Source organism: Pseudarthrobacter sp. 1C304 (genome assembly GCF_052245515.1).
Classification (GTDB): Bacteria; Actinomycetota; Actinomycetes; order Actinomycetales; family Micrococcaceae; genus Arthrobacter.
This window is the reverse complement of the sequence record NZ_JBQQCH010000001.1, coordinates 444,693-500,938: the sequence shown is the minus strand read 5'-3', so window position 1 is coordinate 500,938 and position 56,246 is coordinate 444,693. Positions and strand designations below refer to the sequence as shown.

Genomic DNA, 56,246 nt, shown 5'->3' with positions numbered 1-56,246 from the left:
GGCGGTGTGGGTTCAGCGGCGACGGCGGAGGGGGGAGCCGCCGTCGCCGGGTTTTGGGGAACTATAGGCGCAGCCGGGGGCGTCGCCTAGGTGGTGCGACTAGGCCGTGCGCCTGGTGGGTGCGACCACCTTGATGACGGCGGAGTCGTCCGCTGCGGCGAGGCCCTGGGCCTGGCCGAGGAGGTACAGCTGTTCGGCTGCTGCGGCCACGGGGGCGGCGAGGCCCGCAGCGCGGGTGGCCTTGCCCACGATGCCCATGTCCTTGACGAAAATGTCCAGGCGGCTAAGGACCTCGGCGCCGTCTTCGGTGTAGGCCTCGAGGATGCGGGGACCGCGGTTGGAGAGCATAAAGGACCCGGCGGCGCCGGCTTCCAGGGCCGCGAGGGTCTTGGCCTGGTCCAGGCCGAGGGCGTCGGCGAGGGCCATGGCCTCGGCCGCTGCGGCGATGTGGATGCCGCACAGCAGCTGGTTGACGGTCTTGAGGGCTTGCCCGTCGCCGGGCTTGTCGCCCACGACGGTCAGGGTGGAGGCGAGCAGTTCGAGCACCGGGCGGGCCGTCTCCAGTGCCTGCGGTTCGGCGCCGACCACGATCAGGAGGTCGCCTTCGCCGGCGCGCTTCGGTCCGCCGGAGAGCGGGGCGTCGACCAGGGCAACACCGAATTCCGCAAGGCGGGCAACGGTGGCCGGGATGGCCTCGGTGCCGACGGTGCTGCCGAGGATCACGACGGCGCCCGGCTTCAGAACGGAGGCGACGCCGTTTTCGCCGAACAGGACGTCGTCCAGCTGCTCGCCGTTGCGCACGGCCAGCAGGAGGGCGTCCGCGCCCTCAGCGGCCTTGCGGGCTGAGGAAAAGGTGCGGATACCGGCCTCTTCGGCCAGTTTCAGCCGGGGCTCGGCAATGTCGAAACCGTGCACGGTCAGCTGGGTGGCCAGGCGCGCGGCCATGGGCAGTCCCATGGCGCCCAGGCCGAGGACGGTGACTTGGTAGTTCATGGTGTTCTCCGTTGAATGAGGGTTGGGAGCTGGCTAGGGGGCAGCGTGGGCCTAGAAGGTGTTGCTGAGCTTGCGGGTGACCTGGGCCAGGGACTGGTCGTCGCCCACGTTGCCGGCGAACACGATGTACGGAATGCCCTTTGCGGGCCCGTCCACCGGCTCCCACAGGCTGACGATGCCCGGCAGCATGGGGCCGCGGACGATCGCGTGGCGGATTTCCAGGCCGTGGGCGGCCACGTCCGAGGAGGTGATGCCTCCCTTGGCGATGACGAACCGCGGCGGGAAGGTCTTCAGGGTCCGGTTCACCACGGCGACGACGGCGGCGGACACGGTGCGTGCGATCCGCAGGCTTTCGGCGGCGTCGTCCGTCTTGATGAGCAGCCGGCTGGTGTGGAGGATGACGTCGGCGCTGCGCAGGGACTCCACAACGTCCCGGACGATCTCCGCCAGGTACTCATCGGGGTTTCCGCCCAGCAGCTTTTCGACGTCGATCTCAACAATGCGCGCGGCGCTGTGCTGGTCGACGAGGGCCTTGAGCTGGCGGGTGGTGACTCCGACGTGCGAGCCGACCACGATCAGGCCGCCGGCGGCGGAGGGCGTGTTTCCCGCATAGGCTTCCGCGCCGCTGAGTTCGGTGCGGATTTCCTGGCCGATGCGGCCGCGGACAAACGGCGGGCCCACCCGGTAGAGGAGCTTTTTGCCGCGGCGTTCGGCTTCCTCGAGGCCCAGGGCGAGGGCACGGAAGTCGTTCTCGGTCACGATGTCGGCGACGATCGGGGTGGAGTCGGTGGCGGGGCCGATCGCATCCGCGATGGCCTTCGCCGAGATCAGGGGGTCGCCGTCCGGGCCGGCTGCGCGGATGGTGGCCAGGTCCAGCACAATCACGGTGTCCGCCGGGAAGCGTCCCCCGGACTTCTCCTCGACGTACTTCGCCAGTTCGGAATTGGCGAAGCCGAAGCTCGCATCCCGGGCGAATTCAGTCTCGGCAACGGGGGTGAGCCGGCCGGCGGCGTCGCCGGTGCCGCGCATGTAGTGCACACCGCCGATTGTGACGCGTCCGGCGTCGGGGAAGGCCGGGACGATCACGACACCGTCCGTCGCCTCGCCGCTGACGGCCGTGACGGTCGCCGCGATGGTGTCCGGCTCCAGCGGGTAGTGGCCGCGGAGGGTGGAGTCGCTGCGGCTGACGAAACCCAGGCGCAGCCCGGCGTCCGCCTCGAGGGCGGCCGCGGCGAGGGCGTTGCGGACCACTTCCTCGTTGCGGACGGCGGCCTCGGCCGGGTCCAGGCTCCGGGAGTTGGTCAGGACGTAGACGGCGTCAGGCCGGCGTCCGTTGATGCGGTGGGAGAAGGCCCAGGTGAAGTCGGCGACATCCCAGCGCGTCAGGACAGGCAGGTCCGCGACGGACTGCGTGCCGGTCGGGTCGTCGTCGAGCACCACGAGGATGCGGGGGGAGGATTCGGACGAGGCCTCGACGGCGGCGGCCACCGTGCGGGCGGGAATCCGGACCTCTGCGGGGAAGGCGGCCAGCACATCTGCTTCAAACAGGTCTGATTCAAAAGACACTTGCACTCCATTGTGGGGAACTCTGCTGCGTGGGTGGTGATTTGTAAGATGTCTGACATCTAACATTTGAATGCTAGTGTGGCATACGGCACAAGGACGCGCAAGTAGACTGGGCCATCAGGAATGCCGATAACACCGATTGGGGAAATTTGGCTAGGAAATCGCTGGTCGGCGTTGTGGCCGACGAGCTGCTGGACCGCATCATTGCCGGCGAGTTTCCGCCCGGCGCAGCCGTCCCCGGCGAGCTGGAGCTCAGCGCCCGCCACGAGGTGAGCCGCATGACGGTCCGCGAGGCGATGAAGACCCTTGAGGCCCAGCAGATCCTGAGCGTGGAACGCGGCCGGGGCACCTTCGTGAACCCGCTGAGCCGGTGGGCGTCCCTGGAAGCGGTGCTCCGGGCCGCCTCAGAGGGGAAGAACGATGCCGCTGCCGCCGTCCAGCTGATCGAGCTGCGCCGGATGCTGGAGTCGGGCGCGTGCGAACTGGCGGCGCTTCGGATCAGCGACGCCGACCTCGAGACCCTTGACGGCCAGCTGGAATCAATGCGCGCGGCGCACAACAAACATGACGTGGCCGCGTTCGTGGCGGCGGACCTGGCGTTCCACGACCTCATCCTGCGCGCCTCGGAGAACGTTTTTGTGGCGGTTCTCTTCGCGCCGCTGCACCGGGTGCTGGAAAAGCGGCGGACCCAGACGTCAGAGGTGCGCGAGATCCAGGCGCACGCGATCGGACACCACCAGAAAATCGTCGATGCGCTGGCAACGCGGGATCCGCACCAGGCCCGGGACGCCATGGACGCCCACATGCAGCAGACGCTCGATGACCTGAAGACCTACGTCCTGGCGGACCGCCCGGCCTGACGGGGCCGGACCGCCGCAGGAACTTCCGGGCGCCTGCCCGGGTGCCAGTCCGGGGCGGAAGCCCGGCTCAGGCGAGGGAGAGAAAGAGCTTTTCGAGCTCGGCCCGGTCCAGGGTGGGGTCCTCCTGCTGCATGCACTGCTGCAGGCCCGTGGCGATGATCGAGAACCCGGCCTTGTCGAGGGCGCTGGAAACGGCAGCCAGCTGCGTGACCACGCTCTTGCAGTCGCGGCCCTCTTCGATCATCCGGGTGACGGCAGCCAGCTGCCCCTGGGCGCGGCGAAGTCGATTGATGACGGGCTTCATGTCAGTGGGATCGAGTTCCATGGGTTCCTCCGGGATCAACAGGGCTACATTCCATGATATACCCCCCTGTGTATCGGTTTCCCCTCTGCCGGCTATGATCTTGCTCGCTTGCACGCCCCCTGGGGACCGCCCTCCTGCTAGGGACCTAAGTACCTAGTGAACCCGGCATTTCGGGCGTATTGCTGGGAGTGTGAACGCCGCCGGTTTCCTGGATGCCGGCGCCGGCGGTGCCGGCGCCAGGGTCCCCGGCCTGCGGCAGGGCACGGACCCGGGTCTGCGCCGGGGCGCGGGCCTGGCTGGAGGGCTCCGAACCGCCGGGGCGTGGGGCCGCTACGTTGCGATGGGGGACTCGTTTACGGCGGGCATGGGGGACCCGGAACCGCTGAGCCCGGGCGGCATGCGGGGCTGGGCCGACCGGATAGCCGAGGAGCTCAGCGGCGCGCGGCCGGACTTCCGTTACGCCAACCTCGCCGTCAGCGGCCTCGTCATGCGTGAGATCCTGGACCGGCAACTCGCGCCCGCCATCGCGCTGCAGCCGGACCTGGTGACGCTCTCGGCCGGCGGAAACGACATCGTTTTCCACCGCAGCGATCCGGACCGGCTGGCTGCCACCCTCGACGCCGCTGTGGGCCAGCTCAGCGCCACCGGCGCCACCATCGTTTTGTTCACCGGCCCGGACTGGCGCCACACGCCCCTGTTGGGCCACAACCGGGGCAGGGTTGCGGTCTACAACGAGAACATCCGGGCCATCGCCGCCCGCCATCACGGCGTGATTGCCGACCTCTGGACGCTGCGGCAGCTCTCGGACCCGCAGATGTGGGATCCCGACCGCCTGCACTTCTCGCCGCTGGGGCACCACACCATCGCCGCCATGGTGCTCGAATCCCTCGGCGCCCCGCACACGCTGATTCCGCTGGCACCCAGGCCCCTGCCCGCCGGAACCTGGCGGGACAGCAAAGCGGGCGACCTCGCGTGGTTCACCAACTACCTGCTTCCGTGGATGGTTCGCCGGGTTCGGAAACCCGCTGACGTCCCGCCGCAGACGCCCAAGCGTCCCGAACCGGGGCCGGTGCACGGGTCCGCCGGAGCAGCATCGCTCCCCTAGTCCCGCGGCGGTCTGTCCGCTAGTGTGCAGGAACGGCCCACTGCCGGGTATCGATGGCGATCATGAGGAGCGAAGTTGTCTAACCACACCTACAGCATTTCTGAAATTGTCGGAACCTCGAACGAGGGCGTGGACGCCGCCGTCCGCAATGGCATCGCCGAGGCGGCCAAAACACTGCGGCACCTCGACTGGTTTGAGGTCAAGGAAATCCGCGGGCACCTCGAAAACGGCGAGATCGCCGACTGGCAAGTCACCATCAAGCTCGGATTCCGCCTGGAGCGCTGAACGCGCCGAAGAATATTCCAGCCCGTCCGAATGGCCCTTTGATACTAAGCATGATTAGTATTGAAGCAGAAGGATGTAGCGCGCCCGGCAACCCGGGTGCCTCCTCAATGAAGAAGGAACGATAAAAATGGGTTTTTTCGCATTTCTGATTCTGGGCCTTATCGCCGGTGCAATCGCTAAGGCAATCCTCCCCGGCAAGCAGGGCGGTGGCATTCTCATCACGCTGCTGCTCGGCGTCGTCGGCGCCATCCTTGGCGGCTGGATTGGCGGACTGCTCTTCGGTACGGGCATCAACGAGTTCTTCTCCCTGTCGACCTGGCTCCTGGCCATCGGCGGTGCGATCATCGTCCTGCTCGTTTACGGCATGATCACCAAGCGTTCGGCCCGCTAAAGCCTGCGCGACCGGAGAACCGGTCTCGGGAATCTTCCCGGGGCCGGTTTTTTGGCTAACGCCCCATAAACATCTCACCGAGTATCACCCAGGAACAGGAGCACAGCATGAAGAACAAACTTGTTTTCGGAGCAGGAATCGCAGCAGGCTACGTTCTCGGGTCACGGTCCGGGCGGGCCGCCTACGAGAAACTCAAGGCACGCGCGGCCGCCCTCTGGGAAAGCCAGCCCGTCCAGGACAAAGTGGCCGCAGCGACCGACGCCGTTAAGGAAAAGGCCCCCGAGGTGTCCGGACAGCTCGGCGAGGCCGCCCGGCGTGCCGGGACGGTCATCGGTTCCGCCGTCCGCCGCGACAGCTCCACCGCCGCGAACGCCGACACGCCGGGCGATGATGCGGCTGCCGCCGGCATCCCCGCGCACAGCACCCATCCGGAGACCGTGAACCTTGGCACGTCGGCGGCGGAGGCCGCTTCCGCTGCTGCCGACGTCGAATCCGACCCGGCCTTGAACGACAAGAACGGCCAGGACTGGTCCGACGAAGGCGGGGCCACCCCCGCCGGAGCCGCCACCAACGTGGACCCCGAAAGGCTCCGCGGCTAAAGGCGACCTGCCGGCAGGGCCGCCGCTGTTCCGACCACCACCGTGGCGTCCAGTTCCCCGGAGCTGGCCACCCGGGCGGAGAGCCCGTGGCGGACGAACAGTCCGGCGGTCCGCGCCGCCTGCCGCCGGCTCGTCTCAAGCAACAGGTGGCCGCCCGGAGCCAGCCACTGCAGCGCCCCGGCGGCCACCCGCTGCTGCACCTGAAGCCCGTCTGTTCCGCCGTCGAGGGAAACCCGCGGCTCGTGCAGGCGGGCTTCCTGCGGCATGGCGCCGATTTCCGCCGAGGGAACGTACGGGGCGTTGACCGCAAGGATGTCGACCCGGCCGCGCAGCCGCTCCGGGAGCGGCCCGTAGAGGTCCCCCTCGTGTACTGAGCCGCCGAGCGGAACGATGTTGCGGGCAGCGCACCGCACGGCGCGGGGATCGATGTCCGAGGCGTGGAGCTCCAGGGGACCGGCCTGAGCCGCGAGCGCCGCTCCGACCGCCCCCGATCCGCAGCACAGGTCCACGACCACCGGCGTCCGTCCCGTCCCGGTCCCCGCCAGCAGTCGGGCAGCCTGCCGGACAAGGAACCCGGTGCGGCGGCGGGGTACAAAGACGCCGGCATCCACGGCGATCCGGAGCCCGCAGAACTCTGCCCAGCCCAGGATGTGCTCGAGCGGCAGACCGGAAACCCGCCGCGCCACAAGAGCTTCGAGCTGTTCCGGGGTGGCCGCGGCGCCGGCCAGCAGCCGGGCCTCCTCCTCCGCAAAGACACAGCCGGCCGCCCGGAGCCGTTCAACGATGGCGGGCCGTGTGACAACCGCGGCCCGGGGCGCAGGAGGAGCTGCCATGCCAGATCACCCTTTTTTCGTCCGTGGTGCCGGAACCCCATGCTATCCAAGTGGCAGGATGGCACCATGGCCACCCTCCGAAATGCAGCCCAGACGTCCCAGCCGCTTCCGGCGGCCGCAGTCCCCGCCGAGGACCTGATCTGGACCGGCTGTTACACCGCGGACAACGGTGGCCAAGGAACCGGAATCGGGGCGCTGCGTGCCGCGGCCGACGGAACGCTGGGATGGCTGGGCGTCGCCGCCACGGCGGACTCGCCGTCGTTCCTCGCCGTCCATCCCACCCTTGGCATGGTCTATGCCGTGGGCGAGGCGGCCCGGACGGTCACGGCGTACCGCCGGTCCGGCGGCTTTGCGCTGGAACGCACCGGCCCGGACTGGCCGGCCGGCGACGCCGCCTGCCATGTCGCCGTCGACCCGCGGGGCCGCTTCCTGGTGGTGGCCTGCTGGGGCGACGGCCAGGTGCTGCTGTACGAACTGGACGGCGACGGCGGCATCTCGGCACGGTTCGCGGCGGCCCCCTCGACGCTGGCGGGGCGGCCCAGCCGGGCCCATGCCACCCTGATGCTCGACGACGGCAGGGTGATGACCACCGACCTCGGCCACGACCTGCTGCGGGTCTGGAACTATGTGCCCGGCCAGGGGCTGCAGCTGGACCACGAAGTGGCGCTCCCCCGGGACAGCGGCCCCCGGCACCTCGTCCAGCACCCGGGCGGAGACGTGCTGGTGGTGACCGAATACTCGGTCGAGGTTGCCGTGGCGCGGCGTTCGTCCGGGTCGGGGACGTTCAGCCTGGCCGGGGTCTTCCCGGCAACCCGGGCCGGCGCGGCGGCTGGGGACTCGGCCGCGGAGATTGCCCTGTCCGCGGACGGGAGGCACGCCTACGTGGGCGTCCGCGGTTCCAACCGGATCAGTGTGCTGGAGGTGGACGCCGACGCCGCGCGGCCCGTGGCGGACTTCCCCAGCGGCGGCGACTGGCCGCGGCATCACCTGCTCCGGGGCGCGCGGCTGCATGTGGCGCACGAACGGTCCGGGGATGTGGTGACGTACCCGCTGGACCCCGAAAGCGGCCTCCCCGGTGAAGCCATGGGCAAGGTGGAAGTGGCCTCCCCCGTGGCGCTGGTCCCGGCCGGGCTGAGGGCAGGGTCCGCCGGGCAGCCCTGACAGGGGGACATGCCCATCCTTCGCGCCGTGGACTGCGCATAGCGGCACTATGTCCAGCTTTGCCCGCAGCCGGAGGGCATGTCCCGCCGTCGTGGAGCGGTGCCGGCCACCACGTGGCGATGCAGAAAATGGCCACTCGCTGGAAAAACCCCCGTGCAAGCGCTTACAGTTGTGACTTGGCTCTCAGTAGCCGGTCTCCCCGCATCCGTCCTTCGTCGAGGCAACGTCGCTTACCGGAAGGTCCACCATCGTGTTACTCCGCAGTTCCCGCGCGGCCAAAAAGCCCGCGCCCAGCCACCGGCAGTGGCGATCCGCATTATTCCGCGCCGGAACTGCCGGGGCTGCGGCGGTCGTTACCGCGGCAGCCGCCGTCGTGCTCCCGGTGCCGGCGGCCCAGGCCGTCCCTGCCCCGGATGATCCGTCGGCCGTCCATTCGCTCCGCGGGCCGGTGACGGACGAACGGTTCTACTTCGTCATGGCAGACCGCTTCAATAACGGCAGCAGCGCCAACGACGACGGCGGCCTGGGCCCGGACCCGATGGTGTCCGGGTTCGATCCAACGAAGAAGGGCTTCTTCAACGGCGGGGACCTCAAGGGCCTGCGGGAGAAGATCGACTACATCCAGGGCCTGGGCACCACCTCGATCTGGCTGACCCCGAGCTTCAAGAACAAGGCGGTCCAGCCGGAGGACAAGTCCGCCGGCTACCACGGCTACTGGGTCACCGACTTCACCCAGATCGATCCCCACTTGGGCACCAACGAGGAACTCAAGTCCCTCATCGACGAGGCCCACGCCCGCGGCATGAAGGTCTACTTCGACATCATCACCAACCACACCGCCGACGTGATCGGCTATGAGGAAGGCAACCGCACCGCCTACAAGTCGAAGGACGCAGCGCCGTACCTGACCGCTGCAGGGGACCCCTTCGATGACCGCGACTACGCGGGCACGGAGGACTTCCCGGAGCTGGACGCTGCGACGTCCTTCCCCTACACGCCGGTGCTGGCGGCCGGGGAAGAGAACCTCAAGGTCCCCGCCTGGCTCAACGACCCCACGCTCTACCACAACCGCGGCGACACCACCTTCGAAGGGGAAAACTCCTTTTACGGCGACTTCTTCGGCCTGGACGACCTCTTCACCGAACACCCCACGGTGGTCAACGGAATGATCGACGTCTACACGAAATGGATCGGCGACTTTGGTGTGGACGGCTTCCGGATCGACACCATGAAGCACGTCAATGACGAGTTCTGGCAGGAATTCGGCCCGCAGGTCCTCGACTACGCCAAAGCCCACGGCAAGGACGAGTTCTTTATGTTCGGCGAGGTCTTCGACACCTCCAAGAGCTTCACCTCGCAGTTCACCACCCGCAACAAGATGCAGGCCGTGCTCGACTTCCCGTTCCAGGACGCTGCCCGGAACTTCGCCTCGCGCGGCCAGGGCGCCGGGGACTTGGCGTCCTTCTTCGCCGGGGACGACTGGTACACGGATGCGGACTCCAACGTCTACGAACTGCCCACCTTCCTGGGCAACCACGACATGGGCCGGATCGGCAGTTTCATCACCGCGGACAACCCGGACGCGGACGACGCCGAACGTGTCGCCCGCGACCACCTCGCCCATGAGCTGATGTACTTCTCCCGCGGCAACCCGGTGGTCTACTACGGCGATGAACAGGGCTTCACCGGCCCCGGGGGTGACCAGGACGCGCGCCAGACCCTGTTTGCCAGCGAAGTCCCGGACTACCTCGACGATGATCTGCTCGGTACCGGCGCCACCCACGCGAAGGACAACTTCAACCCGGCCCACCCGCTCTACCGCGGGATCAGCGAGCTCGCCGCCCTGACCACGGAGCACCCTGCGCTGCGGAACGGCGCCCACCAGAACCGCTACGCCTCCGACGGGCCGGGCATCTACGCCTTCTCCCGGACCGACGCCCGCGACCAGCGCGAGTACGTGGTCTCCATCAATAACAGCGAACAGCCGCAGACGGCCGCCGTGCCGACCTACGTGGGCAAGCGGGTGTTCAGCCGGATCTACGGTGATGCGAGCGCCGAGGTCAAGACCGCGGCGGACGGGAAACTCACGGTCACGGTGCCGCCGCTGTCCGCCGTCGTCTACCAGTCCGCCGGCAGGATCCCGCACTCCAAGGCGGCCCCCGCCGTGACGCTGCAGGAACCGGCAACGTCCGCCGAGGACAACAGCCGCATCCGGGTGGCAGCCGACGTTGACGGCGGCTCCTTCTACGAGGTCACCTTCCAGACACGCACCGGTGGCGGCGCATGGACCTCCATCGGCACGGATGACACCGCGCCGTACCAGGTCTTCCACGACGTCTCCGCGCGGCAGGCCGGCACCCCGGTCGAGTACCGTGCCATGGTGCTGGACAACGGCGGGCACACCTCCGTGAGCCAGCCCCGCAGCGGCACCGTTCCGGCGCCCGTTCTGACCCTGGTGTCCCCCAAGGAGGGCAGCAGCGTCAAGGGCAAGGTGGAACTCAGTGCAGTCGCCAGCCCGGAAAAGCCCGGCTACACCGTCCGGTTCGAGCGCAGCGTCAACGGCGGGCCCTGGGCCGAAGTCGGCCGGGACAGCTCCTCCCCCGCGTACACCGCCGTCGATGACCTGGGCACGCTGGACCTGGCGGACGGCACCCCGCTGAGCTATAGGGCCCTGATGGACGTTCCTGGCGTGGGCGAGGTGGCCAGCGGGACACGCACCGTGGTGGCCGGGGAGCTTCCCCAGCCTTCGTCAGTCACGGTCGCCGGGAGCCTCAACTCGGAAATGGGCTGCCCGGGCGACTGGCAGCCGGACTGCCGGGCCGCCTTTATGACGCTGGATCCGGCAGATAAGGTCTGGCGGTTCACCACTGATCTGCCCGCCGGCAGCTACGAGTTCAAGGCCGCCCTCAACGGGGCGTGGGACGAGAACTACGGTGCGGATGGAGCGCTCAACGGCAACAACATCATGCTGGAGCACCCTGGCGGCCCGGTGACCTTCCGCTACGACAACACCACGCGCCTGCTCAGCGCCGTGTATGCCTCGCAGCAGCCGGGGGCCGTCGCGGCCGCGGGTGACATGAACTCGGAGTTCGGGTGCGCGGGCGACTGGATGCCGGACTGTGACGCGGCCCAGCTGGCCCTGGACCCCACCGATCTGGTCTGGAAGCTGACCACCACCGTGCCGGCCGGCAGCTACGGGTTCAAGGCGGCCCTCAACCGCGGCTGGACCGAGAACTACGGGGCGGGGGGCGCCCCGGGCGGCGGCAACGTCAGCGTCACGCACGACGGCGGGCAGATCACCTTCCGGTACGACCACTTCAGCCACCTCATCAGCGCCGGCTAAGCACCCCGCACCGCGGGACATGCCCCTTCCCCGCACCCAGGACCGGACATAGCAGCACTATGTCCGGTGCTGGGCGCGGCAGGAGGGCATGTCCCGTGGCGGGCCCGCCACCGGCGTCAGCGCCTGGAGGCAGCCCACTCCAGCAGGCGGTCCAGGGGCCAGGTGGTCACGATCCGTTCCGCGGGCACGCCGTGGCGTTCGGCGCGCTCGGCACCGTACTGCAGGAAATCCAGCTGGCCCGGGGCATGGGCATCGCTGTCGATGCTGAAGAGGCAGCCCGCGTCGAGCGCCAGCTTGATGAGGTCACCCGGCGGGTCCTGGCGTTCGGGCCGTGAATTGATCTCGACGGCGACGTTGTTCTCAGCGCAGGCCGCGAACACCGCACCGGCGTCGAACTCCGACGCCGGGCGCGTCCCCCGCCCGCCCTGGACCAGCCGGCCCGTGCAGTGGCCGAGCACGTTGGTGTGCGGGTCCGCGATGGCGCCGAGCATGCGCCGGGTCATGGTGCGTTTGTCGGAGCGAAGCTTCGAGTGCACGCTGGCGACGACGATATCCAGCCGGTCCAGCATCTCCGGGGTCTGGTCCACCGTGCCGTCCTCCAGGATGTCGGCCTCGATGCCCGTCAGCAGCCGGAAGCCGCCGCCGGCGTTGAGTTCCGCGACGATGTCGAGTTGCTCCGCGAGCCGCTCGGTGCTCAGCCCGTTGGCGATTTTGAGGTTCGGTGAATGGTCGGTCAGGGCAAGGTACTCGCGGCCCAGCAGCCGGGCCGCGTCCGCCATGTCTTGGATCGGGGACCCGCCGTCGGACCAGTCGCTGTGGCTGTGCAGGTCACCGCGCAGCGCGGCATGAAGTTCGTGGCCGCCCGGCACCAGGGGCTCGGCACCCCGGCTCCGCAGCCCGGCCAGATAGTCCGGCACGCCGCCGTCGAGCGCTTCCCTGATGACCTGGAACGTCCGGTCGCCGATCCCTTTGGTCCTTTTCAGCCGGCCGTCGGCGGCCCGGGCCGCCAGTTCCTCCGCGTCAAGGCCGGCGATGATCCCGGCGGCTTTCCGGAACGCTTGGACCTTGAACGTGGGTGCGAGCTCGCGTTCAAGCCAGAAGGCGATCTCGTTGAGGGCGTCGACGGCTTCCATGGCACTATCTTGCACCCCTTCCGCGCACCGGGCGCCGGGGACGCTCGTGCCGCGCCGCTGCGGGCGGCGGCGGTCCCGTTCTGAGAGACTTGACCCGGCCGGGGGCTGATCCGGCGGGGAACTACGCCGACGGTCCATGGGGAGGCCGGGCTGGCAGCTGGGAATCGTCAACATATGGTGCTGCTCGACCGGTCAACGCTCATGGTGGTTTTCGCCGTGACGACGCTGACCATGCTGGTGCTCTTCTACTTCGACACCTACCGCAAGAGCCGGGCGCCCTTTGCCGGCTGGTGGTGCATCGCCGTCGCATCCTTCTTTTTTGCCGCCGTGTTCTACTTCCTGGCCGAGGTGCAGGGCGTCGGCTGGTCCGGGAGTGCGGGAAACGGGGTCATGGTGCTGGGCTCCGGATGCGTCTGGGCCGGCACCCGCTCGGTGGCCGGGCGGCGGGTCCGGCCCTGGCTGCTGGGAATCCCGGCCCTCGCGGCCGTCGCCATTGACGCGGCAGTCCGCTACACGGAGCACGCCCGGATCGGCAACATTGCCCTGCTGGCCCTGATGGGCACGGCGGTGGGCCTCGCATCGGTGGAACTGTGGCGCGAGCGCGCACACTCCTGGCACCTGGTCCGGTCCCTCGCCGTCGCCACGGCGTTCTGCGCCGCCTACTACCTGAGCAGGATGGCCGGGCTGGCGCTGCTGGGGCCCGCGGACCCGCTGTTCCAGGTCCTTTTCGGCACGGGGGTGACCCTGCTGATGGCCATCGTCCTGCTGGTGGTGGTCTCCTCCAGCATCACCTCGCTGAACTACGCCCGCCGCACCGAGGATTTGCAGGAGCTGGCCTCCCGCGACGGGCTCACCGGGCTGCTGAACCGCGGGGAGTTTATGCACCAGGCCCAGCGCCGGCTCCGGGCCAACGTCGCGGCCGGGATCAGCACCGCCGTGGTGATGGCGGACCTGGACCGCTTCAAGGCGGTCAATGACCGGTTCGGGCATGACGCGGGCGACGGCGTCATCCGGGCTTTCGCCGATGCCTGCCGCTCGGTGGCGCGGAGCGGGGACCTGGTGGGCCGGTACGGCGGCGAGGAGTTTTCCTTGCTGCTTGAGGGCGCCGACGCGGAGGAGGGCGTCCGGATCGCAGACCGGATCAACGCGGCGCTGGCCGAATACCGCGTCCTGCCCGGGGGCGCGGGCGCCCCGACGGCCAGCTTCGGCGTGGTGGATACACGCGACCGGACCGCCGGGCTGCAGCGGCTCCTCCGGGAGGCCGACCGGGCACTTTATGAGGCCAAGGCGGCCGGCCGGAACAAGGCAGTCATCGGGTTCGCCGCCGCCGGTGACGCCGCTGAGCAGCGCCGGTAAACTCAGGGCGCTGAGTTGAGTTTCGCCGCCCGGGCCGCCGCCGCAGCAGCGGAGGGCCTGGCGGCAGGGTCCATCGCCGTCATGTCCGTCAGCAGGGCAACCCATCCCGTGCCCAGCCGGGCCGGAACTTCCGGGTTGCGCAGGGTCCGCGCCACCAGGGATTCCACCAGCGCTCCCGGGAAAGCCTTGCTCCCGGTGAGGCATTCGAGCAGCACCAGCCCCAGGGCATAGATGTCGCTGGGCTGGCCGGGAGGGCCGCCGGCGGCCTGCTCCGGGCTCATGTAGTGCACGGTCCCGGATGAGTCGCCAGGCTCCAGCTCGGCGCCGGCGGGCGTGGCGATGCCAAAGTCAGCGATCCGCACGGCGGAACGCCGCAGCTCGCTGAGGAGGATGTTGGCGGGCTTGATGTCCCGGTGGACCAGTCCCCGCGAATGCACGTGCGCCAGCCCGGACAGCGCCGCGGTGGCCCAGCGAGCCACTTCGGCGCCGCCGGCCGGGCCGCGGCGGATCCGCTCGGCGAGGCTTCCGCCATAGACGAATTCTTCGACGAGGAACGGGCGTCCTGCCCACGGGTCACCCGCCGGCACCACTCCTTCGGCGATGAAAGTGACAATCGCCGGGTGATTCAGGGACGCCAGGACGCGTGCCTCGGCGTGGATCCGTTCCGTCTGCCGCAGGTCGGGACCCTCGGCCACCTTGATGGCGACGGGCCGGTTGTCCAGCAGGTCGGTTCCGCGGAACACCGTGGCAGTGGCGCCCCGGCCCAGAAGTTCATGGACGAGGAAGCGGCCGGCCGGGGCGTCCGGAAGGCACAGCACCCGGGCACCGAGACCTGCGGCGGTCAGGTCAGGGGCGGCGGCGGGGCGTTCCGCCAGCGCCAGGGCGGGGGGCGGGGTCACCGGCTGAGCTCGGACAGGATGCCGGCCGTGTGGACAGTCCCGTCCAGCTGGAAGCCGCAGCCGCAGCGCCAGAGCGGCGGCAGCTCTGGCGCAGCATCGGCCGGAGCGAAGGAGTACACGGACATGGTGGCCGAGGCCGGGGCCTTCCACTCCATCGGCGTCCCGCAGTGGCTCGGTGCGGCCAGGGACTGTGCGGCGGGGACGGCGGTGTGCCCCATCTCGGCCACGGCGCCGCCGGAAATACGAATATCAGACATAGTTGGTAAGCATACATATAACTAGTCTGACTAGCTAGTTGCCGGGCCGATCCCCTTTAGTGAGCTTCCGGCGGCTCGGCAATGGCCTCACTCATCCGCCGCAGAAACCTGACCACGGTCCTCGCCTCCTCTTCGGTGAGCTCTTCCGCCACGGCCATCATCCGGCGGTGCATCTCCCCCAGCGTGGCCCGGACCTCAGTATCCGTGGCACCCGTGGGGACGATCACCAGCGAGCGCCGGTCGGTGGGATGCGGCTCGCGGCGCACATGGCCGCTGCTTACCAGCCGGTCGATCAGCGACGTGGTGGAGGCGGTGGTGATGCCCAGAACACGGCTGAGGTCCTTGGGGCCCGCCTGCTCGCCCGCCGCCTGGGCGCGCAGCAGGTACCTCAGCGCAAGGAGGTCCGTCTCCCCCATGCCCATGGAATCCCTCGTGGAGCGGCGCCGGGCGACTTCCACGTTGCGGTACTCGCGCAGGGCCTGAAGGACGGCCCCGGGCGGATCGAGCCTGTCGTCAGGTCCATACCAATAGCCGGAACCGGTGGCGCTGTGCGAGTTCATCCGGCAATCCTAGCCCACCTGATTACTAGTTAATCGTGGGGTTTCGCCCCGGCCGCGCCGGACGACAAAAAACCCCGGCATCCTGTTGTCAGGATGCCGGGGTTTTGTCACTCTTCGCTAAAAGAGTGGGCCCTGTGGGGCTCGAACCCACGACCCACGGATTAAAAGTCCGATGCTCTACCAACTGAGCTAAAGGCCCCAGCCAAATGGCCCCGGAACCGCGGAAAGTCCGCTGTTCCAAGGCTGATCAGCCCAGTCCATTTCTGGACGTTAACACTGTACCTCAGACCCTGGCCTGTTTTGGGCACGGGCGGGCACCCCGTCGGGCGCGGGGCGGAACCTCCGGGAGCGGCCCCCGGCAGCCCCGCTCCCCACGCTCGATTCCCCGCCAGCACTGGAGTAGCGTGGTGGCATGAGCGAGCAAGCAGGATCCAGCACCCCCGGACCGCCCCGGCACCACAAGCCGAAGCCCTTCGCCCCCACCGACTTTGAGCCCTTTGCGGGCGGGGCCGATCCTGCCCGCATCTCCGAGGCCGCCCATCTCGCTGCCCAGGCCCTGGTGCGCCGCGGCCGGGACAGCGACGACCCCGTGGTGACCAAACGCCTGGTCAAGCTCGCCGACGAACAGGGGCTGGATGCCATCGCCGAAATGTGGGCCGAAAGCCCGGCCCGGTCCCTCCCGGGCGCACTCTGGCGGCTGTACGCCATCCGCGCAGCCACCATCCAGGACCCGGAGCGGATCTCCGTGTACTTCAAAGCCGGCAAGGACACCGCCCAGGTCTCGCACGTCGTCGCCGGCGCCGCAGAGCCGCCCGGAGCGGACGAGATGAAGTCCATGGCGGACGCCATCCTGTCAGGTGCGTTCGACGGCGAGTTCGACGTCGCGCTGGAACGCTCCGCAGCGTTCTGCCGCGTCGTGGCGCTCGGCCAGGCCACCCTGGCCGACGGTGCGGAGCACGGCAACGAGCTCCACGCGAGCAAACTCACCCGCAATTCGCACCTTCTGGTCAAAACCGCCGAGGATCTTGAGCACGCCGCCAACGCGTGGCGCCTGGGCGAACTGGACTGAGCCCGGCCACCCTGCCGGATCCCGGCACGCATGCCTCCCCCCGGGCTGTCAATGTTGACTTGTCCCCGGCCACATAGAAAACTAAAAGCGGTGCCGAACCGCGAAACCCCCGGGCTTCAACATTTAGCCGCCTAGAGCGGCCTACCGCCGAGAGGCGTATCCGGTTCGGCACCATTTTCATGCCCTTCTGCCCGGAGGTCAGTCCCGGGTGCGCCGTGAAGCGACGACGGCGATGGCCGCCGCGGTTCCGGCGGCCACAGCCATCGCGTACGCCATAGCCGTGTAGGTGCCGAGACACGCGGCAAGCAGCGGACCTGCTGCCGGGGCGATGGCCGTGACAGCTGTCAGCGGGGCCGCGAAGGTTCCCTGCAGGACGCCCAGATCCTGGCTCCCCCACCGGTCCCCCACGATGGTGGCCTGCAGCAGGGTCTGGCAGCCGCGGACTGCGCCGGCCAGCATTCCCGCGGCGATCAGTACCGGCGCCGGGCCGGGCAGGACAGCCAGCAAGAGGACGGCGGTGGCACCGGTTCCGGTGATGACCGGCAACCGGGCGCCTGCCGGGATAGAGCCGAACAGCAGCCTGCCGCCAACCTGGCCCGCGCCCACCAGACCCAGCCCAAGCGCGGCCGTGGCGTAGTCGGCGCCTTTTTCGATCAGGAGGGGGATGATGTTCAGCGTCACGGTGTAGAGGCCGAGGCAGAGCAGGACCATAAGGGCCTGCAGGCCAAGGAATTCCGGACTGTGCCGGGTGGCGCGGATACGCTTCCGCGCCGCGGCCGCCGGCTCCTTGTGCGGGGTGCGGGTCCACGAGCTGTTGAGAAACCGGGCGTGCAGCGGCACGGTGACCAGGCCCAGCAGTGCTGCCAGGACCAGGAACCCCACCCGCCAGCCGAGCCAGCCGCTGAGGGCTGCGGTCAGGGGGGCGAAGATGGTGGACGCGAACCCGGCGACGAGGGTCAGGACGGTCAGCGGACGGATGCGGGCGGGACCGTACCAGCGGCTGATTACGGTGAAGGCCGGCTGGTATAGGACCGCTGCCTGCGCCGTGCCGGCCAGCATCCAGGCCGCAAAGAACACGGGCAGGTTCGGTGCCGCCGCCACTCCGCCCAGGGCCAGCACCCCCACCAGGGATCCGCCGATCATCAGGGTGCGGGGCCCGGTGCCGTCAAGGATTCTGCCCACGACGATGCCTGCCACCGCAGACACCAGCAGGCCGGTGGAGAAGGCCCCCGTCACCAGGGCCGGGTCCCAGCCGGTGTCCTCGCTGATGGGCCGGACCGCCGCGATCAGCGCGTAGTAAAGCACGCCCCACCCGGTGGTCTGGGTGATGCACAGCGCGGCGAGCCCGCCGCGTGGTGCACCTTCCGCGGCGAGAATCCGGATGGGAGCCGGCGCGGGCACGGTCAGTTCCCGGCGAGCTCCGCGTACAGCTTCTGGACGCGGGCCTTGATGTCGTCCCGGACCAGGCGCATGCGTTCCATGCCTTCGATGCCGCGCTCGGAGGGCTCGTCCGTGTTCCAGAGCTCGAGCCGCTTGCCCTCGGGGGCCTCGACTTTTGCCTCGGTGCCCAGGACGATGACGACGTCGACCGCGTTCAGGACCTCGTCGGTGACGGGCTTGGGGTGTTCCCCGGTGATGTCGATGCCGAGTTCCGACAGCGAGTCCACGGACTGCGGGTTCAGCGACTTGCCGGGTTTGGTCCCGGCGGAGTGCACCGTGACGGTTCCGTTGGCGATCTGGTTCATGAGTCCGGCGGCGAGCTGGGACTTTCCGCCGTTCTTGCTGCAGACGAACAGGACGCCAGGCTTCTTCGTGGTGTGGGTCATGCGCTTGATCCTTCCCCGTCGGCGTCGGTGTTGCCGAGCAGTGATGCCGCCAGTACCCTGACCCGGTCGTGGATCTCATCGCGGATAATCCGCACGGCGGCGACGGGCAGGCCTGCCGGGTCCGCCAGTTCCCAGTCCTCGTAGCGTTTGCCCGGGTAGATCGGGCAGGAGTCGCCGCAGCCCATCGTGATCACGACGTCGGCGGCGCGCACCACGTCGTCAGTGAGTGGCTTCGGGTACTCACGGGTGACGTCCAGGCCCATTTCGGACATCGCCGCGACGACGGCGGGGTCCAGTTCGGCCGCCGGCAGGGAGCCGGCCGACCGGACGTGGATCCTGCCCTTGGCCTCCACGGTGAGCAGGGCGGCCGCCATCTGCGAACGCCCGGCGTTCTGCACGCAGACGAACAGCACCTCCGGGACGTCGGAGGCGACGGCGCCCTTGGACTTGGCCAGGGCGTTGAGCCTGTCAGTCGCGAAGCGCTCGGTCGCGGATGGCAGGTGCGTCTTAATCTTCGCGGTCCGCGCCAGGGCCGCGTAGGACTCGAAGACGTAGCGCTCAACCGTCTCCGCCGCGAACACGCCGGCAAAGCGGTCGGCCAGGCGCGCGCTGATCCGGTGCAGGAGCTCGGTGTTGTCCTGCAGGCCCAGGCCGCGCTCAGGGTGGTCAGTCATGTCAGCACTCCGTTTGGTCGGTGGAAGAAACCGGGGGAAGGTGTCTAGTTTTCGGCGGAGCGGCCATGGGCCAGCCCGGTGGGGAATCCGACAAGGACCGGTTCGGGCGCTCCGCAGCACCCGCCGGAGGTTTCGGCGACGAAGTCGGCGGGCGCGGCGGCAGGCACGTCGCAGCTCGTGCCGATGTCGGAGGAGCAGACGCCCGTCTCCGGCAGCTCGAGCTGGACAGTGTCCGCGGCCTCGCGGTCTCCGGCCAAGGCGGCGGCGACCGAGCGGACCTGCTCGTAGCCGGTGGCCAGCAGGAACGTCGGGGCCCGGCCGTAGGACTTCATACCGACGATGTAGAAATCCTGCTCCGGGTGGGCCAACATCCTGGCGCCGTGCGGCTCCACGGTCCCGCAGGAGTGGAATTCGGGGTCGATCAGTGGACCCAATTCGCGCGGGGCCTCGACACCGGGATCCAGTTCCAGCCGGAGCTCCCGGAGCATGTCAAGGTTCGGGCGGAAGCCGGTGGCCGGGACCACAACGTCGCCCTCCAGGGTCCGGCCGTCAGTGGAGGTCAGCGTGACGGCGCCGGCGCCTGCCGTGAGGCCGGCGATCCCGAAACCGGTGTGCAGCTCCACGGCGCCGCTCTCAACCAGGGCGCGGAGCCGGCTGCCGAGCTGGCCGCGCGCGGCGAGGCCGTCGGCGTCGCCGCCGCCGTAGACCTTAGCCGCCGAAGCGCCGCGGATGGCCCAGACGATCCTCGTCCCGGGCACCTGGTCCGCGAGCTCGGAGAGGTTGATCAGGGTGTTGGCGGCCGAATGGCCTGCGCCAATCACGACGGCGGTGCGCCCGGCAAACGCTTCCCGGTCACGGCCCAGGACGTCCGGCAGCGGAGAAGAAACATAGGCAGCGGCGGCCGTTTCGCCAACAGCGGGCAGGCCCGAGGTTCCGAGCGGGTTGCGGGTGGACCAGGTGCCGGAGGCGTCGACGACGGCGGCGGCCTGGTAGTCGCGCACTTCACCGTCGGTGTGTTCGACCCGGACCACGAACGGGGTGGTGTCGCGATTCCGGCTGTGGGTCTTGTCCATCCCCTGCCGGGTCACTGCGATGACGCGGGCGCCGGTGTGCAGGCGGGACGCGATCGCGGGGAGGGCGGCGAGCGGGGTGAGGTACTGGTCGATGAGTTCACCGCCGGTGGGCAGCGCTGTCGGCTCCGGTGATTCCCAGCCGGTGGCGTCGAGCAGGCGGACGGCGGCGGCGTCGGTGTTGTACTGCCACGGGGAGAACAGGCGGATATGGCGCCACTGCTCGATGGCGGCGCCCGCCGTCGGGCCGGCCTCGAGGATGAGTGGCTCCAGGCCGCGCTCGAGCAGGTGGGCTGCCGCGGCGAGGCCGATGGGCCCGGCTCCGATGACAGCTACGGGAAGGGTGGTGGTTGCATCCATGGTGTCCTCTGTTTCATCCGGTGGTGGCGGTTCGTTGTCGGGGTGCCTGCCGGACCGGCAGGCGGTAAGCCGGGGTCAGGAGTGGGTGGGTTCCTCGACGAGTGCGGTGGCGATGCTGTCGGCGTCGTCCAGTGCTGCGAGGTAGCGTTCAGCGTCCAAAGCGGCGGCGCAGCCGGTGCCGGCGGCGGTGATGGCCTGGCGGTAGCGGTGGTCCACGGCGTCGCCGCAGGCGAAGACACCGCTCAGGTTGGTGACGGTGGTGGGTGAGTCCACCTTGATGTAGCCCTCGGCGTCGAGCTCCACCTGGCCGTGCAGAAGTTCTGTGCGTGGAACGTGGCCGATCGCGACGAAGATTCCGGTGGCGGCTTGCTCCCGGGTTTCGCCGGTGCGGGTGTCGGTCAGGGTGACACCGGTGACCTTGGTGTCGCCATGGATCGCCGTGACGGCGGAGTTCCAGGCGAAGCTGATCTTGGAGTTGTCCTTGGCACGCTGGGCCATGATCCGGGAGGCTCGGAGCTCGCCCTTGCGGACCACCACCGTGACGGACTTCCCGAAGCGGGTGAGGAAGGTTGCCTCCTCCATCGCCGAGTCACCGCCGCCGACCACGATGATGTCCTGGTCGCGGAAAAAGAAGCCGTCGCAGGTGGCGCACCAGGAGAGGCCGTGGCCGCTGAACTTCTTTTCCTCGGGCAGGCCCAGTTCCTTGTAAGCGGAACCGGTGGCGAGGATGACGGCGGGTGCCTCGTGCGTCTCGCCGGCTCCGGTGACGACGCGCTTGAGGTGACCGGTCAGCGTTACTTCGGTGACGTCGTCGAACACCACCTGCGCGCCGAATTTCTCGGCCTGCTGCTGGAGCCCGTCCATGAGCTCGGGGCCCTGGACGCCGCCCGGGAAGCCGGGGAAGTTTTCCACCTCGGTGGTGTTCATCAGGGCGCCTCCCGCGGTGACCGCTCCGGCGATGACAAGTGGCTTGAGTCCGGCGCGGGCGGCGTAGATGGCGGCGGTGTAGCCGGCGGGGCCGGACCCGATGATGATCAGCTGTTCAGTCATGGCTGTGCTCCTACTTGGCTGCGGGGGTGAGGGAGGCGATGAGGTCCTCGATGCGGGCCTTGATGTCGTCACGGATCGGGCGGACGGCGTCGACGCCCTGGCCGGCCGGGTCTTCGAGCTCCCAGTCCTCGTAGCGCTTGCCGGGGAAGATCGGACAGGTGTCACCGCAGCCCATGGTGATGACGACGTCGGATTCCTTGACGGCCTCGGTGGTGAGGATCTTGGGAATTTCGGCGGACATGTCGATGCCGAGTTCGGCCATGGCCTCGACGGCGGCCGGGTTGACCTTGTCGGCGGGTGCGGATCCGGCGGAGCGGACCTCGATCCGGCCCTCACCCAGGGTGGTGAGGAACGCGGCGGCCATCTGGGAGCGGCCGGCGTTGTGGACGCAGACGAACAGGACGGACGGCTTCTTGGCGGTTTCGGTGGTCATGGTGTTCTCCTGAAGTTTGTGGGAGTCAGACGGAAAGGGTGTTTGAGGTGAAGAAGCGTTTGCGCGCCCAGAGGGCCACGTAAACCAGTGCAACAAGGACGGGGACTTCGATCAAGGGACCGACAACGCCGGCCAGCGCCTGCCCGGACGTGACGCCGAAGGTGCCGATCGCCACGGCAATGGCGAGCTCGAAGTTGTTGCCGGCTGCCGTGAATGCGAGCGTGGTGGTCTTGGCGTAGCCGAGGTCCAGCCACTTGCCGATCAACATCCCGGCGCCGAAGACCACGAGGAAGTAGACCAGCAGCGGCAGGGCGATCCGGACGACGTCGAGCGGCCGAGACGTGATGGTGCTGCCCTGCAGCGCGAAGAGCAGGGTGATGGTGAAGAGCAGACCGTAAAGCGCCCACGGGCCGAGCTTCGGCAGGAACGTGCCTTCGTACCAGTCCCGGCCCCTGGCCTTTTCGCCGACAGTGCGGGTGAGGAATCCGGCCAGCAGTGGGATGCCCAGGAAGATCAGTACCGAGGCGGTGATCGCCCAGAAGGAGAAGTCTGCGCTGGTGGTGGGCAGGCCCAGCCAGGACGGCAGGAGCTGCAGGTAGAACCAGCCGAGCGCACCGAACGCGATGACCTGGAAAACGGAGTTGATGGCCACCAGCACGGCCGCAGCTTCCCGGTCACCGCAGGCCAGGTCGTTCCAGATCATCACCATGGCGATGCAGCGGGCCAGACCCACGATGATCAGGCCGGTGCGGTATTCAGGCAGATCCGGGATGAAGATCCAGGCCAGGGCGAACATGAATACCGGAGCAAGGACCCAGTTCAACACCAGTGAGGTGACCATCAACTTGCGGTCCCCGACCACGCGGTGCGCCTGGTCGTAGCGGACCTTGGCGAGCACCGGGTACATCATCACCAGCAGCCCGATGGCTATTGGCAGCGAGACTTCGCCGACCTTGACCGCCTCAAGGGCAGTGTTCAGGCCCGGGATAAAGCTGCCCAGGAGCAGTCCCAGGACCATGGCGGCGATGATCCATACCGGCAGGAAACGGTCCAGGGTGGAGAGTTTGCCGACGACGGCTGCCCCGCCCTTCAGAGTGGGCGATGGATCAGTCTGGATACTCACGGGACTCCTGTGCTGCTCAGCTTTAGATTGACGCTTGTCGATATGAAGTATTTCCAACTATATCGATAAATGTCAATGTCTGTGCATAATAGACCTATGAATTCTCTGCAAACTGTTGAGCCGGCCCTGGACAAGGCTTGCTGCGCACCGTCCGCCCAGCCCGTCCTCAGCGCGGAGGATGCCCAGCAGAAAGCGCTCGTGTTCAAGGCCCTCTCGGATCCCAACAGGCTGCGCCTGCTTTCAATCGTCAAGGCGGAAGCCTCCGGCGAATCCTGCGTGTGCGATCTGACCGAGCCGCTGGACCTGGGACAACCCACCGTGTCCCACCATCTGAAGATCCTCGTCGACGCCGGCCTGCTGCACCGCGAAAAGCGCGGCACCTGGGCGTATTACTCCCTTGTTCCCGGAGCCATCGAACAGACGGCCGGCCTCCTGGCGTCCCTGTGAGCCAAGGCCCGGCGCCCGACATCACGGTCCGGCCGATGCGGGAATCGGACTGGCCTGAGGTGCGGCGGATCTACCGCGAGGGCATCGCGACCGGGGAGGCAACATTCGAGGCCGAGGCACCGGACTGGCGCCGTTTCGACAGCGCGCGGCTCGCTTCGCACCGCCTGGTGGCGATGGCGCCGGACGTCGGCATTCTCGGCTGGGCGGCAGTCTCCGCCATCTCCGCCCGCCCGGCGTACGCCGGCGTCGTGGAACACTCCATTTACGTTTCCGAGTCGGCCCGCGGCCAGCGGATAGGGTCCGCCCTCCTCCGGTCCCTGATCTCTTCGACCGAGGACGCCGGCATCTGGACCATCCAGGCAAGCATTTTTCCGGAGAACGAACCGAGCCTGAAGCTGCACCTCGCCCACGGCTTCAGAGTTGTGGGGCACCGGGAAAAGATTGCCAGGATGGCCCACGGCCCCGCGGCCGGGAAATGGCGGGACACGGTACTGATCGAACGGCGCACACCGGCTCGATAATTCCGGCAACGGACGTCGGCAGAGCCGCACCACGGACCCAACATCAGGACCGCGTACAACGACGAGGAGGACACCATGCACACCGAGGCACGCACCACAGAAGACCGGCTGCACGCGATGCTGGAGAACATCAGGACGGCGACCGCCAATACACGCCAGGCGATGGACTCACCTGCCGACGAGAACTGGGTGCTGGACGGCGAGTCCGACGCGGAATATCTCCGGGCGCTCCAGCGGGACACGATCGCCAAGCTGGACGCCGCGGCCCGCGACCTCGAAGCGCTGCTGGCTCAGCGCCTGGATGGCTAGCCGCACGGGTCACAGCTTCCGCCGCCCAAACGTCGGCGGGAGCTGGATCCAAGTCAGGCAGGGAGGGAGCTCAGTGCAGTCAGGGCCGACAACTTCTCTTCGCCGATAGGCTCTTCGGGTAGCAGCGGAATGAGAGCAACCCGGTCCGTCAACGTGCGTACCTTCGTGATCTGTTCGATTTCGTTCGCGGCGCGGGCCCGCAGGAACGGCGTTTTCGGGTGTGCGGCGGCGATCGAGTTGTTGATGACCCACGCCCACGGGTGAATCCCGGCCCTTTCCAGGTCACTCTTCAACTCTTCGGCCTCCAGTACCGGGGTGGTTTCGGCCAGCGTGACGAGCACAACCTTGGTCTGCGCCGGATCCTGTAGCCGCATAAGAGGCGTCACGAACCCCATAGTGTCGCCAACCTGGCGGGCGATCTCGCGGTGGTACGAACCCGTGGCGTCAAGGAGCAGCAGGGTGTGGCCGGTTGGTGCGGTGTCGATCACCACGAAGTGCCGGCGGGATTCCTGGACCACCTTGGAGAACTGCCGGAATACAGCCACCTCGTCGGTGCACGGGGACATCAGATCCTCAGCGAGGGCCGCGCGTCCGTCATCGTCCAGGCTCCGGCCCTTCGTCTCCATCACGTGGCGTCGATACTCCTCAATGGCGTATTCCGGATCGATGCGCGACACCGTCAGGCCGGGGATGGAACCCGCGAGTGTTTCGGTGAGGTGGGCTGCGGGATCGGTCGTCGTGAGGTGGACCGCATGCCCGCGTCCGGCCAGGGCGACCGCAATAGCGGCAGCGACGGTGGTCTTCCCGACGCCGCCCTTTCCCATGCACATCACCAGACCGTGGCCATCGGGCTCCATTTCGTCCACCAGGGCAGCCAGCGGAGCGTCCTCAGTCTCAGCGACCAGCGCCGCATCCGGCGCGACACCGGCATCAGGAGTGGCCGCGAACAGGGACTCAAGTGCTGGAATGCCTACCATGTTGCCCGGCTTCAGTTCCAGAACATCGAGGGGCAGACCGGCGATCGCCGAGGGAATGGCTGCTATTGCCGCCGCTTCCCGGGCACGCAGGGCCAGCGCCAAGTTCTCCCCGCCGGCCGCCTCCGGCAGGACGCCGTTGACGATGACGAAGCCGCCGCCGATGCCGATCTGATTGAGTTCGAAATAGGTCCGCTCGATCTCGCTCAAAGATGATGTTTGCGCGCGGCTGACCAGGACAAGCCGGGTCCTGGCCGGGTCAGTGAGGGCCTGAACGGCTTTGGCGTAAACCTGTTTATGTTTCTCAAGTCCCGAGAGGGGGCCGAGGCAGGACGGATCCCCCTTGCCCGCAGCGAGGAAGTCAGTCCACGAACCGGGGAGCTGCAGCAGGCGGATGGTGTGACCTGTCGGAGCGGTATCGAAAACGACGTGGTCATACTCCCCATAGGAGCTGTCCTCGGCGAGCAGGTTGGTGAACTCGTCGAATGACGCAATCTCCGTGGTGCAAGAGCCGGATAGGCTCTCGGCGATCCCGGCCAGCTCCGAATCCGGAAGCAGCCCGCGGACAGGAGCGATAATCCGCTCCCGGTACGCCTCGGCCGCCTGCTCCGGGTCGATCTCCAGCGCAAAGAGGCCCGGGACATCCGGGATGGCGGTGACGGTGTTCCCGATGGTCTCGCCGAAGACCTGTCCGACATTGGAGGCCGGGTCGGTGCTGACCAGCAGCACCAGCTTGCCGGCCCTTGCCAGCGTCAGGGCGGTCGCACAGGCCACCGAGGTCTTCCCAACCCCACCCTTGCCTGTAAAGAAAACGAACCGTGGGGTGTTCTCGAGGAATTTCACGCCGGACCTAGCAGCAGCTCGTGGAGCCGCCGCAGCAGCCGCCGGACTTCGCTTCAGTGAGGCCCAAGTCGGGGCGAGACGTCGGCTCAGCTCCGGCTTCGCCCAGACCGGCCAAACCCAGCAGTTCCACCCTGCTCGGGTAGGCGCCGGCTGCGACCGTGACGCCGTCGACGATAGTGAGCGGCAGACCTTTGGACCCGACCAGGCGCATGAAGCCGCGGACCGTCTCGTCTTCGGCGAATACGGTCGGTTCGCTGGCCAGGTTGTGGCGCACAATGTCCGCTCCGAGGCCCTGGAGATGGCGCACATCCGCTGTCACATTCACCAGGGACTGGTCCACGTCGGGGCCGCAGACACCGGCGTCACAGCAGAGAGCGGATTCGTAGATTCGAATAGCAGGCATGTGGTTCTCCTTGGCAATTGCAGTGGTTCGATCCAGCACCGAAACCCCCGTGCCACATTTGGTCCGGCGGTCACCGCTGGTACCGCGCGACTTCCCGGGTGTGGCCCTTCTGAGTATATCGATAATTGTCGATGCAAGCTAGGGGTGCCGAGAACGCGGTGAAGACGGCACGCGACCGCACCGGTCGCCGGCCCTCCAACCGCGCTTCCGTCACATTCCGGCGGACCTTTTCCGCAGTTTCCCGGCCGTTTCGGGCCGGGCGGTAAAGTAATTCCATGCGCGGGTCATCGCTACGCACCACGCCCCGCAGACACCGCCCCAGGCCCTCCTCCCGAAGACCGGTAATCACAAGTGAAGCTGCGCCTTTTCCCCCAGGAACCCGCCGGGCTGAACCTCCTGGCCCAACTGGCACGCCAGCTTGTGCTTGCCACGGGCACCCTCTCGGAGATTCTGGGTGCGCCGGCCAGTGAGAACGACCGGCTGGTGGAGGACATGCACAACCACGAGGCAAAGTGCACAGAGCTGCATTTCGCACTGCTGACCCATATGCGGACCACGTTCGTCAGCCCGCTGCCCCGCGAGGACATGTACGCACTGTCCCGGTTCCTCAACGAGGCGATGGAAAAGCTCGACGCCGCCGCGGAACTGGTGTCGCTCTACAAGCTGGATCGGCTGCCCAAGCGCGCCGCCGATCAGCTGGAGATCATCAGCCGGCAGGCGGAGCTCACCGTGGACGCCATGCGCAAGCTGGACAACCTGGACGAGCTCGAGGATTACTGGATCGAAGTCCTCCGCCTCGCCAAGCGAGCGGAGCGGTCCCACCGGATCTGGGTGGCGGACATGCTCAACGAGATGAAGTCGACGCGGTACGCGCGAAACCGGGACATCGCCGAACAGCTGGTCGGCGTCACCCGGGACATGCGCCGGGTCGCAACGCAGGTGGGCAGCATCATCGTCAAGGAATCCTGACGTGGCACAAGTCCTGTTTGCCCTGGTGGTGGTCTTCGCCGGGGCATTCGCCTTCCTGAACGGCTTCCGGGACGCCTCGGCGTCGGTGGCACTGGCCGTGCGGACCCGCGCCCTCACGCCCACCGTCGCGGTGCTGCTGGCCGGCTTCTTCAATTTCATCGGCGCCGGGCTCAGCGCCGCCTTAGCCCTCGCCGTCAGCCGGACGTGGGTGCAGCTCCCCAGCGGGGAGAACGGGCTGGCCATCCTGGTGGCGGGTCTGGTCAGCGCTGTGCTGTGGGGGGTCTACACGTGGTGGCGGGGCATTCCGTCGTCCTCGACCCACGCGCTGGTGGGCGGGCTGGCCGGCGCGGGGGTCGCAAGCGTCGCTGCCGGCGGGAACGCCGTGGGCGGTGTGGACACGTCCCTGCTGGTCCAGGTGGTGCTGCCGCTGCTGCTCTCGCCGGTGCTTGCCTTCGCCGGCGCCTACCTGATGGTCTGGCCCGCGATCTGGGCGGCCCGGTACACGCCGCCGAACGTGGTCAACGGCCGGTCCCGCGGCGCTCAGAGCGTCGCCGCGGGCGCCGTGGCGTTCGCCCACGGCCTGCAGGACGGGCAGCGCACCAGCGCGGTGCTGATTCTGGCGCTCCTGGCATCGGGACTGTCCGACGGCGGCGAGATGCCGGTCTGGGTGGCCTTGTTCACCGCGATCCTGCTGACCGCTGGGACCCTGGCCGGGGGGTGGCGCATCTCCTACACCATCGGCTACCGGCTGATCCGGACGGATCCGTTGCGAGGCTCAGTGGCGCAGCTGCTCAGCTCGGCCATGCTGCTGGTGGGTGCGATCGGGCTGCACCTGCCCCTCTCCACCACGCACACGGTCACTTCGGCCGTGCTGGGCTCAGGCTCCAACCAGAGGTTCCCCGCCACCAACCGGAAGGTGGTGATCCGGGTGCTGATGTTCTGGCTTCTCACACCGCTTGTCACCGCGGCAGTGGCGTTTGCGCTGGCCCTATTCCTGTCGCCCCTCGCGGCGCTTTAGGGACACGTCTCTTGTTCCGGGATTCTTCCCGAACCTCGCGGAATCGCCGGCGCCCGGTTGAATCACCTCCGCGCCGACTCCTGACTTACATCAGCTGCACAGGGAGGGGCCGAGCCGGTATCCGACGCCCCGGACAGTCCGGATCATGTTCCCGTGCTGGGGGTCGTCGCCCAGTTTCACGCGTACGCGCTTAACGTGCACTGCCACAGTGTTTGTAACTGATCGCTTTCCCCACACGGCATCGCTGATCTCTTCGGTACTGGCGACCCTGCCGCCCTGCCGGATGAGGTAAGCAAGCAGCAGCAATTCCCGGTGGCTGAACACGATTTCCCGACCGTCCAGCCTGGCCTCATGCCGCTCAAGGTCGACTCTGATCGGGCCCGCCACCAGCACTGAGTCGCCCCTGTTGCCCGGCCGTTCGGTTTCAGTCTGCTCTGACACGACTCAAGGCCCATTCACCACTTAATCCCGTTTACCCGAACCGGCCCGAGATGTAGTCCTCGGTTGCCTTCTCCGTCGGGTTGCTGAAGATCTTTTCCGTGGAGTCGATTTCGACCATGCGGCCGGGCTGACCCACGCCTGCCAGGTTGAAGAACGCCGTCTGGTCGCTGACACGCGCGGCCTGTTGCATGTTGTGTGTCACGATCACGATCGTGTACTTCTCTTTGAGTTCCGTGATCAGATCTTCGATGGCGAGCGTGGAGATCGGATCAAGTGCCGAGCATGGCTCGTCCATCAAAAGGACGTCCGGCTCGACGGCGATCGAGCGGGCGATGCACAGACGCTGCTGCTGCCCGCCGGAAAGGCCTCCACCGGGCCTATCGAGCCTGTCTTTGACTTCGTTCCAGAGGTTCGCGCCCCGGAGGGACTGTTCAGCGACTTCGTTGAGCTTTTTCTTGTCTTTCTCCCCCTGCAGGCGCAGACCGGCAACCACGTTGTCCCGGATGGACATGGTGGGGAAAGGGTTCGGACGCTGAAAGACCATGCCGATGGTCCGTCGGACCGACACCGGGCTGACGCCGGGGTCATAAATGTCAGCACCGTCGAGGAGGACGTGCCCTTCGACGCGGGCGCCGGGGATGACTTCGTGCATGCGGTTGAGCGTGCGGAGGACCGTGGATTTACCGCAACCGGAGGGCCCGATCAGTGCGGTGACACTTCGGGGCTCCACCGACATGCTGACGGACTCCACCGCGTGGAATTTGCCGTAGTAGACATTGAGTTCTTTGACATCAAGGCGCTTAGCCATTCAGGGTTCCTTGCAGATTAAGATTTTTTGGGCGCCACGAGGCGTGCGGCAACGGTGGCGATGACGTTCAGGATGCCGATCAGGATGATCAGCGTCAGTGCGGCACCCCAGACACGGAGCTGGCCCGCGGGCTCGGGGTTGATCAACTCCGTGTAGAGCAACAGCGGAAGCGAGGCCATGTTGCCGTCCATGACGTTGTAGTTGATGGACCGGCTGTACCCGACCAACACGAGGACCGGGGCCGTTTCGCCCATGACACGGGCCACCGCCAGGATGATGCCGCTGATGATTCCGGACATCGCCGAGGGCAGAACGATGCGCAGGATGGTGATCCATTTCGGCACACCGAGTGCGTAGGACGCCTCGCGGAGTTCGTCCGGAACGAGGCGAAGCATTTCCTCGGTGTTGCGTACCACTACGGGCAGCATCAGCAGCACCAGGGCCAGCGACACAGCAAAGGCGCTCTGGGGCTGCCCAAGAGTTCCGATCCACAGGCTGAACACGAACAGGGCTGCGACGATGGACGGAATCCCAGACATGATGTCGACCATTTGGGTGACCAGGCCGGCCAGCCACCCGCGGCCGTACTCGACAAGATAGATCGCAATCATCAGGCCGAGCGGAACGGCGATGAGGGCAGCCATCAGGGCCTGCACGATTGTTCCGTACAGCGCGTGGTAGACGCCACCGGCAAACTGCTCCGGCAGGACGCCCTGAAGTGACTTGGTCCACCAGTCCGCGTTGAGGATGGCCGGAAGGCCCTGGGACACGACGGTCCAGAGGAGCCACAGCAAGGGCACGAGGGCAACGAGGAAGGTCAGGGTGACCACACCCCTGACGAACTTGTCCGTTACCCGTCGACGGCGGCTGATCGGCCGGAACGCACGTTTGGCTTTCAGATCGTCTTCCGTCGGCAGGGGACGGGGCCCCGGCTGCTGGTTGCCGGTGAGACTGGGCAGACGACTCATCCGTTGACCTTCTTTCCAACCACGGAGCGTGCGAGCGCATTGACGACGAAGGTCAACGCGAAAAGCACGAAGCCGGCCGCGATGTATGCCCCGGTGGGCAGCGGGGCGCTGAACTCAGCGGCGGCCGACGCAATTTTGGAGGCGAACGTGTAGCCGCCGTCGAACAAGGTAAGGCTTGCCGGCTGAGCCGATGCGCGCAGAATGATCAGGACGGCGACCGTTTCGCCCAGGGCGCGGCCAAGGCCAAGCATTGAAGCCGCGATCGTTCCACTACGGCCGAAGGGCAGGACCGTCATTTTTACGACTTCCCACTTTGTGGCGCCCAGCGCCTGGGCAGCTTCGATGTGCCCACCGGGTGTTTGTTTGTATACCTCGCGGGTAATCGCGGTGACGATCGGCAGGATCATAACCGCCAGGACGATACCGGCCGTAAAGATCGTGCCGCCGCCGTTAAGGGAGACGTTGCCGGTGGCGAACAGCGGGAACCATCCCAGCGTCGAGTTAAGAGTTTTGGCCAACGGCTCCAGCCAGGGTGCCAGGACGAAGATGCCCCACAGTCCGAAAATAATCGACGGGACGGCGGCGAGGAGGTCCACAATGCTCCCGAACCAGTGCGCCAGGCGCTTGGGCGCGTACTGCGTGAGGAAGATCGCAATGCCCACGGAGACCGGGACGGCGAGCAGCAGGGCAAAAGCCGAGGAAAGAACAGTCACGATGAAAAGGTCGCGGATGCCGAATGCGAGGTTGTTCTCATCGGTGGTGTTGAACTCGCTGCTGAAGAAGAAGTTGACAGTGTTGGCTTGCAGCGACGGTATGGCCCGGACCAGCAGGAAGACAGCGATCAGGGCGATCACGACGATAACCACGATGCCGGACAGGGTGCTTACGGCGCTGAAGATGCGGTCGCCCAGCACACTGCCATGCTTAAATACCGACGCGCCGGAAGTTTTTGAGCCGGGCCGGGGGGCCGGGGTGCTTGCGCTGGGTGTTTGGTCAGGTGCGGCCTTCGGCCCCGAGCCTGAGCTCGGGGCCGAAGGTTCGGTCACCTCGGGTCGTGGAGACGACATGAGTTGAGTCCTAGGAGATTGCGGCGATGGCCGTCTTCAGCTTGGCCTTGAAGTCCTCGGGGACGGGGATGTACCCGTTGTCCGTGAGGCCGTTCTGGCCCGCGCCGATGGTGGATGTCAGGAATGCCTTGACTGCGGTGGCGGTTTCGGCGTCCTTGTACTTGGAGCAGACAATTTCGTACGTGGCCAGAACGATCGGGTAAGCACCCTTCTCGCTCGGCGTGTAGAAGGAGCTGGTGTCCAGAACCAGGTCGTTGCCTTCGCCCTGGATCTTGGCGCCGGCGATGGTCTTGCCGACCGTTTCGGTGCTGATCTCGACCGGAGTCGGATCCGCTGACGTGATGATGCTGGCAACAGACAGGTTCTGGCTCTTCGCGAAGGACCACTCGTTGTAGGTGATGGATCCTTCGGTCCCCTTGACGGCGGCAGAAGTGCCTTCGTTGCCCTTAGCGCCCTCGCCTACGCCGCCGGCGAATGTCTTGCCAGCGCCCTTGCCCCAGGCGCCGTCGGAAGCCGCATCGAGGTACTGCTGGAAGTTGTCCGTGGTGCCGGACTCGTCGCTGCGGTAGATCACGTTGATCTTCTCGTCGGGCAGACTGACGCCGGAGTTCAGGGCGGCGATGGCGGGATCGTTCCAAGTAGAGATCGTGCCGTTGAAGATACTGGCAACAGTCGGGCCGTCAAGGTTCAGCTTGTCGACACCCTGAACGTTGTAGGTTACGGCCAGGGGACCGAACACAACCGGCAGATTCCAGGCTTCACTGCCGCAACGCTCCTCAGCTTTGACGGGTTCACCCTTCTTCTCGCTCAAGGGAGAGTCCGAGCCACCGATGTCGGTCTGTCCGCCGAGGAATTCGGAGACGCCAGCGCCGGAGCCGTTGGAGGTGTAGTTCAGCGTCTGGCCGTCGCAGGCCGCTTCGTAGGCCGCGACAAATCGGGTCATCGCATTGGCCTGGGCGCTGGAGCCGCTGGCCTTCAGCGCTTCCTTGCCTCCACACGCAACGTCGGATGCAGCCGCGCCGGACGTGCCGGTAGCGGCAGTGTTGTTGTCGCTGCCACAGGCCGAGAGCAGCAGGGCGCCTGCTGCCAGTGCTGCGAGAGCGCTAGATCGCTTGAAGTTCACTTAGATCCTCCGGTGTACACGGCAGTTGATGCGGACTGCCGGAAAGCTAACATGCGGAACGAGCCGCCGGGCAACAAGTAGCTGCCTTTCATTCAAGGTAGGGAACGTTCGTGAACACAATGATCTGTCAACATGAACAGAACATGAACGTCTGCCCTGCTACCTGCGGCTTTCGCCCCGGCGGTCCGCCCGAGACTGGACTCCAAAACAAATAGACTGGAGCGCATGGCCCCCGCCCCTGGACTCTCAGCAAGCGCCCGGTTCCTCCGCGGCCGGGTCCGCACCGGCCTGGTCCGGAGCCGGAACTCGCTGGTGCCGGCCCTCCAGATGACCGCCTGCGCCGTGGGCGCCTATGCGTTTGCCGAATACGTGCTGGGCCACAGCGGCCCGCTGTTCGCCGCCACCTCCTCCCTCATTTCGCTGGGTTTCTCCCGTGACCCCCGGCTGCGCCGCGTCATCGAGGTGGCCCTGGGCTGCACCATCGGGATTGTGGTCGGCGACCTGCTGCTGCACTGGCTGGGCGCCGGCATATGGCAGGCCGCCGTCGTCCTGCTGTTCTCGATCCTGCTGGCCCGGTTCCTGGACAGCGGCACCATCTTCACCACCCAGCTGGGCCTGCAGTCCCTCCTCGTGGTGCTGCTGCCGGCCCCGGCCGGGGGTCCGTTCACCCGCAGCATTGACGCGATCGTGGGCGGGGTGTTCGCCCTGCTGGTGACCATCCTGATCCCGAAGGACCCGCGCCGGGAACCCCGCAACGACGTCAAGAAGCTCCTGCACGAGCTTGCCGAGGTGCTCCGCGAATGCGCCTCCGCGCTCAGCTACAGCGACTCGACCCAGGCGTGGCACGCGCTCATCCGGGGGCGGAACTGCCAGCCGCTGGTCGATGCCATGCGGCAGTCCCTGCGGGCCTCAGGCGAGGTGGCCACGCTGGCGCCCGCCTACCGCCGGCACCGCGAGGAGCTGGACCAGATGGAGCAGTCGCTGGACTACATCGACCTGGCACTGCGCAACAGCCGCGTCTTTGCCCGCCGGCTGACCAGCGCCATCAACCACGCGGCGCTCTCCGACGAGGCCACCCAGAACATCGCCGACGTCCTGCAGGACACTGCCGACGCCGTCGACGAACTGTCCCTGGGCATCGCGGAAGTGCACGACGGCGTCCGGCGCGCCCACCTGCGGACGGCCCGGGCAGACCTGCGGGAAATCGCCGGCCGGCTGCATCCGCGGCTGCTGGACGTGCAACGGCTGGAGGGCGAAACGGTGGTGATGCTGTTCCGTCCGCTGATGGTGGACCTGCTCGAAGCCGCGGGTGTGGATTCCCGCGAGGCGCGGGACATTCTGCCCCCGCTGTAACCTCTGTGCCGCATCGCGGTGCCCGGCTGGCGCGTGGTGTCGTACGGCGCAGATAGTGTGGAGCAATGGCTACCAAGACTTCCCGGGCCGCCAAGGCGCCGGGCTATAAATGCGCGGAATGCGGCTGGACCACGGCCAAGTGGGTGGGCCGCTGCGGCGAATGCCAGGCCTGGGGCAGCGTCGAGGAGACCGGCGGCGCCGTCGCCCGCACGACGGCGGCCACCACCGTACTGGAGCCGGCCCGCCGGATCGCCGAAGTCGACGCGACCACCGCGGCGTGCCTGCCCACCGGCGTGGACGAACTGGACCGGGTGCTCGGCGGCGGGCTGGTTCCCGGCGCCGTGATCCTGCTGGCCGGCGAACCCGGCGTCGGCAAGTCGACCCTGCTGCTGGACGTCGCGGCCAAGTTTGCCCGCACCGCGCAGGATGTCCTCTACATCACGGGCGAGGAGTCCGCCGCGCAGGTCAAGATGCGCGCGGACCGGATCGACGCCGTCGCCGAGTCCCTGTACCTCTCCGCCGAAACGGACCTGGGCCAGGCCCTGGGCCAGGTGGAGGAGCTGGAGCCGCGCCTGCTGATCGTGGACTCCGTGCAGACGCTGAGCAGCGCCGACGTCGAAGGCAGCGCCGGCGGGGTCTCGCAGGTCCGTGAGGTGACGGCATCCCTCATTGCCGCGGCCAAACGCCGCAACATGACCACCCTGCTGGTGGGCCATGTGACCAAGGACGGCTCCATCGCCGGCCCCCGGCTCCTGGAGCACCTCGTGGACGTGGTGTGCCAGTTCGAGGGCGAGCGCCACTCCCGGCTGCGGCTGCTGCGGGCCGTCAAGAACCGGTACGGCCCCACCGACGACGTCGGCTGCTTCGACCTGAACGAGGACGGAATCGTGGGCCTGGCCGATCCGAGCGGCCTGTTCGTGTCCCGGACCAAGGAGCCGGTGTCCGGAACCTGCATCACGGTGACCCTGGAGGGCCGGCGGCCGCTGCTGGCCGAAGTGCAGGCGCTGCTGGCCGAAAGCGCCAGTTCCCAGCCGCGCCGGGCCACCAGCGGGCTGGACAGTTCCCGGGTGGCCATGCTGCTGGCCGTCCTACAGCAGCGGGCCGGCTGCCTGCTGAACAAGGACGATTCCTACGTGGCCACCGTGGGCGGCGTGAAGCTCAGCGAGCCCGCCACCGACCTGGCCGTTGCGCTGGCGGTGGCCTCGGCGAAGTCCAAGAAGCCCCTGCCGCAGCGGCTCATCGCCTTCGGCGAAGTGGGCCTGGCCGGGGAAGTCCGCCCGGTGCCCGGCATCAACCAGCGGATCCAGGAGGCCCACCGCCTGGGCTTCACCCATGCCGTGGTGCCGGCGAGCCCCAACGGCACAGGACCGGTGCCCGCAGGTTTCTCGGTACGGGAAGTAGGGCACCTGGCCGAGGCGCTGGGGTTGCTGATCAGTTGAGTCTGGAATTGGCGCCGGCTGGTTTCCGGCGCCGGACAGCTCTGGCGATCACCCACACCACCAGCACGGCCACGGCGGCGTAGACGGCGTAATTGAGGTACCGGGAATACTGCTCGATGAGCTTGTATTGGGTTCCGAGCAAAGCGCCCAGTCCCAGCAGAAGTCCGTTCCAGAGACCGCTGCCGCAGAGGGTGAAAATGCTGAAGCTGAGCATGTTCATCTTTTCCGCACCTGCGGGCAGGCTGATGAGGCTCCGCACGCCGGGGATCAACCTGCCGAAGAAGATCGCCGGCTTACCGTGGCGCTCGAACCACCCCGCTGCTTTCTCGAAGTCTTCCCGTTCCATCAGGGGCACTTTGGATAACCAGCGGATGGAACGTTCCAGCCCCAACCGTGCGCCCAGCCAGTACAGCAGCAGCGCACCTATATAGGCTCCCAGCGTGCTGGTAAAGAAGACGAGCGCCAGATTCATGGATCCCTGCCGGGTCAGGTAGCCGGCCAGCGGCAGGATGACTTCGCTGGGGATCGGCGGAAAGATTGTCTCCACGAGGGTGAACAGCCCCACGCCCCACTCCCCCAGGGCGTCGATCGCCTCGGCCGCGAACCCGACGATGCCGTCCAGATCCTCGGTAGCGGAGGCAACGGTCACCGGCGTAGGCATGGTCATCACTCGAAATCCTTCGGGTAGGCGGGACAGGGGGCACCCCAACCTGCCACAACGACTCGCAGCCGCAGTTCGTCCCCGAACTTCGTGGGCGGCAAAGGCACGCTCTACAGCCCTCCCGCAAAGGCGTCGGCACAGCCGGCCACCTCGTCACCGCCCTCACCGTCGGGGCTGCTGACGCCGCACCTCCGGAACTAACCTCAAACGGTTAGCGAACCGTGATCTCGCAGGGTTCCTTGCCGAGGGAGTACGCACTACTGTCAACTGCACCATCGGGAACGACGTAAGAGGCACAATGAGCATCGACATCGGGCTCACCCTCAGCAGTGAGGACGAGGCGTACTTTGCAGCCCAGACTGAAGCGGTCACCGCAGCGATGCAGCAGGTACGAAGACTGCACCCGGCATACAACTGGGTGCAAACCGACGAGATCCGATGCAGGGGATGTAACGGCAGCCTCGGCATACCGCCGCTCGCCAGCACGAACGCCAATGCCGACAAGGCCTTTCTGGCACACCGGGCGGCCCAGGTCGACGCCATACTTTACGCCGCTGACGCACAACGGGACGGGAACCAATGAAGCCGCCCTGCAACTGGGTGGCGTCGGTTTGACGTACTAGTCCTTGATTGTTCACAGTGAGTCAGTGCTGGCCAACGTTGAAGAAGTCCCTCCGCTCCCCGCGCTGGTGGGCGATCGACCCTGGCAGCGCCAGAGCATTGCTTGCCTTCGTGGCGGTCTCCTGGCTGGTGTCGCTGCTGAGCTCCCTGCCGATCCGGCTGAATGGTACTTGGTACGCCCTGGCCGACAAGGCACCGTGGACACCGCCCGGGTGGATGTTCAGCTCGGTGTGGCTGGTGCTATACGCGGCCGTGGCCGTTGCCGTGTGGTTGGTGTGGCGGCAGCGGGACTTCCCGCGCAGGTCCGCGCTCACGGTATACGGCGCTCTCCTGCTGTTGAACCTGGCGTGGCCGCTGATGTTCTTCGGCCTGTACCCGATGCTGGGAACCTCGGCGCTCTGGCTGGCCCTTGCTGTGCTCGGCGCCCACGCCGTGGCGGCAACCCTGGCTGTCCTCCACTTCGGGCCGATCAGCAGGACAGCAGGGCTCCTGATGCTTCCTTACGTTTCCTGGTTCGTGTTCTCCGCGAGCCTGAACCTGTTTGCGGCCGTCAATAACTGATCCGCCGGCCGGCAAATCGCGACTAATGACCCTAGACCGCCCCGCGGTACCGGCGGATCATGGTTTCCACAAACCGCATGCGTGAAGGGAACTGGCCATGATGGGCTACTACGGCAACGGCTTCGGCTGGATGTGGCTCTGGGGTTTTCTGCTGCTGGTGGGGATCGCTGTGCTGGTGCTGCTGGCGGTCCGCCTCTTTACGGGTGGAAACGGCCGCGGCCGCCCCGAAAACTACGGGTCCTACGGCGCCCCGCCCTACGGTCGGCCGGGGCCTCCCCCGGGCGGCGCCGGATTCCCCGGGGGCAAGAGCCAGGCCCGTCTGATCCTTGATGAACGCTTCGCGAGAGGCGAACTCACCGCGGAGCAATACCGCGAGAACGTGAAAGTGCTCGGCGAGGAGCCCTGATGCGGCCGATCAGCCGCCGCAATGCCCTGCTTATAGGCGGCCTCGGCGCAACGGCCACCGTGGCCGGCGGCGCCGGGTTGTGGTGGTCCCTGGCGTCCGGTCCGCCGCAGGGCGCCGGGCCGGGGCAGGGGGCGGGGCCGGGCCAGCCCGCCGGGCCGGCCAGCTCCTCGGACTTCCGCAGCCCCGCGGAAGTCCGCAGTGCAGACGGCCGGCTGGAAGTGACCCTGGCGGCAGCCCCCGGGAAGGTGGAGCTGGGCGGCCTGCAGGCCGGCGCGCTCTGCTACAACGGCACCGTCCCGGGACCGACCCTCCGCCTGCGGCCCGGCGATGAGCTCAACGTCAGCCTTATCAATAACCTCGGCGAACCGACCAACCTCCACGTCCACGGCCTGCACGTATCCCCGCAGGGCAACGCGGACAATCCGTTTGTGGCCGTCCTGCCGGGGCAAGGCTTCGACTACCGCTACCGGCTGCCCGCGGACCACCCGCCCGGCGTGTACTGGTACCACCCGCACCACCACGGCATGGTGGCGGGGCAGATCTTTGCCGGGCTTTTCGGGGCGATCATCGTCGAAGACCCCGAGTCCATCCCGGTCAGCACCGAGCGGGTGCTGCTGGTCTCGGACACCACCCTGGACAGCTCCGGGAACATCGCCACAGTGTCCCTGATGGAGCGCATGGCGGGCCGGGAAGGTGACCTGCTCCTCCTCAACGGGCAGAGCAACCCCGTCCTCAGCGCCCGCCCCGGCGACCGTGAGCGGTGGCGGGTCGTCAACACCTGCGTGGCGCGCTTCCTGCGGCTCCGGCTGGACGGCCAGCGAATGCAGCTGCTGGGCATGGACTCCGGCCGGTCACCCGATCCGGAACCCGTGGACGAGCTTCTGCTGGCCCCGGGCAACCGTGCGGACCTGCTGGTCACCGCCGCCGCCGGCGAAACCCTCCTGCAGGCCATCCCCTACGACCGCGGCGGCATGCCGGGAATGATGGGGCGGCGGCGGACCCCGGCCGGCGGGGCGGTTGCCCTCGCGACCTTTCGGGCGGACGGCGAATCAGCGGCCGCGGCCGCCGCCGTCGCGTCCCGGCCGGCGCCCGAGGACCTGCGCACTGCCGCCGTCGCCGCCCGCCGCCAGCTGGTTCTGGCCATGGGCGCCGGGCCGGGAGGGCGGGGCGGCGGCATGGGCGCCATGATGCAGTTCAGCATCAACGGACGCGAATACGACGAGGTCCGCACGGATACCACCGTGGCATTGGGGACCGTGGAGGAGTGGACGCTCGTCAACACCAGCCCCATGGACCATCCTTTCCACCTGCACGTGTGGCCGATGCAGCTCATTGACGACAACGGCCGGGCCCCCGCATCCGTGGTGGTGCGGGACGTGGTGAACATACGGGCGAACGGGCGCGCCACCGTCAGGATCGCGTTCCGCGACTTCAGCGGCCGCTCGGTTTACCACTGCCACATCCTGGATCACGAGGACCTGGGCATGATGGGCGTGATCGAGGTCCGCTGAGGGTCCGGACCCTCTTGCCATTGATACCCCCCAGGGGTATGGTGGGCGCATCTTCAGCAAACGGTGAATCTCCCTAGGAGCGCGCATCATGGACCACCGGCACAGCAGCCACGCGGTCGAGAACCCGCAGCCAACCTCCCCGGACGACGAGCACGTGGTCCACAGCCACGGCCAGCACGCCGGTCACAGCGTGGCGATGTTCAAGAACAGGTTCTGGCTGTCCCTGGCCCTGGCCGTGCCGGTGGTGTACTTCAGCCCCATGTTCGGGCACCTGCTGGGCTACGAGCCTCCGGTGTTCCCCGGCTCGCAGTGGATTCCGCCGGTGCTGGGAACGGTCATCTTCTTTTATGGCGGCCAGCCGTTCCTCAAGGGCGGCCTCAACGAACTCAAAACCCGGAAACCGGGAATGATGCTCCTGATCGCCATGGCCATCACGGTGGCGTTCACCGCCTCGTGGGCCACCACGCTGGGAATCGGGGGTTTTGACCTGGATTTCTGGTGGGAACTGGCCCTGCTGGTGGTCATTATGCTGCTGGGCCACTGGCTTGAGATGCGTGCGCTCGGCTCGGCCCAGGGCGCGCTGGACGCCCTCGCCGCCCTGCTCCCGGACGAGGCGGAGCGCATCACCGAATCCGGGACCGAGACTGTTCCGGTGTCCGAGCTCAGGACCGGCGACACCATCCTGGTGCGCTCCGGAGCCCGGATGCCGGCGGACGGGACCGTGATCGAGGGGCAGGCAGAATTCGATGAGTCCATGATCACGGGAGAGTCCAGGACCGTGCTGCGCTCAACCGGGGATCCGGTCGTAGCGGGAACCGTCGCCACGGACAACAGCCTCCGCGTCCAGGTGACGGCCATCGGCGAGGATACCGCCCTCGCCGGGATCCAGCGGCTGGTGGCCGAAGCCCAGGCCTCCTCCTCGCGGGCCCAGGCCCTCGCGGACCGCGCCGCCGCCTTCCTGTTCTACTTCGCGGCCGGAACCGGCGTCCTCACGTTTATCGCCTGGACGCTGCTGGGCAGCGTGTCCGACGCCGTGGAGCGCACCGTGACGGTGCTGGTGATCGCCTGCCCGCACGCCCTTGGCCTGGCCATCCCGCTGGTCATCGCGATCTCCACCGAGCGGGCGGCCCGGGCCGGCGTGCTGATCAAGGACCGGATGGCCCTTGAGCGGATGCGGACCGTCGACGTGGTGCTGTTCGATAAGACGGGGACCCTGACCAAGGGGCAGCCGGAGCTCAAGGATGTTGCCGCCGTCGACTCTGGCGGTGAGGACGGGCTGCTGGCCCTGGCCGCGGCGGCGGAATCGGACAGCGAACACCCGGTGGCCCGGGCGATTGTGGCAGCCGCCCGGGAGCGGGGGCTGCCGATCCCGCAGGCGGGCGGATTCACGTCGCTGACCGGCCGCGGTGTCCGCGCCACCGTCGGCGGCCGGACGGTCCAGGTGGGAGGCCCGGCGCTGCTCCGGGAGCTGGGTGTCGCGGAACCTGCGAACCTGGCCGCCGCGACGGCGGCCTGGCGGAACCGGGGCGCGGCGGTGCTCCATGTGGTGGACGGCACCACCGTGCTGGGTGCCGTGAGCCTGGAGGACGCGGTCCGGCCGGAGTCCCGCCAGGCCGTCGCAGCCCTGCAGCACCGCGGCGTCAAGGTCGCCATGGTCACGGGCGACGCCGGGCAGGTGGCCCAGGCGGTGGCTGAGGACCTGAACATCGACGAGGTCTTCGCCGAGGTCCTTCCCGCGGACAAAGACAAGAAGGTGGCCGAGCTTCAGGCCCGCGGACTGAGCGTGGCCATGGTGGGTGACGGCGTCAACGACTCCCCCGCACTGGCAAGGGCGGAGGTAGGGATCGCGATCGGCGGCGGGACCGACGTTGCCATGGAGTCCGCCGGTGTGGTCCTCGCCGGGGACGACCCCCGGGCAGTCCTGTCGATGGTGGACCTGTCCCGGGCGAGCTACCGGAAGATGTGGCAGAACCTCGTGTGGGCCACCGGCTACAACATCATTGCGGTGCCGCTGGCCGCCGGGGTCCTGGCCTTCGCCGGGATCGTCCTTTCCCCCGCTGCCGGAGCCGTGCTAATGTCCGCCTCGACGATCGTTGTGGCCCTCAACGCCCAACTGCTGCGGCGCCTCAAACTCAACCCGGCCGCAGTCGGCTGACCGGAAGGAAAACCCAGTGCCGGAGAACAGCCCGCGCAGCGCATCCTTCGGGAAGTCGTTCGCGCGCGTGGGGCCGCGGATGGATGCCCGCGGCGCAACCGGCCACCGGCAGCGCCTCCTGGAACCGGCGCACGGCGCCGTCGTCGAAATCGGGGCAGGCTACGGGGCCACGTTTCTGCTCTACCCTGCCGCGGTGACGCGGGTCCTGGCCCTCGAACCGGACCCAACGCTCCGGGAGCTGGCGCGGGCCGCCGCACGGGAGGCAACGGTGCCCGTCACGGTGGAAGACGGAGTGGCGGAGTCGCTGCCCGCGGCGGATGCCTCGGTGGACGTGGTGGTGTCCAGCCTGGTGCTGTGCAGTGTGGCGGACCAGCGCGCCGTCCTGAAGGAAGTGGTGCGGGTGCTGCGGCCGGGCGGACAGCTGCTGTTCTACGAGCACGTCCGTTCGGAACACCGGATCCTTGGGGCCGCGGAGGACCTGGTCACGCCGCTCTGGAGCCGCATGGCCGGCGGGTGCCACCCGAACCGCGACACCGCTGCTGCGATTGCAGGGGCGGGACTCACCGTGCGGGCCCTGGAGCGTTTTGGCTTTTCGGTCCTCCCCGGCAACCCGCGGCTGGCCCACATCCTGGGCACGGCCAGCAAGGACTGGACCTAGCCAACCCGCCGGCTTGGACTCTGCTTTCCCGCAGGAACCACGTTGCTGGGAAGCATGAAGGCTGCCACGAGCCCGACAAGTCCCAACACGGCGAGCACCCTGCGCAGTTCCTGCATCGTCCGCCCTATAACGACGCTTCCGGCCATTCCGAGCTCCTTTCGAGGTGGCCGCGAGGCCTCGTCAGTCGTCGTCAGCGCCTTCTGGCGATCGGTCGAGGCGGAGCAAATGCCATTGCCATGCGCCAAGTCCGATGAACAACCCGTCGACGATATCGTCGCCGGCGCGGTCGAAACTCATGGCCCGGGTCGGGTCGGTCAGCTGCCACCGGTGACCACGCAGGTCCGGCCAGGGCGCTCTCACGTGACCTGCTGCGGGCGCATCGCTCAGATTCACGACGATCAGCCACCGGGTAGCACCGTCCCAGCTCCAGGCGACGAGGTTTTCGAAGCTGTTGTCGCCCGGCCACCCGGACCGCTCACACAACTGCCAGTACCCGTCCCGAAAGGTAGGCCCGGCGACAGCCGCCAAGAGCCGGCGGTAGAAGGCCGCGAGCTGGCCATCAACCGGCTCGGCGGGAAAACGACCGAGGAACACCGGAAGGCGTACCCTCCACCCCAGCAACTGGCCGTGGTGAATGAGCCGTGCCCCGGTCTGGGTTAGTGCCGCCACCGCCGCCGCCTGTGCACGGCCGGCGCCGAACGCCGCGGCGGCCCGTGGCTCGTCGTGGTTCTCCACGAACCGGACCAGGGCGTCCTGATACGTGCGCTCCGCCAGCAGGTGCAGCCGCACCTCGTCGGCGCGTCCGCCGAGCAGGCGGTCATACAGACGCTTGTCGTAGCAGTAGTCGAAGCCCTGCCGCATCAGGGACCACTCAAGATCCCAATAGGCTTCGGCGAGGAACACGAACCCGGGGTGGGTTTCACGGACGGCCGTGATCACCGTTGGCCAGTACTCTGCGCCCGGTGCCGGCCCGACCCGGGCACCCCAGGTGCGGGCGAAAACGTCGTTCATGACCAGCATCGCCATGTCGCAACGCACCCCGTCGCACTGATCCGCGATCGACCTCACCGTCTCCACCGCCGCCGATCGCAAGGCGGGGCTGAAGGCATTGAGCTGGACAACATCCGGCCACGCCGGGAAGTAGGGGTCCCGCCCGTTGGCGAGCACCCGGCCGCCCACCTCGATGAAGGACGTCGGATCCAGGGCACGGTCCGCGGCTGTCCCCTGCACGAAGAGCTCGGGCGCCCCCGTGGTCCACGGATGATCCGGTGCAACATGGTTGGGCACAAAGTCCAGGATCAGCCGGACACCCCGGACCGCCAGCGCCTCCCGGGCGGCGGATAGCCCGGCGGGGCCACCCAGGCGTTCATCGACGACATACTCCCTGACGCAGTACGGCGAGCCGACGACATCCTCGGCACGCCAATCGGGAAGAGCGGCCTGGAAGTCGGAACGCAGGGCGGGATTTGCCAGGGCGATCCCGATTCCGGCGGGGCTGCGACGCCAGACTCCCATCAACCAGACCGCATCGAAACCCAGCCCGGCAATTTCATCCCAGTAGCGTTGCGGGACGGAGCCCAGACCTATTGGTTTGTCTTCTTCCACGCTGATTGATTCGAGCCATGCCCAGGTGTTGATTTCGTAGATAAACGGGTGGGCCACCGGTGGCGGCAAGCCCGGTGGTCGGGGCGCCGCTGCCATCTCCTCCATTACAGCCCCCTCGCCGATCCTGGATCTCCGGGCACGGGCCGTGCCCTTAGTCTCGTTGGACATGGGTTTCCGGCCCCGTTTCCGGCGGTCCTGTCGTGGTGGTTGGTTCCGGGTTGTCCTGGAACACCATCCGGTAACTGTGGCGGGGTGGATCGAGGAGGAGCTCCGCGACCAGCGCGGTCCACCCCGTCTGGTGCATGGCGCCGAGTCCGGCCCCGTTGTCGCCGTGGAAGTACTCATAGAACAGCAGGTTGTCCCTCCACGCTGGATCGTCCTGCAACATTTCGACGCCGCCATAAACCGGTCTGCGTCCGTCCGGCCCGGGGAGCCAAATGCTCACCAGCCGATCGGTGAGGTCACCGGCAATCTCCCGCAGGGTCAGGTAGTGCCCGGAGCGGGTGGGGTATTCGACGGTGAAGTCGGGACCGAAGAACTGGTCGTACTGCAGCAGGGCCCGGATAATGAGGTAGTTGACCGGCAACCACACCGGTCCCCGCCAGTTGGAATTGCCGCCGTACATCGAGGTCCGCGATTCGGCTGGTTCGTACTGGATGGCAGCGGCGGGCAACCCCGGAACCGTGTAGGGCGTGTTGTGCCGCTTCGAGAGCGATCGCAGGCCATGGGGAGACAGGAATGCCTCCTCGTCGAACAAGGTGCCAAAGAGCCGAACGAGCTTGTCCATCGGCAGGACCGACAGCAGCGTCCGCCGGGAGTTCCCGGTGCCACGAACCTGCCAGTCGAGGATCTCGTGCCGATCTGTCTGTTCCAGCCGGAGGGCGAACCGCTTCCGCAGCCGGCGGTTCCGGTCCGTGTCCTGGGTTGGGAGCGCGACCGCGGGCAGCGCCGGGATCAACCCGACGAGGGTCTGAACCTTGATCGAGACGCTGGTCCCGGAGGGGTCGGTGAGCCGGTCGTAGAAGAAGCCGTCCTCAACGTCATAGCAGCCTGAATCCTCCAGCGCGTCCATGATCAGTACGGTCTGTTCCAGGAATTTCACCACCATGTCGTCGTAGACGTCGTCATGTTCGGCGAGTTTGGTGGCCAGGGTGAGCATAGCCACGGAGTAGTACGCCATCCACGCGGTGCCGTCGGCCTGGTCCAGCTTGAACCCCGGCGGCAGGTGGGAGCGGTCGACCGGGCTGATGTTGTCCAACCCCAAAAAGCCGCCGCCGAAGAGGTTGTTCCCGTCCGGGTCCTGTCGGTTGAGCCACCAGGTGAAATTCAGCAGCAGCTTGTTGAACACCCGTTTCAGGAATTTTAGGTCGGTGCCGCCGTCGATGACGAACACCCGGATGGCGGCCAGCGCATGAACGGGCGGATTGACATCGTCGAAGCTCCACTCATAAGACGGGAGCGCACCGTTCGGATGCTGGAACCACTCCCGAAGGAGCACCATCAGCTGGTATTTGGCGAACGCGGGATCCAGGTGCGCCCAAGTGACGGCGTGAAACGCCAGGTCCCAGGCCGCGAACCACGGATACTCCCACGGGTCGGGCATGGCAAGCACGTCGAACGAGTCCAGGTGCCGCCACCCCGAGTTCCGGCCGTTGCGATGCCCGGCCGGCGGCGCCGGCTCGGTGGGGTCGCCATCCAACCACCGGTTGACCCGATACGGGTACATCTGCTTGCTCCAGACCAGCCCCGCGCAGGCCTGCCGCATCACCTGCATCGCCCCGGCGCCGGTCCCGGCAGGGGCGATCGCCGCGTAGAACTCGTCCGCTTCCCGTTCCCGGTCCCTCATGACGTCGTCGAAATAGGAGCCGGACCAGCCGGCCGGGGTTGGGGTCGGGTCCGGGACCGGCCGGTGGAGCCGCAGCCGCAGCTCGACCTTCCCTCCGCCCGGCACGCTCACCTGATACCACCAGGCTGCCTTTGTTCCCTCATGCTGCGGATTCACGGTCGCCGCGCCGGAGACCACGTGATCGTTGATGCCGTCCTTCGGGTAGGCGGTGATTGGAGCCGCCCCGAACAGCCGGCCCGTGTTCGTCTCGTTGTCGCAAAACAACGCCTGCGGCCGGACGCCCTCCCTGGTGGGAGCGGCGTCGAGCCGGTATCCGGACAGCCGCGGGTGCTCGACGGCGACCCCGTCCCCGTCCAGGAACAACGACGGCGCCTCGTCACCCGAAACCCGCCACGTGTTGCGGAACCACATGGTAGGCAACACCGAAAGCACCGATTCCTCGGACGAATGGTTTTCGATGGTGATCCGGGCCAGGACCTCGGTCGGTGAAGCCTTCGCGTACGCGACGTCCACGGACCAATAGCGGCCGCCGTCGAAGACACCGGTATCCAGCAACTCGAACTCGGGTTCATCCCGGGACCGACGGGCATTCTCCTCGATCAACTGCTGATACGGAAACGCTGCCTGCGGGTAGTGGTATCTCCACCGCAGCCATGCATGGCTGGGCAACGCGTCCGGGTACCACCAGTATTCCTTGACGTCCTCCCCGTGATTGCCCTGCGGGCCGGTCAGCCCGAACATCCGCTCCTTCAGGATCGGATCGGCCCCGTTCCACAGCGCCAGCCCCAGGCACAGGTCATGGTGAATGTCGGACAGCCCCGCCATGCCGTCCTCGTTCCACCGGAACGCGCGGGACCGGGCATGATCATGCGGAAAATACCCCCATGCGTCGCCACTGTCGCTGTAGTCCTCCCGCACCGTGCCCCAGGCCCGCTCAGAGAGGTACGGCCCCCACTCGTACCAAGGATTCGCCTCGAACAGGACATCCTCCGCCGCTCCCGTGGCCTCAGCCAGCCGGGCGTGTTCAGCGGTTACACCCCGGGAAGCCGCGGGCGGCGTCGTGTCGGTCATGACGTCCTCTCAGGAAGCGCTGACGGCCGAACCTCTCAGGACATGCCCGGATTGCGGCCCAGAACTGGTCCCGTCGACCTTCAACGACACCACGCACCACGCCGGGTGTGCCCATCTAGGCCGATAGTACCAAGCGGCACATCGCCCCGGTCACCCCGGAGCAACAATTCACCTGTCGTTCACGTCGTCGAATTACTGGGCTTCTGCGGCCGAGGATGGGCGTGACGGTCCCGCCCGGGCACGCAAAAGGGGCGCCTGCCGCGATGGCAGACGCCCCTTTTGTCAAACATTCAGACCGGCTTGGGTACCGGCGTTTAGGCCTTCTTCGGCGGAAGCGCCAGCTTGAAGACCTTGGCCCAGGTGGAGCCGACCTGCTTCCACATGGGACCGGTGGTGTACGGCAGCCCGTAGCGCTTGCAGATTTCCTGCACCTTGGGAGCCACCTCGGCATAGCGGTTGGACGGAATGTCCGGGAAGAGGTGGTGCTCGATCTGGTGCGACAGGTTGCCGGTCATCAGGTGCATGAACTTGGACCCGGAGATGTTGGCCGAGCCGATCATCTGCCGGACGTACCAGTCGCCGCGGGTCTCGCCTTCCACCATTTCCTCGGTGAAGGTGTCCGTGCCCTCGGGGAAGTGTCCGCAGAAAATCACGGCGTGCGCCCACACGTTGCGGATCGCATTGGCGGTCAGCGTGCCGTAGAGCGCCTGCTTGCCGGAGCCGGTCAGCATGGCGACGGCGGGAGTGGCGGCGTAGTCCTTGGTGAACTGCGTGAGGGCCTTCCGGCCGAGGGCCTTGAGGTCCTTGACCAGGGCTTCCTTGGACTTCTTTCCCTCCCTGAACTCGGTGAGCTCAAGATCGTAGATCGCGATGCCCCACTCGAAGACCGGTGCCAGGAGGGCGTTGTAGAGGGGGTTGCCCAGGTTGAACGGCTTCCACTCCTGCTGGGGATCCATCCGCAGCAGGTTATACCCGACGTCGTTGTCCTTGCCGACGACGTTCGTCCAGCGGTGGTGCAGGTCGTTGTGGGTGTGCTGCCAGGACCGTGCCGGGGTCACGAAGTCCCATTCCCAGGTGGTGGAGTGGATGTCCGGGTCGCGCATCCAGTCCCACTGGCCGTGCAGGATGTTGTGCCCCAGCTCCATGTTTTCCAGGATCTTGGCGAGGCTGAGCAGCGTGGTGCCGGTGGCCCAGGCCGCCTTGTTCTTGCTGACCAGCAGCGCGGCGCGGCCCGAGATTTCCAGTCCGCGCTGGATCTTGATCATCCGGCGGATGTAGTCGGCGTCGGCCGAGCCGCGCTTGGCGAGGACGCCGTCCTTGATGGCGTCCAGTTCGCGGCCCAGCTCGGCGACCTGCTCGTCGGAGAGGTGCGCGGCGGCCGGCGGCCGGACGGTAGGGCTGCCGGTCTCGGCCAGGGCACCGCGCCGCGTCTTCACGGCAGCGGGCACCTGGGCAGAGTCATTGGCGCTCTGGGGTGCTTCTTCGGAAACATCAGGCTTGTCGGAAATTATCGTCATGCGGTGGTACTCCTCAGAGGTCGAGGTTCACGGGTCCGGCGGCTGCCGAAACGCACGTCTGGATTAATTGGCCGGGCTCGCCGTGGACTTCATCCGTGCGCAAGTCACGGACCTGGCCAGCCCGGAGGGGGATAAGGCAGCTGTGGCAGATGCCCATGCGGCAGCCGCTGGGCATCAGGATGCCGGCGTCCTCGCCGACGTCGAGAAGCGGGGTGTCGCCGTCGGCTTCCACTTCGCGGTCCGACGCCTCGAACGTGACCAGGCCGCCGTCGTGCCCTTCCCCGCCGGCGAGCTTGGTGCTGAAGCGCTCAATGGTGAGCGAGGGCTCGGCGGCTGCGGTCTCCGCATCCCAGAGCGCCTCGGCGTCGTCCAGGAAGCTTTCGGGCCCGCAGGCGTAGGCGGCGCGCTGGCGCCAGTCCGGGCAGAGCTGTTCCAGCCCGGCCGCCGAACTGAAGTCCAGCCGGCCGCGTTCGCCGGTGAACCAGTGGATGACGCGGAAGTTGGGAAACTGGTCCGCCAGTTCGGCCAGTTCTTCGCGGAAGATGGCGTCCGCCGGGGTCCGGGCCGTGTGGATCAGGACGACGTCGGAGTCCGGCCGGTGCGGGACCAGCGTGCGGATCATCGACATGACCGGGGTGATGCCGCTGCCGGCAGTGAGCATCAGCAGGGGCCGCGGATGCTCCGGGAGGACGAAATCACCCTGCGGCGGCGCCAGGAAGAGCACATCGCCGGGTTTGGTGTTGCGCACCAGGGTTCCGGAGACGGCACCCATGTCACTGACAGTGATGGCCGGGTCCTCCCCGGCGGGGGCGCTGAGCGAGTACGACCGCCAGTGGCGGACACCGTCGAGCTCGACGCCTATACGGGCCCACTGGCCGGCAAGATGTGCTTGCCAGCCGCGGCCGGGACGGAAAAAAATGGTGGCGGAATCGGCCGTTTCTGGAACCACCCGGGTCACTACGCCGCGCAACTGGCGGGCAGAAAACACAGGGTTGAACAGCGACAGAATGTCTTCTGGAGCTAGGGGGGTGGTCAGTAGAGATGCGGCGCGCGCCAGCTTACGGAGCCGGATCATTTATCAATCCTATGTCAGTCAGGGTCATACTTCTTCACCCAAGGCATACGATTGAACATAACAAACTATCTCTCCGCAATAACTTTTGGAATCAGTCTTATGAACGTTAAGCCGAGCAGCACCCCCGACTCCCCCGCCTACGACCCCCCGTGGCTGGCGCTCCCCCGCGAAGTCAGCGACGTGCTCCGGCCCATGATGCCGGGCATCGTCGAGGCGATCATCGACGCCGTCCCGCAGCTGGTGCCGGCCTACGCCAGGCCAATTGAAGGCCGCTTCGGGCGGGGGCTGCGCCGCGGCGTGGCAGCCGCGCTGGACCGCTTCCTGCAGCTGCCGGCTACCCGGCTGCCGGCACTTTCCGAGGAAAGCCGGCAACTCGTGGCGGGGCTCGGAAGCGGCGAATTCCGCCAGGGCCGCAGCATGGATGCGCTGCTGAGCGCCTACCGGATGGGCGCCCGGGTGACCTTCCGCGAGATGTCCAGGGTCTCCGTGGAGCACCATCTGGGGCAGAGTGTGGTGGTGGACCTGGGTGAATCGATCCTGGCCTACATCGACGAGCTGTCCGCCGTGAGCGCCGAGGCGTATGCCTTTGAACAGTCCGAACGGGCTGGGGCGGTGGACCGCCGCCGGACCGAACTGCTTGACCTGCTTCTGCGCGGCCAGGCAGATGAAGCGGCCCTGCGCCAGAAGGCGGCGATGGCGGACTGGTCCCTGCCGCAGCGCATGGCGGTGGTGACGCTGCCGGTGGACCGGTCTGCGGGGCTGCGTCTCCGGCTGGGGCCGGGAACACTGGTCATCGAACGCGAAACCGACGCCGTCGCCCTGGTCCCGGCGCGGAAGACCAAGTCGGCGCGGGCGGATCTCGATAAGGCGCTGCGCGGCCGCGGGGCAGCCGTGGGACCGGCCGGAGGCTGGGAGAAAGTTCCTGATCGCTGCGCCTGGCGGTGCTCGCGGCCTCGGTGCTGCCGCCCCGGGAGGGCCCGGACGACCCGCCCGTCTGGGCCGACGAGCACCTGGCCGAAGTGGTCCTGGGCTCGGAACCGTCCGCCATCACCGAACTGGCCAACCGCCGGCTGGCACCCCTGGAAGGCCTGCGGCCGGCCCAGCGGGAGCGGCTGGCGGAGACCTTACTGTCCTGGCTGCGCCACTGGGGCCAGCGCGCGCCGGTCGCCGCAGAGCTCGGGATCCACCCGCAGACCGTGGGCTACCGGGCGGCGCAGCTGCGGGAGCTGTTCGGCGAAGCACTGGAGGATCCCAAGGCGCGGTTTGAGCTGGAACTGGCGCTCCACGCCGGCCGGCGTTAAACAGCGCAGGCGTTAAACAGCGTAAGCGTTAAGCAGCGCAGGCGCAGAGCGGCCCGGCGCCCGCCGGACCGCGGCGGCTGCCTCAGCCGGCGATCGCCTCGCGGCTCTGCAGGCGCATCTCAAGGTCGTTCATGACAATTGCGGCCAGGTCCTCCAGCGTCCGGGTGTCCTCGGGGCTGAATTCCCGCGGTTCCCGGTCCAGGATGCAGAACGTGCCGAGGTTGTGGCCGTCCGGGGTGCGCAGCGGAACCCCGGCATAGAACTGCAGCCCGAACTCGCCGGCCACGAGCGGGTTGGCGAGTGTCCGCGCGTCCCGGGCCGCGTCCTCGATGATCCAGGGCCCGTCCTGCAGGATCGCCGAGGCGCAGAGCCCCGGGTCCCTGCCGATCTGCGTCACGTCGGTGCCGTGGTGGGCTTTGAACCAAATGCGGTCATGGTCAACGATGCTGACGATCGCCACCGGCACAGAGAACATCCTTGCCGCGAGCCGCGCTATCCGGTCGAAGGTGCCGTCCGCGGGAGTGTCGAGGATCCGGTAGCGCTCCACCGCGCGCATCCGGCCTTCCTCGTCGCTGGCGGCCGGGGCATTGTCCAGGCGGTGGCGGGCGGCACTGTTGATGACTTCCTGGCGCAGGGCCAGCGACACCTCCCGCGCTGCCGGGCGCTGCGCCGGGTCCCGGGCCAGCATGGAGGACAGCAGCGCAACCCACATGGGAGCGAGTTCCTCGGGGATCTGCGGGTCGTGGAGCAGCCGCGCGACGGCGGACTGGATGGGAGCGCCGGGGTAGGCCATCTTTCCGGTCAGCCCTTCGAGCAGCACAAGCCCCAGGGAGTACACGTCGCTGGACGGGCCCACCACGTTTCCGGCTGCCTGCTCCGGGCTGAGGTAGGCGGGTGTGCCGGAGGTTCCGCCTTCATCAGGCACCGGGCCGTTGCGGATGAAGACGGCGACGCCGAAATCGGTGAGCTTGGCCCGCGGGCGCCGGTCCTGGTTGCTGTAGTCCACCAGCAGGATGTTCGCGGGCTTGACGTCCCGGTGCACAATTCCGTGGTGGTGGATGTAGGAGAGCCCGTCGGCCAGGTCATAACCGATGTGGGCCATGTGCGCTGCAGAGAGCGGGCCCTGGGCGCCGCGGTGCCGCAGGTCCTGCCCGCCCACCAGTTCCATCACGAGGTACGTAAGAGGGTCGTTGGGGTCGCTCAGGTCCGCGCCGGCGTCGAAAAGCGCCACCAGGGCGTGGTGGCTCATTCCGGCCAGGATGCGGATTTCCTCGGTCTGCCGGCAGGTCTGTGCCAGGTCGCCGGCATTGTTCCGGAAAATCTTGACCGCCACATCGCGCTGGAGCAGTTCGTCATAAGCCTTGAACACGGTGGACTGGCTGCCCCTGCCAATGAGGTCCGTGATCCGGTAGCGCCCGCTCAGCAGGTAGCCGGGTTCCGCGCGCTGCCTCGGGCCGGCGGGCGGAGAAGCGGCCGGCCCGGAGATGAGCTCTGTCAAGTGGTGTACGTTGTCCCTCTAAGCGGGGTCCGCCGATGGTGCCGGGCAGATCAATCCAATGCCGGCGGTGGTGAAAATCCGGCGCCCGCAAAGTAGCAAGGTTACTTATGATACCGCGGAAAGCGGATTCAGGAAGACCCGCACCCGGCCGGCTCCCCGGCCGCACCGGCGTCCAGTGCGCTACTTGGCGGGGTTGTGCGTGCCGATCGGCAGCAGGGTCAGGTCCGGATGGTTCTTCTCGATCCGGCGCAGGGCCCACACGTCGTTGAACAGGGCGAGGTATTCGCCGTCGGACCGCAGCAGCACCTCGGCGCCGGGCACGTTGGCCAGCGCTGGCATGGCCTCCGCCGTCGAGATCCTGGCAATGGAATAGGGCAGGCGTTCCAGCCGCATCGGCGCGCTGAAATCGTGCGCCATGCGGTCTTCCACCACTTCGAACTGCATGGGCCCGACGGCGGCCAGCACCGGGGCCTGGTCGCCGCGGACGTCCGAGCGGAGAACCTGGATGACGCCCTCGTGCTCCAGCTGTTCGATGCCGCGGCGGAACTGCTTGAAGCGGCTGGGGTCCTTGGAGCGCGCCACCTGGAAGTGCTCCGGGGCGAACAACGGGATGGCAGGGAACTCCACCGGCTGGTCCAGGAACAGGCTGTCGCCCACCCGCAGCGAGGAGGCGTTGACCAGGCCCACGACGTCGCCCGGGAAGGCTTCGTCAATGACCTCGCGTTCCCGGCCGAAGACCTGCTGGGCGTATTTGGTGGCGAAGGACTTGCCGGTCCGGCCCTGGGTGACCACCATGCCGCGTTCGAAGACGCCGGAGCAGACCCGGATGAAGGCGACGTGGTCCCGGTGCGCCTTGTTCATGCCGGCCTGGACTTTGAACACGAACCCGGCGAAGGGCGCGTCGACGGGGCGCGGGGCACCGTCGACGTCGGGCCGCGGGGCGGCGGGCGGCGCGAAGTCCACCAAGGCGTCCAGGATCTCCTTCACCCCAAAGTTCAAGGCGGCGGAACTGAAGAGGATGGGTGTGGCTTTGCCCGCGTGGAAGGCGTCGACGTCGAACGCCAGGTTGGACTCGATGACCAGCCCGGCCTCGTCGACGGCGTTTGACCAGTCGTCGCCCTGGCTGGCGGCGGCTTCCTCCGGGGTGAAGTACTCGGTGAGGGCGATGTTGGCACCGGCGTTGTTGCGCTTGAACTGGGCGAACCGGTCGTTTCGCAGGTCCCAGACACCGCGGAAGTCACCGGAAATGCCAACGGCCCAGGTCAGCGGCATCGGCGCCAGGCCGGTGCGTTCGGTGATCTCGTCCATGAGGGCCAGCGCGTCGAGGCCCGGGCGGTCCCACTTGTTGATGACGGTGATGATGGGCAGGTTCCGCTGCTTGCAGACCTCGAAGAGCTTCATGGTCTGGGTTTCCAGGCCCTTGGCGGCGTCGACGAGCATCACGGCACAGTCGACGGCGGCCAGCACACGGTAGGTGTCCTCGGAGAAGTCGGCGTGGCCGGGGGTGTCCAGCAGGTTGATGACGGTGTCGCGGTAGGCGAACTGCAGGGCCGCGGAGCTGATGGAGATGCCGCGGTCCTTCTCCATCTGCATCCAGTCCGAGACCGTCTCCTTGCGGTTGGCCTTGCCGCTGGAGGCGCCGGCCGTGCCGATCACCTTCGCGTGCAGCGCGAGCGCCTCGGTCAGGGTGGACTTGCCGGCGTCGGGGTGCGAAATGACCGCGAAAGTCCGACGCCGGGCCGCCTGCTTGTGAATCTCCTGGACTCGGGCGGGGCTAAGGACTTCTTGAGACACGGTGCTACTTTCGCTGCTGCTTTGGAGTGGTTGGTGTGGGTGACGGGCCGTGGTGCGGCGCCGGGCGGCCGGTGAACCCACAGACTCCAAGTTTATCGCAGCCCGCGCCGCCGCTGCGAAGCGCGGCCCGGTCCAGAATCCCGGTCCGGGATTCCGGGCGGAATCCTGCAGGCAAAAGTGCGGTTTGGGACCGGCCCCACGAGAGCAGTCCGGAAGCGTCCGGGCGCATGCCGCAGTGGGCCACTTTGGGGCTTATCCGTGCGGAAGTTGGCCTGCTTTACCTCTACTATGGTGAAAGCGGGAAACCGAGTACTTTTGATCCTGCCGGCACCTTTGGAAAAACACAGGTAAAACACTGGAAAACCATTGGCACCCGGCGCACTTGCGGGTTGATGCCCGCACCTTTGAAGGGAATGTCTATGGCTCGGAGCCCTGAAGACGCACTTAAGGCGACTCTGGGCCGGGTGGCACCGGGCACCGCGCTCCGCGACGGGCTGGAGCGGATCCTCCGCGGGCGGACGGGCGCCCTGATCGTGCTGGGCATGGACCGGACCATCGAATCCATCTGTTCCGGCGGCTTCGACATCGGCATCGATTTCTCCCCCACCCGGCTGCGCGAACTGGCAAAAATGGACGGCGCCATCATCTGCGACAAGGACGCCAGCAACATCCTGCGCGCGGCCGTCCAGCTGGTGCCCGATTCCAGCATCGAAACCCAGGAATCCGGCACCCGGCACCGCACCGCCGAGCGGGTGGCCATTCAGACGGGCGTCCCGGTGATCTCGGTCAGCCAGTCCATGCAGATCATCGCCCTCTACGTGAACGGGCTGCGGCACGTCCTGGAGGGCTCGGAAAAGGTCCTCGCCCGCGCCAACCAGGCCCTGGCCACCCTGGAGCGCTACCGCTCCCGCCTCGACCAGGTGACCAGTTCCCTGTCCGCCCTGGAAATCGAGGCCATGGTGACGGTCCGCGATGTTGCCGTGACCCTGCAGCGCCAGGAAATGGTCCGGCGGATTTCCGAGGAAATCTCCCAGTACGTGCTGGAACTCGGCGAGGACGGCCGGCTGCTCTCCCTCCAGCTCGACGAGCTGACCGTCGGCCGGGGCCCCGGCAGCGACGTGATCATCCGCGACTACTCCGGCCCGGACGCCTCAGCCGAGGACATCGACCGGGCGGTGAAAGCACTGGTGAACCTGGGCCCCACGGAGCTTATTGACCTGGGCAAGATCGCCGGGATCGTCGGCTTCGCCGGGGGCGAGGCCAACCTGGACGCCGTAGTCCAGCCGCGCGGTTACCGGCTGCTTTCCGGCCTGAAGGCGGTGCCGAAGGCCGTCGCCGACCGCCTGGTGGACCACTTCGGCGGACTGCAGTTCCTGATGGCGGCCACGATCGATGACCTCATGACGGTCGACGGCATCGGCGACCAGCGGGCCAGGACGGTCCGGGAGGGCCTGAGCCGGATGGCCGAGGCAAGCCTGCTGGACCGCTTCCTCTGACGAGGCGAGGGGGCCGGTGGGCCCACGCCGGCAGGGTTCCCTGGCCGAGCTTGCGAGGCGAGGGGGCCGCTGGGCCCACGCCGGCAGGGTTCCCTGGCCGAGCTTGCGAGGCGAGGGGGCCGCTGGGCCCACGCCGGCAGGGTTCCCTGGCCGAGCTTGCGAGGCGAGGGGGCCGGTGGGGATCATTCGAGCTGGAACACGGCCTTGGGGCTGGTTTTGTCCGCCAGCCGCGCGGTGAACACGTAGTACGCCCCGCCTGCCCCGGGCTTGGCGTCGATCGGGGTGCAGCCCTGGACGGTGCGGTTCCGCTGCCACGGGAAGTTTGCGGTTTCACTTTGGCCCGGCGCGATGGTCTTGACCAGGTCGGTGGCGTCCGCCTGGCAGTCCGTGGAGGAAAAGATCCGGTCCGAGCCGCTGGTGACCAGGAATTCCATCTGCGACGTCCCCATATTGATCTCGCACGGGACCCGGTTGCCGTTGGTCACCTTGAGTGTCAGGAGCGGATTCTCGCCGGCCGCGTAGGCGGGCTTGTCCGTA

At 67.6% G+C, this 56,246-nt stretch carries 54 protein-coding genes and 1 tRNA gene (1 of these 55 only partly in view); 24 read left to right on the top strand and 31 right to left on the bottom strand.

The features are described from left to right. Nucleotides 1–99: 99 nt before the first annotated feature. Together ACTWQD_RS02395 and ACTWQD_RS02390 are read right to left on the bottom strand one after the other, a co-directional pair. Nucleotides 100–993: an NAD(P)-dependent oxidoreductase gene (locus ACTWQD_RS02395; protein WP_443194595.1), complete on the bottom strand. Its 894-nt coding sequence runs from the start codon at nt 991–993 to the stop codon at nt 100–102. 51 nt (nt 994–1,044) lie between these two features. After that, nucleotides 1,045–2,559: a four-carbon acid sugar kinase family protein gene (locus ACTWQD_RS02390; RefSeq protein ID WP_443194594.1), complete on the bottom strand. Its 1,515-nt coding sequence runs from the start codon at nt 2,557–2,559 to the stop codon at nt 1,045–1,047. 149 nt (nt 2,560–2,708) lie between these two features. On the opposite strand from ACTWQD_RS02390, the gene ACTWQD_RS02385 reads away from it, so the two are divergent. Next, the gene (locus ACTWQD_RS02385; protein WP_443194593.1) at nt 2,709–3,419 is read left to right on the top strand and encodes a FadR/GntR family transcriptional regulator; all 711 of its coding nucleotides are present in this window, start codon (nt 2,709–2,711) and stop codon (nt 3,417–3,419) included. 67 nt (nt 3,420–3,486) lie between these two features. On the opposite strand, the gene ACTWQD_RS02380 is transcribed toward ACTWQD_RS02385, so the two are convergent. After that, nucleotides 3,487–3,744, bottom strand: coding sequence for a metal-sensitive transcriptional regulator (locus ACTWQD_RS02380; RefSeq protein ID WP_443194592.1), 258 nt, complete (start codon nt 3,742–3,744; stop codon nt 3,487–3,489). Between the two features lie 169 nt (nt 3,745–3,913). On the opposite strand from ACTWQD_RS02380, the gene ACTWQD_RS02375 reads away from it, so the two are divergent. The 4 genes from ACTWQD_RS02375 (at nt 3,914) to ACTWQD_RS02360 (ending at nt 6,103) form a co-directional block, all read left to right on the top strand. Next, complete coding sequence (locus ACTWQD_RS02375; RefSeq protein WP_443194591.1) at nt 3,914–4,828, top strand: SGNH/GDSL hydrolase family protein; 915 nt, start codon at nt 3,914–3,916, stop codon at nt 4,826–4,828. 75 nt (nt 4,829–4,903) lie between these two features. Further along, complete coding sequence (locus ACTWQD_RS02370) at nt 4,904–5,113, top strand: dodecin (protein ID WP_066432547.1); 210 nt, start codon at nt 4,904–4,906, stop codon at nt 5,111–5,113. A gap of 127 nt (nt 5,114–5,240) precedes the next feature. Then, nucleotides 5,241–5,504 carry a GlsB/YeaQ/YmgE family stress response membrane protein gene (locus ACTWQD_RS02365; RefSeq protein WP_066432543.1) on the top strand — a complete coding sequence of 88 codons (264 nt, stop codon included), beginning with the start codon at nt 5,241–5,243 and terminating at the stop codon, nt 5,502–5,504. Between the two features lie 107 nt (nt 5,505–5,611). Beyond that, entirely contained in the window at nt 5,612–6,103 is a 492-nt protein-coding gene (locus tag ACTWQD_RS02360; protein ID WP_443194590.1) for a hypothetical protein, read from the top strand. On the opposite strand, the gene ACTWQD_RS02355 is transcribed toward ACTWQD_RS02360, so the two are convergent. Beyond that, on the bottom strand, nt 6,100–6,936 hold the full coding sequence (locus tag ACTWQD_RS02355) for a putative protein N(5)-glutamine methyltransferase (RefSeq protein WP_443194589.1): 837 nt from the start codon (nt 6,934–6,936) through the stop codon (nt 6,100–6,102). The genes ACTWQD_RS02360 and ACTWQD_RS02355 overlap by 4 nt on opposite strands. Before the next feature lie 66 nt (nt 6,937–7,002). On the opposite strand from ACTWQD_RS02355, the gene ACTWQD_RS02350 reads away from it, so the two are divergent. Beyond that, nucleotides 7,003–8,097 carry a lactonase family protein gene (locus ACTWQD_RS02350; RefSeq protein ID WP_443194588.1) on the top strand — a complete coding sequence of 365 codons (1,095 nt, stop codon included), beginning with the start codon at nt 7,003–7,005 and terminating at the stop codon, nt 8,095–8,097. A 250-nt stretch (nt 8,098–8,347) separates the two neighbouring features. Next, nucleotides 8,348–11,440, top strand: coding sequence for an alpha-amylase family glycosyl hydrolase (locus tag ACTWQD_RS02345; protein ID WP_443194587.1), 3,093 nt, complete (start codon nt 8,348–8,350; stop codon nt 11,438–11,440). A gap of 116 nt (nt 11,441–11,556) precedes the next feature. On the opposite strand, the gene ACTWQD_RS02340 is transcribed toward ACTWQD_RS02345, so the two are convergent. Continuing rightward, on the bottom strand, nt 11,557–12,573 hold the full coding sequence (locus ACTWQD_RS02340) for a PHP domain-containing protein (protein WP_443194586.1): 1,017 nt from the start codon (nt 12,571–12,573) through the stop codon (nt 11,557–11,559). A 174-nt stretch (nt 12,574–12,747) separates the two neighbouring features. On the opposite strand from ACTWQD_RS02340, the gene ACTWQD_RS02335 reads away from it, so the two are divergent. Next, on the top strand, nt 12,748–13,929 hold the full coding sequence (locus ACTWQD_RS02335) for a GGDEF domain-containing protein (protein ID WP_443194585.1): 1,182 nt from the start codon (nt 12,748–12,750) through the stop codon (nt 13,927–13,929). A gap of 2 nt (nt 13,930–13,931) precedes the next feature. Here the strand turns inward: ACTWQD_RS02335 and ACTWQD_RS02330 are convergent, their stop codons facing one another. The 4 genes from ACTWQD_RS02330 to ACTWQD_RS02315 form a co-directional block, all read right to left on the bottom strand. Continuing rightward, nucleotides 13,932–14,828: a serine/threonine-protein kinase gene (locus ACTWQD_RS02330; RefSeq protein ID WP_443194584.1), complete on the bottom strand. Its 897-nt coding sequence runs from the start codon at nt 14,826–14,828 to the stop codon at nt 13,932–13,934. Beyond that, a complete protein-coding gene (locus tag ACTWQD_RS02325) occupies nt 14,825–15,085 on the bottom strand; it encodes a hypothetical protein (protein WP_443194583.1) in 261 nt (86 codons plus the stop codon). The genes ACTWQD_RS02330 and ACTWQD_RS02325 overlap by 4 nt, the downstream gene beginning before the upstream one ends. 56 nt (nt 15,086–15,141) lie before the next feature. Then, complete coding sequence (locus tag ACTWQD_RS02320) at nt 15,142–15,645, bottom strand: MarR family winged helix-turn-helix transcriptional regulator (RefSeq protein WP_443194582.1); 504 nt, start codon at nt 15,643–15,645, stop codon at nt 15,142–15,144. A gap of 126 nt (nt 15,646–15,771) precedes the next feature. Further along, nucleotides 15,772–15,844 (bottom strand) — tRNA-Lys (locus ACTWQD_RS02315). A 213-nt stretch (nt 15,845–16,057) separates the two neighbouring features. Between ACTWQD_RS02315 and ACTWQD_RS02310 the strand changes: the two genes are divergently transcribed. Further along, complete coding sequence (locus ACTWQD_RS02310; protein ID WP_443194581.1) at nt 16,058–16,714, top strand: hypothetical protein; 657 nt, start codon at nt 16,058–16,060, stop codon at nt 16,712–16,714. 198 nt (nt 16,715–16,912) lie between these two features. Here ACTWQD_RS02310 and ACTWQD_RS02305 read toward each other — a convergent pair whose 3' ends face one another. From ACTWQD_RS02305 to arsB, 7 genes are all read right to left on the bottom strand, one after another. Beyond that, nucleotides 16,913–18,115 carry an MFS transporter gene (locus ACTWQD_RS02305; protein ID WP_443194580.1) on the bottom strand — a complete coding sequence of 401 codons (1,203 nt, stop codon included), beginning with the start codon at nt 18,113–18,115 and terminating at the stop codon, nt 16,913–16,915. Between the two features lie 2 nt (nt 18,116–18,117). Beyond that, nucleotides 18,118–18,540, bottom strand: a complete 423-nt coding sequence (locus ACTWQD_RS02300) for an arsenate-mycothiol transferase ArsC (protein ID WP_443194579.1) — start codon at nt 18,538–18,540, stop codon at nt 18,118–18,120. Further along, nucleotides 18,537–19,214: an arsenate reductase ArsC gene (locus tag ACTWQD_RS02295; RefSeq protein WP_443194578.1), complete on the bottom strand. Its 678-nt coding sequence runs from the start codon at nt 19,212–19,214 to the stop codon at nt 18,537–18,539. The genes ACTWQD_RS02300 and ACTWQD_RS02295 overlap by 4 nt, the downstream gene beginning before the upstream one ends. Nucleotides 19,215–19,258: 44 nt before the next feature. Next, nucleotides 19,259–20,644: an FAD-dependent oxidoreductase gene (locus ACTWQD_RS02290; protein WP_443194577.1), complete on the bottom strand. Its 1,386-nt coding sequence runs from the start codon at nt 20,642–20,644 to the stop codon at nt 19,259–19,261. Between the two features lie 75 nt (nt 20,645–20,719). Then, a complete protein-coding gene (gene trxB / locus ACTWQD_RS02285) occupies nt 20,720–21,694 on the bottom strand; it encodes a thioredoxin-disulfide reductase (protein WP_443194576.1) in 975 nt (324 codons plus the stop codon). A gap of 10 nt (nt 21,695–21,704) precedes the next feature. After that, nucleotides 21,705–22,127, bottom strand: coding sequence for an arsenate reductase ArsC (locus ACTWQD_RS02280; RefSeq protein WP_443194575.1), 423 nt, complete (start codon nt 22,125–22,127; stop codon nt 21,705–21,707). Between the two features lie 25 nt (nt 22,128–22,152). Further along, nucleotides 22,153–23,244 carry an ACR3 family arsenite efflux transporter gene (arsB, locus tag ACTWQD_RS02275; RefSeq protein ID WP_443194906.1) on the bottom strand — a complete coding sequence of 364 codons (1,092 nt, stop codon included), beginning with the start codon at nt 23,242–23,244 and terminating at the stop codon, nt 22,153–22,155. A gap of 102 nt (nt 23,245–23,346) precedes the next feature. Here arsB and ACTWQD_RS02270 point away from each other — a divergent pair, with 102 nt between their 5' ends. The 3 genes from ACTWQD_RS02270 to ACTWQD_RS02260 all read left to right on the top strand — a co-directional run bounded on the left by ACTWQD_RS02270 (nt 23,347) and on the right by ACTWQD_RS02260 (nt 24,527). Further along, nucleotides 23,347–23,697: an ArsR/SmtB family transcription factor gene (locus tag ACTWQD_RS02270; RefSeq protein WP_443194574.1), complete on the top strand. Its 351-nt coding sequence runs from the start codon at nt 23,347–23,349 to the stop codon at nt 23,695–23,697. Further along, entirely contained in the window at nt 23,694–24,218 is a 525-nt protein-coding gene (locus ACTWQD_RS02265) for a GNAT family N-acetyltransferase (protein ID WP_443194573.1), read from the top strand. Before ACTWQD_RS02270 ends, ACTWQD_RS02265 begins: the two co-directional genes overlap by 4 nt. Before the next feature lie 75 nt (nt 24,219–24,293). Further along, the gene (locus ACTWQD_RS02260; protein WP_443194572.1) at nt 24,294–24,527 is read left to right on the top strand and encodes a hypothetical protein; all 234 of its coding nucleotides are present in this window, start codon (nt 24,294–24,296) and stop codon (nt 24,525–24,527) included. A gap of 53 nt (nt 24,528–24,580) precedes the next feature. On the opposite strand, the gene arsA is transcribed toward ACTWQD_RS02260, so the two are convergent. Together arsA and arsD are read right to left on the bottom strand one after the other, a co-directional pair. Continuing rightward, nucleotides 24,581–26,344, bottom strand: a complete 1,764-nt coding sequence (arsA, locus tag ACTWQD_RS02255) for an arsenical pump-driving ATPase (RefSeq protein ID WP_443194571.1) — start codon at nt 26,342–26,344, stop codon at nt 24,581–24,583. A gap of 7 nt (nt 26,345–26,351) precedes the next feature. Next, a complete protein-coding gene (arsD, locus tag ACTWQD_RS02250; protein ID WP_443194570.1) occupies nt 26,352–26,747 on the bottom strand; it encodes an arsenite efflux transporter metallochaperone ArsD in 396 nt (131 codons plus the stop codon). A gap of 351 nt (nt 26,748–27,098) precedes the next feature. Between arsD and ACTWQD_RS02245 the strand changes: the two genes are divergently transcribed. Both ACTWQD_RS02245 and ACTWQD_RS02240 read left to right on the top strand, forming a co-directional pair. Beyond that, nucleotides 27,099–27,716 (top strand): DUF47 domain-containing protein, encoded by a 618-nt coding sequence (locus tag ACTWQD_RS02245; RefSeq protein ID WP_443194569.1) that lies wholly within the window; start codon nt 27,099–27,101, stop codon nt 27,714–27,716. A gap of 1 nt (nt 27,717) precedes the next feature. Then, a complete protein-coding gene (locus tag ACTWQD_RS02240) occupies nt 27,718–28,734 on the top strand; it encodes an inorganic phosphate transporter (protein ID WP_443194568.1) in 1,017 nt (338 codons plus the stop codon). A gap of 90 nt (nt 28,735–28,824) precedes the next feature. Here the strand turns inward: ACTWQD_RS02240 and ACTWQD_RS02235 are convergent, their stop codons facing one another. The 5 genes from ACTWQD_RS02235 to pstS form a co-directional block, all read right to left on the bottom strand. Continuing rightward, nucleotides 28,825–29,175, bottom strand: a complete 351-nt coding sequence (locus tag ACTWQD_RS02235) for a winged helix-turn-helix domain-containing protein (protein ID WP_443194567.1) — start codon at nt 29,173–29,175, stop codon at nt 28,825–28,827. A 31-nt stretch (nt 29,176–29,206) separates the two neighbouring features. Then, nucleotides 29,207–29,983 carry a phosphate ABC transporter ATP-binding protein PstB gene (pstB, locus tag ACTWQD_RS02230; protein ID WP_443194566.1) on the bottom strand — a complete coding sequence of 259 codons (777 nt, stop codon included), beginning with the start codon at nt 29,981–29,983 and terminating at the stop codon, nt 29,207–29,209. A 17-nt stretch (nt 29,984–30,000) separates the two neighbouring features. Next, complete coding sequence (gene pstA / locus ACTWQD_RS02225) at nt 30,001–30,951, bottom strand: phosphate ABC transporter permease PstA (RefSeq protein WP_443194565.1); 951 nt, start codon at nt 30,949–30,951, stop codon at nt 30,001–30,003. Further along, entirely contained in the window at nt 30,948–31,865 is a 918-nt protein-coding gene (gene pstC / locus ACTWQD_RS02220; protein ID WP_443194564.1) for a phosphate ABC transporter permease subunit PstC, read from the bottom strand. The genes pstA and pstC overlap by 4 nt, the downstream gene beginning before the upstream one ends. Before the next feature lie 163 nt (nt 31,866–32,028). After that, complete coding sequence (gene pstS / locus ACTWQD_RS02215; protein ID WP_443194563.1) at nt 32,029–33,141, bottom strand: phosphate ABC transporter substrate-binding protein PstS; 1,113 nt, start codon at nt 33,139–33,141, stop codon at nt 32,029–32,031. Between the two features lie 225 nt (nt 33,142–33,366). Between pstS and ACTWQD_RS02210 the strand changes: the two genes are divergently transcribed. Together ACTWQD_RS02210 and radA are read left to right on the top strand one after the other, a co-directional pair. Beyond that, the gene (locus ACTWQD_RS02210; protein WP_443194562.1) at nt 33,367–34,494 is read left to right on the top strand and encodes an FUSC family protein; all 1,128 of its coding nucleotides are present in this window, start codon (nt 33,367–33,369) and stop codon (nt 34,492–34,494) included. A 65-nt stretch (nt 34,495–34,559) separates the two neighbouring features. Continuing rightward, on the top strand, nt 34,560–35,933 hold the full coding sequence (gene radA / locus ACTWQD_RS02205; RefSeq protein WP_443194561.1) for a DNA repair protein RadA: 1,374 nt from the start codon (nt 34,560–34,562) through the stop codon (nt 35,931–35,933). On the opposite strand, the gene ACTWQD_RS02200 is transcribed toward radA, so the two are convergent. Continuing rightward, on the bottom strand, nt 35,926–36,594 hold the full coding sequence (locus tag ACTWQD_RS02200) for a DedA family protein (RefSeq protein ID WP_443194905.1): 669 nt from the start codon (nt 36,592–36,594) through the stop codon (nt 35,926–35,928). The two genes, radA and ACTWQD_RS02200, sit on opposite strands and share 8 nt — an antisense overlap. Nucleotides 36,595–36,892: 298 nt before the next feature. Here ACTWQD_RS02200 and ACTWQD_RS02195 point away from each other — a divergent pair, with 298 nt between their 5' ends. The 6 genes from ACTWQD_RS02195 (at nt 36,893) to ACTWQD_RS02170 (ending at nt 42,506) form a co-directional block, all read left to right on the top strand. Further along, complete coding sequence (locus tag ACTWQD_RS02195; protein WP_443194560.1) at nt 36,893–37,177, top strand: hypothetical protein; 285 nt, start codon at nt 36,893–36,895, stop codon at nt 37,175–37,177. 77 nt (nt 37,178–37,254) lie between these two features. Beyond that, nucleotides 37,255–37,776: a TspO/MBR family protein gene (locus ACTWQD_RS02190; RefSeq protein ID WP_443194559.1), complete on the top strand. Its 522-nt coding sequence runs from the start codon at nt 37,255–37,257 to the stop codon at nt 37,774–37,776. 97 nt (nt 37,777–37,873) lie between these two features. Continuing rightward, the gene (locus ACTWQD_RS02185) at nt 37,874–38,182 is read left to right on the top strand and encodes an SHOCT domain-containing protein (protein WP_443194558.1); all 309 of its coding nucleotides are present in this window, start codon (nt 37,874–37,876) and stop codon (nt 38,180–38,182) included. Further along, nucleotides 38,182–39,693, top strand: coding sequence for a multicopper oxidase family protein (locus ACTWQD_RS02180; RefSeq protein ID WP_443194557.1), 1,512 nt, complete (start codon nt 38,182–38,184; stop codon nt 39,691–39,693). The genes ACTWQD_RS02185 and ACTWQD_RS02180 overlap by 1 nt, the downstream gene beginning before the upstream one ends. Before the next feature lie 88 nt (nt 39,694–39,781). Beyond that, nucleotides 39,782–41,848 carry a heavy metal translocating P-type ATPase gene (locus ACTWQD_RS02175; protein ID WP_443194556.1) on the top strand — a complete coding sequence of 689 codons (2,067 nt, stop codon included), beginning with the start codon at nt 39,782–39,784 and terminating at the stop codon, nt 41,846–41,848. 16 nt (nt 41,849–41,864) lie between these two features. After that, complete coding sequence (locus ACTWQD_RS02170; RefSeq protein WP_443194555.1) at nt 41,865–42,506, top strand: class I SAM-dependent methyltransferase; 642 nt, start codon at nt 41,865–41,867, stop codon at nt 42,504–42,506. A 180-nt stretch (nt 42,507–42,686) separates the two neighbouring features. Here ACTWQD_RS02170 and ACTWQD_RS02165 read toward each other — a convergent pair whose 3' ends face one another. The 4 genes from ACTWQD_RS02165 to ACTWQD_RS02150 all read right to left on the bottom strand — a co-directional run bounded on the left by ACTWQD_RS02165 (nt 42,687) and on the right by ACTWQD_RS02150 (nt 49,620). Then, nucleotides 42,687–44,216, bottom strand: a complete 1,530-nt coding sequence (locus tag ACTWQD_RS02165; RefSeq protein WP_443194554.1) for a hypothetical protein — start codon at nt 44,214–44,216, stop codon at nt 42,687–42,689. 46 nt (nt 44,217–44,262) lie between these two features. Continuing rightward, a complete protein-coding gene (locus ACTWQD_RS02160; RefSeq protein ID WP_443194553.1) occupies nt 44,263–47,028 on the bottom strand; it encodes an MGH1-like glycoside hydrolase domain-containing protein in 2,766 nt (921 codons plus the stop codon). 314 nt (nt 47,029–47,342) lie between these two features. Continuing rightward, nucleotides 47,343–48,545, bottom strand: a complete 1,203-nt coding sequence (locus ACTWQD_RS02155; protein ID WP_443194552.1) for a fatty acid desaturase family protein — start codon at nt 48,543–48,545, stop codon at nt 47,343–47,345. Between the two features lie 13 nt (nt 48,546–48,558). Next, entirely contained in the window at nt 48,559–49,620 is a 1,062-nt protein-coding gene (locus ACTWQD_RS02150; protein WP_443194551.1) for a ferredoxin reductase, read from the bottom strand. A gap of 99 nt (nt 49,621–49,719) precedes the next feature. Here ACTWQD_RS02150 and ACTWQD_RS02145 point away from each other — a divergent pair, with 99 nt between their 5' ends. After that, on the top strand, nt 49,720–50,937 hold the full coding sequence (locus ACTWQD_RS02145) for a PucR family transcriptional regulator (protein ID WP_443194550.1): 1,218 nt from the start codon (nt 49,720–49,722) through the stop codon (nt 50,935–50,937). A gap of 66 nt (nt 50,938–51,003) precedes the next feature. Here ACTWQD_RS02145 and ACTWQD_RS02140 read toward each other — a convergent pair whose 3' ends face one another. Beyond that, complete coding sequence (locus ACTWQD_RS02140) at nt 51,004–52,419, bottom strand: GAF domain-containing serine/threonine-protein kinase (RefSeq protein ID WP_443194549.1); 1,416 nt, start codon at nt 52,417–52,419, stop codon at nt 51,004–51,006. Nucleotides 52,420–52,599: 180 nt separating this feature from the next. After that, the gene (locus tag ACTWQD_RS02135) at nt 52,600–54,213 is read right to left on the bottom strand and encodes a peptide chain release factor 3 (protein ID WP_443194548.1); all 1,614 of its coding nucleotides are present in this window, start codon (nt 54,211–54,213) and stop codon (nt 52,600–52,602) included. A gap of 419 nt (nt 54,214–54,632) precedes the next feature. On the opposite strand from ACTWQD_RS02135, the gene disA reads away from it, so the two are divergent. Continuing rightward, nucleotides 54,633–55,709 (top strand): DNA integrity scanning diadenylate cyclase DisA, encoded by a 1,077-nt coding sequence (gene disA / locus ACTWQD_RS02130; protein ID WP_443194547.1) that lies wholly within the window; start codon nt 54,633–54,635, stop codon nt 55,707–55,709. A gap of 182 nt (nt 55,710–55,891) precedes the next feature. Here the strand turns inward: disA and ACTWQD_RS02125 are convergent, their stop codons facing one another. Further along, nucleotides 55,892–56,246, bottom strand: the 3' portion of a protein-coding gene (locus ACTWQD_RS02125; protein WP_443194546.1) for a hypothetical protein. Its footprint extends 260 nt past the window's final position; the window shows 355 of its 615 coding nt (coding positions 261–615); its start codon lies beyond the right edge, outside the window — the gene reads right to left on this strand; its stop codon occupies nt 55,892–55,894.

Coding starts and splice junctions, on each gene's coding strand:
- ACTWQD_RS02395 (WP_443194595.1), bottom strand. CDS start 993: ATGAACTACCAAGTCACCGTCCTCGGCCTGGGCGCCATGGGACTGCCC.
- ACTWQD_RS02380 (WP_443194592.1), bottom strand. CDS start 3,744: ATGGAACTCGATCCCACTGACATGAAGCCCGTCATCAATCGACTTCGC.
- ACTWQD_RS02365 (WP_066432543.1), top strand. CDS start 5,241: ATGGGTTTTTTCGCATTTCTGATTCTGGGCCTTATCGCCGGTGCAATC.
- ACTWQD_RS02360 (WP_443194590.1), top strand. CDS start 5,612: ATGAAGAACAAACTTGTTTTCGGAGCAGGAATCGCAGCAGGCTACGTT.
- ACTWQD_RS02355 (WP_443194589.1), bottom strand. CDS start 6,936: ATGGCAGCTCCTCCTGCGCCCCGGGCCGCGGTTGTCACACGGCCCGCC.
- ACTWQD_RS02350 (WP_443194588.1), top strand. CDS start 7,003: ATGGCCACCCTCCGAAATGCAGCCCAGACGTCCCAGCCGCTTCCGGCG.
- ACTWQD_RS02340 (WP_443194586.1), bottom strand. CDS start 12,573: ATGGAAGCCGTCGACGCCCTCAACGAGATCGCCTTCTGGCTTGAACGC.
- ACTWQD_RS02335 (WP_443194585.1), top strand. CDS start 12,748: ATGGTGCTGCTCGACCGGTCAACGCTCATGGTGGTTTTCGCCGTGACG.
- ACTWQD_RS02325 (WP_443194583.1), bottom strand. CDS start 15,085: ATGTCTGATATTCGTATTTCCGGCGGCGCCGTGGCCGAGATGGGGCAC.
- ACTWQD_RS02320 (WP_443194582.1), bottom strand. CDS start 15,645: ATGAACTCGCACAGCGCCACCGGTTCCGGCTATTGGTATGGACCTGAC.
- ACTWQD_RS02310 (WP_443194581.1), top strand. CDS start 16,058: ATGAGCGAGCAAGCAGGATCCAGCACCCCCGGACCGCCCCGGCACCAC.
- ACTWQD_RS02300 (WP_443194579.1), bottom strand. CDS start 18,540: ATGACCCACACCACGAAGAAGCCTGGCGTCCTGTTCGTCTGCAGCAAG.
- ACTWQD_RS02295 (WP_443194578.1), bottom strand. CDS start 19,214: ATGACTGACCACCCTGAGCGCGGCCTGGGCCTGCAGGACAACACCGAG.
- ACTWQD_RS02290 (WP_443194577.1), bottom strand. CDS start 20,644: ATGGATGCAACCACCACCCTTCCCGTAGCTGTCATCGGAGCCGGGCCC.
- trxB (WP_443194576.1), bottom strand. CDS start 21,694: ATGACTGAACAGCTGATCATCATCGGGTCCGGCCCCGCCGGCTACACC.
- ACTWQD_RS02280 (WP_443194575.1), bottom strand. CDS start 22,127: ATGACCACCGAAACCGCCAAGAAGCCGTCCGTCCTGTTCGTCTGCGTC.
- ACTWQD_RS02270 (WP_443194574.1), top strand. CDS start 23,347: ATGAATTCTCTGCAAACTGTTGAGCCGGCCCTGGACAAGGCTTGCTGC.
- ACTWQD_RS02260 (WP_443194572.1), top strand. CDS start 24,294: ATGCACACCGAGGCACGCACCACAGAAGACCGGCTGCACGCGATGCTG.
- arsD (WP_443194570.1), bottom strand. CDS start 26,747: ATGCCTGCTATTCGAATCTACGAATCCGCTCTCTGCTGTGACGCCGGT.
- pstB (WP_443194566.1), bottom strand. CDS start 29,983: ATGGCTAAGCGCCTTGATGTCAAAGAACTCAATGTCTACTACGGCAAA.
- pstA (WP_443194565.1), bottom strand. CDS start 30,951: ATGAGTCGTCTGCCCAGTCTCACCGGCAACCAGCAGCCGGGGCCCCGT.
- ACTWQD_RS02210 (WP_443194562.1), top strand. CDS start 33,367: ATGGCCCCCGCCCCTGGACTCTCAGCAAGCGCCCGGTTCCTCCGCGGC.
- radA (WP_443194561.1), top strand. CDS start 34,560: ATGGCTACCAAGACTTCCCGGGCCGCCAAGGCGCCGGGCTATAAATGC.
- ACTWQD_RS02200 (WP_443194905.1), bottom strand. CDS start 36,594: ATGCCTACGCCGGTGACCGTTGCCTCCGCTACCGAGGATCTGGACGGC.
- ACTWQD_RS02195 (WP_443194560.1), top strand. CDS start 36,893: ATGAGCATCGACATCGGGCTCACCCTCAGCAGTGAGGACGAGGCGTAC.
- ACTWQD_RS02185 (WP_443194558.1), top strand. CDS start 37,874: ATGATGGGCTACTACGGCAACGGCTTCGGCTGGATGTGGCTCTGGGGT.
- ACTWQD_RS02180 (WP_443194557.1), top strand. CDS start 38,182: ATGCGGCCGATCAGCCGCCGCAATGCCCTGCTTATAGGCGGCCTCGGC.
- ACTWQD_RS02175 (WP_443194556.1), top strand. CDS start 39,782: ATGGACCACCGGCACAGCAGCCACGCGGTCGAGAACCCGCAGCCAACC.
- ACTWQD_RS02165 (WP_443194554.1), bottom strand. CDS start 44,216: ATGGAGGAGATGGCAGCGGCGCCCCGACCACCGGGCTTGCCGCCACCG.
- ACTWQD_RS02160 (WP_443194553.1), bottom strand. CDS start 47,028: ATGACCGACACGACGCCGCCCGCGGCTTCCCGGGGTGTAACCGCTGAA.
- ACTWQD_RS02155 (WP_443194552.1), bottom strand. CDS start 48,545: ATGACGATAATTTCCGACAAGCCTGATGTTTCCGAAGAAGCACCCCAG.
- ACTWQD_RS02150 (WP_443194551.1), bottom strand. CDS start 49,620: ATGATCCGGCTCCGTAAGCTGGCGCGCGCCGCATCTCTACTGACCACC.
- ACTWQD_RS02145 (WP_443194550.1), top strand. CDS start 49,720: ATGAACGTTAAGCCGAGCAGCACCCCCGACTCCCCCGCCTACGACCCC.
- disA (WP_443194547.1), top strand. CDS start 54,633: ATGGCTCGGAGCCCTGAAGACGCACTTAAGGCGACTCTGGGCCGGGTG.